Below are 55,975 nucleotides of genomic sequence, written 5' to 3'. Positions count from 1 at the left end.
AACCGGCGAAAGCTCTTGATCTGGTCGAACTCCTGCTTGCCGTCCTCGCCGCCGACCTCGATGCCGTATTTCTGGACCAATAGCGGCACCAGCTTGCCGCGGTAGCGTTTGCCGTTGCGCTGGATGCCGCAGATCTTGTCGAAAAAGGACGACAGGATGCGCGAATAGGGGTTGCGCACGCAGGTAAAGGCATAGGCCTCGTGCCCGCGCACGACGCGCTCGATGGGGGCGTGGCTGTCCTCCAGCGCCCATTTGTGCAGGCCCGCGGTGGCGTCGTGCACGTCGCCGTCGAAGAATTCGCCGTGATCGGAGTAGAACATGATCTGCCCGATCGTGGAGCAGGCGCATTTCGGCACGACGCGGTAGACCATGCTTTCGCTCGTCGTCATCCAGGTGCCGGGAAAGCCCATGGGCGCTACTCCTTTTTGCGACGAGCCATTGCACAGGCTCCGGTGACATGTAGAAAGCAAAGTTATACGGTTTTTTCAACGGCTGACCGCCATATCTGCCCTGTCCCGCAAACGGCACGGCGAAATCTTGGAAAAAGGGGGCCGATGGCCAAGATCGCCTTCATCCTGCTATGCCACAAGGATCCGGATGCGATCATCAAGCAGGCCGAGCGGCTGACCGCGGCGGGCGACCTGATGGCGATCCATTTCGATGCGCGCGCACCCAAGACGGATTACGACGCGATCCGTGCCGCGCTCGACTCCAACCCCTCGGTGACATTCGCCAAGAAACGCATCAGATGCGGCTGGGGGGAATGGTCGCTGGTCGAGGCCACGCTGAACGCGGTGGAGGCGGCCGAAGAGGCGTTTCCCAAGGCCACCCATTTCTACATGCTGTCGGGCGACTGCATGGCGATCAAATCGGCCGAATACACCCATTCCTACCTCGATGCCGAGGACGTGGACTATATCGAAAGCTTCGATTTCTTCGAGTCCGACTGGATCAAGACCGGGATGAAGGGCGACCGGCTGGTCTATCGCCATTTCTTCAACGAACGGAAATACAAGCGACTGTTCTACGCCGCCTATGACCTGCAAAAACGTCTGGGGCTCAAGCGCGAGATCCCGGCCGACCTGCAAATCATGATCGGCAGCCAGTGGTGGTGCCTGCGCCGGTCGACCATCGAGGCGGTGCTCGACTTTTGCCGCGCCCGGCCCGACATCGTGCGGTTTTTCCGCACCACCTGGATTCCCGACGAGACGTTTTTCCAGACCCTGGTGCGCCATCTGGTGCCCGAGGTCGAGCTGCGACCCCGCACGCTGACCTTCCTGATGTTTTCCGATTACGGGATGCCGGTCACCTTCTACAACGACCATTACGACCTGCTGCTCGGTCAGGATTTCCTCTTCGCGCGCAAGATCTCGCCGGAGGCGCGCGAGCTCAAGCGCCGGCTCGGCGCGCTCTATGCCAGCCGCAAGCTCGATTTCGACATCTCCAACGAGGGGCTCAGCCTGTTTCAGTTTCTCACCGGGCGCGGCCGGGTCGGGCGCCGCTTTGCGCCCCGTTTCTGGGAAAAAGAGGCAAGCCTCGGGCGCGAGCGCGAGCTCTTGATCGTGACCTGCAAGAAATGGCACGTGGCCAAACGCCTGGTCGACCGGGTGCGGCAGGCGACCAACCTGCCGGCGGTCGAGTATCTTTTCGACGAGGCCGACACGGCGTTGCCCAATCTCGGCGGCATCCAGGCATCGCTGGAAAAGCGCACCCGCCACCGTCGGGCGCTGATGCGGATGCTGTTCGACTATTACGATACCGACCGGCTGATCATCTGTCTCGACCCAGCCAGCCTCGAGCTGATGCAGGATTTCTATTCGGACCGGTCCAAGACCAAGATGCTGGAGGTTCAGTGCCAGTTCACCGACGAGTATCTCATCGGCCATGCCCACCGGGTGGGACTGGCCGGAGAGCATACCCCGAAAGAGGTGATGGACCGGCTATTGCCCACCATCCGCAACGACGTGATCTTCGAGAGCGACCGCATCCGCGACGCCGATTTCCCGCATCTCTACCGCATGCGGCAGACGGCCAGCGTCGATGAGAACGCGGCGCCGCTGGCGCAGTTTCTCGAACTGCCCTACGACAAGGCCCGCGAAATCGCCGCCGCCCATTATCTCTTTGCCGATTGAGGAGCGCCCCGATGACCTATGACTATGACGACCAGAACGTGTTCGCAAAGATCCTGCGCGGGGAGATCCCGAACGATACGGTGATGGAGACCGAGCACACGCTTGCCTTCAACGATATAGCGCCCCAGGCGCCGGTGCATGTGCTGGTCATCCCGAAAGGCCCTTACGTCTGCTACGACCATTTCGCGCTGGAGGCGTCCGACGCGGAACTTGCCGACTTTTCGCGCGTGATCGGCCAGATCTGCCGGATGAGGGGCATCCAGCCCGGTGAGGGCGGCGACGGGTTCCGCCTGATCACCAATGCCGGGGACGACGGCGTGCAAGAGGTGCCCCATATGCATATGCATATTCTCGCCGGGCGCCCCCTGGGGCGGATGCTGCAAAAGCGTTAGGCTGCAAAAGGCCCCGCCCGCGCCGGGCCTTCGATGCTGGCCGGGCCGCGTTTTGCGGCGTGACGCCTTTCTAAAGGGCAATCTCGGCACGGGGCGTTGCACCCCGGGCAAAGCGGCTGTTCCGAAAAGGCATCTTCTAAACCGCCGCATCCAGCCCAAGTATACTGCAGTGCAGCAATGCTGATGCAGCATCGGCTGCTCGCGCCGGGGCTCCGCCTTGCAGGGGGTCCCTTTACATCCCAGAGGCCGAATGGCGCGTTCGGGGGATAGCTACACGAAAACGGGAGGGAAAACGGCGTCCGTGCGGCGCCCAATACGGCTAGGAGCATACCATGCAACGCAATGCAGTCCTTCAGGCGGGCATCTTTCCCGCCAAGTGGCAAAACCTTATCGGGCGCAAGCTTGAGCAGTACCAGACATGGCAACTGCGGCGGCAGGTCTACGCCCAGACCTTGAGGGAACTGGAAACCATGTCGGACCGGAACCTGGACGACATCTCGATCGCGCGCTGCGACATCCGGCGGATCGCCGCCGAGTCGGCCCGCGATGCCGTGATCGGCCGATAAACCGCGCGGTTGCAGCGCAGGCCCGGTTTCGGCCGGTCCGCGGTGTTTCACACCCCGGTCCCGTTCGAGCCCCTGCCAATTTCCCGCCAGTCCCCGTTCTTGAGACCCTCCAGCGTCCAGCGGCCGACCCGGTATCGGATCAGCCGCAGCGTCGGGTGGCCCACTGCAGCCGTCATCCGTCGCACCTGCCGGTTGCGGCCCTCGGAAATGGTCAGTTCCAGCCAGCAATCGGGCACCGACTTGCGAAACCGGACCGGCGGATCGCGCGGCCAGAGCCCGGCGGGCGGGTCGATGAGGCGTGCGCGGGCGGCGCGGGTGGGGCCGTCCTTGAGGGTCACGCCACGGCAGAGCGCATCCAGCGCCGCCGTGTCGGGTGTACCCTCGACCTGCACCCAGTAGGTCTTTTCCGTCTTGTGCTTCGGGCTGGCAATCTTCGCCTGCAGCCGCCCGTCATCGGTCAGCACCAAAAGCCCCTCGCTGTCGCGGTCCAGCCGCCCTGCGGGATAGACGCCGGGCACGTCGATATGATCGGCCAGCGTCTTGCGCCCCTCGGCATCGGTGAATTGCGACAGCACCCCGTAGGGCTTGTTGAAGAGAATCACGCGGGCCATGGTCGCCGGCCTCAGGCGGCCTTGCCCTTGTCCGAGGTCAGCGCCACGAACACATCCTCAAGGTCGGGTTCTTCGGTGGCCACGTCGCGGATCACGATACCGGCCTTGCGCACCGCCTCCAGCACCGCGCCGGTGGCGATCTCGCCGCGGCGGTAGGTGAAGCAGAACGCGCCGTCGCGCCGCTGGCAGCTTTCGACGCCGGCGGGCATTTCGGGCAGCGTCGCGTCGCCGTCGGGGTGGATCACCAGCGTCTTGGCGTCCATCCGCCCCACCAGCGCGGCGGTGGAATCCCGCGCGATCAGTTCGCCATGGTTAATGATGGCGATCTCGTCGCACATCTGCTCGGCCTCTTCCAGGTAATGGGTGGTCAGGATGATCGTCGTGCCCTGTTCCTCGTTCAGCCGGCGAATATTGGCCCACAGCATCTGGCGCAGCTCGATATCGACGCCGGCCGTGGGCTCGTCCAGCACCAGAACCTGCGGCCGATGCACCAGGGCCTTGCCCAGAAGCAGCCGCCGCCGCATCCCGCCCGAAAGGTTTCGGGCATAGGCGTCGGCCTTGTCTTCCAGCCCGATGGCCTTGAGCACCTTGTCGGTCACGCGCTGGGATTTCGGCACGCCGTAAAGCCCCGCCTGCACCTCCAGCGCGGCGCGGGGCGTGAAGAACGGGTCGATGTTCAGTTCCTGCGGCATCACCCCGATCGAGGCGCGCGACTGGCGCGGGTTGACGTCCTGATCGAAACCCCAGATTTGCACGCGGCCAGAGGTCTTCAGCACCAGCCCGGCCAGGATGTTGATCAGCGTCGACTTGCCCGCGCCGTTGGGGCCCAGCAGGCCAAAGATCGACCCGGCCGGGATGTTCAGATCAACCGCTTTCAGCGCCTCTTTCGGGGGTTGGCTGCCGCTGGCGGCGTAGGTCTTGGTCAGCCCCTCGATTTCGATCGCGTTCTCGCCCATGCCGCCCCCTTTTCGCGCCGCTTGCCCGTGCCGGACCAATCGCTATCATGCCCTCCGAAGTAAGGCGACCCCGCCGCCACGACAATGATCGGAGCCCAATCCATGCCCGTCGAAGCCCCCGGACAGGACGAAGACACCCCGGCGCCGGAGACCGAAATCGTCAGCAAATGGCGCGTGGCCTGCGATGGCAGCGGCCCCGCGCTCGGCCATCCGCGGGTCTGGCTGCAGATCCCGCAGGACAAGGGGTGGGTCGAATGCGGTTATTGCGACAAGAAATTCATCCATGAAAGCTTTGCCGGCAAGGTGAAGTGACATGCCTCTGCCGCCGCCGGTGCCGGTCCGCGTCGGCGGGCAGGAGATCGCGACGCGCGTGATGGGCGAGGGCCCGCCGCTGGTGCTGATCCACGGCACGCCGTTTTCCTCGCATGTCTGGCACCGCATCGCCCCGGTGCTGGCGGTGCGCCACCGGGTCTACCTGTACGACCTGCTGGGCTACGGGGCCTCGGCCAAGCCCGCCGGCGACGTGTCGCTTGGGGTGCAGAACGGGGTGCTGGCGGCGCTCTTCGCCCATTGGCAGCTCGACGCGCCGGGCGTGATCGCCCACGATTTCGGCGGTGCCACGGCGCTGCGCGCGCATCTCCTGGACGGGCTCGATTACGACCGGCTGCTGTTGATCGACCCGGTGGCCTTGCGCCCGTGGGGCAGCGCCTTCGTGGCCCATGTCAAACGCCACGAGGCGGCATTCGCAGGTGTGCCCGACTACATGCAGCGCGCGTTGCTGGCCGCCTATATCCGCACCTCCAGCCATGCCGGGCTGACGGATGCGGCGCTCGATCCGTACATTGCGCCCTGGCTGGGGGCCGAGGGCCAGCCCGCCTTTTACCGCCAGATCGCCCAGATGGACATGGCCTATACCGACGAGGTCGAGCCGGGGTATCCCGGCCTGCGCTGCCCGGTGCGGCTGATCTGGGGGCAAGAGGACCAATGGATACCGCTGGCCGCGGGCGAGCGGCTGGCGGCGATGTTGCCGGGCTGCCGGCTGGTGCGGGTGCCCGGTGCGGGGCACCTGGTGCAAGAGGACGCGCCCGAGGCGATTCTGGCCGAGGCGCTGGACATGTTCGGGTGAGCGCATGACCGAGCATACCCGCCGCAACCTGCTGTGGCTGGGGGGCGCGGCGCTGGCCGCCGCGGCGCTGTCCGCGGGGCCGGGTCTCTACCGCCGCATGGTGCCCCGCCGCTTCGATTTCGTGCCGGTGGCGGGCCTGCCCGGCTTTCGGCGGACCGCGCAGGCGGAGTTTTCCGCCGGCACGGCGCTCTTCGCCGGGCTCGATGCCGGCGAGGCGCCCGCGGCCGCGGCGCCCGGGGGCGATATCTGCGCCCTTCTCTTTGGCGCGGCGCTCGGAGAGGCCGTGCCGGTGGCCTATTTTTCCGATTTCCGTTGCCCCTATTGCCGGGTGCTGACGCCGCTGCTGCTCGACCTCAAGGCCGCGGCCGACCCGCCGATCCGGCTGGTTTGGCACGAGCTGCCGCTTTTAGGGGCGGGGTCGGTGCTGGCCGCGCGGGCGGCGCTTGCGGCTGAACGGCAGGGGGCGGGCGACGCGATGCATTTGCGCCTCGCCCGGTCGTCATTCGCACCCAGCCCCGGCTACCTGCGCGATCTGGCCGAGGCGCTGGGCATCGACGGCGAGCGGCTTGTCGCCGACATGCAGGCCCCCGCGATCGACCGGCAGCTTGCGGTCAGCGCCGGGCTGGCCCGACGCTTCGGCTTTGTCGGCACGCCCGCGCTGGTGGTCGGCCGCACGGCGCATCTGGGCCGGATCGCAGCGCCCGATCTGCGCCGTCTGATCGCGCTGGAGGCGGATGAGGCAGCGACGGCCCCCTGCGCCTGAGCCCGCAAACGGCTGGAAGCGCGCGAGGCTTCGTGCCAATACCAAGGGCGGACCAACAGGAGGCGCGCGGCGACATGAGCACCGGATTCGGCAAGGGCTGCCATCTGCACCTGATCGACGGCTCGGCCTTCATCTTCCGTGCCTTCCACGCGCTGCCGCCCTTGACGCGCAAATCCGACGGGCTGCCGGTGGGTGCCGTGTCGGGCTTTTGCAACATGGTCCACAAATACGTCGAGGATAACGCCGGCCCCGACGCGCCCACCCATGTGGCGGTGATTTTCGACAAGGGCAGCCACACCTTCCGCAATGACCTCTACGACCAGTACAAGGCCAACCGCGACGAGATGCCAGAGGACCTGCGCCCGCAGATCCCGCTGACGCGCGAGGCGACCCGCGCCTTCAACATCGCCTGCATCGAGCAGGAGAATTACGAGGCCGACGACATCATCGCCACGCTCGCCCGCCAGGCCCGCGAGGCCGGCGGGCGGGTGACGATCATCAGTTCGGACAAGGATCTGATGCAGCTGGTCGGCGGCGGGGTCGAGATGCTGGACGCGATGAAGAACCGCCGGATCGGGGTGGAGGAGGTCGAGGAAAAATTCGGCGTCGGCCCCGACCGGGTGGTCGACGTGCAGGCGCTGGCCGGCGACAGCGTCGACAACATTCCCGGCGCGCCGGGGATTGGCATCAAGACCGCGGCGCTGTTGATCAACGATTTCGGCGATCTTGAAACGCTGCTGGACCGGGCAGAGGAGATCAAGCAGCCCAAGCGCCGCCAGACCCTGATCGAGAACCGCGCCCAGATCGAGCTGTCGAAAAAGCTGGTGACGCTCGATGCCGAGATGCCGCTCGAATTCACCCTCGACGATCTTGAGGTGAAAGAGCCCGACCCCGAGGCGCTGCTGGGTTTCCTGACCGAGATGGAGTTCCGCACCCTGACCAAGCGGATCGCCGACGGGCTGGGCGTCGATGCTCCGGTGATCGCCGACACCGACCCGGCCGGCGCGAACCCGCCCGACGCGCCCGACGCGCCCGACAAGCTGCCCTTTGCGCCGGACAGCTACGAATGCGTCCGCGATGCAGGGGCGTTGCAGGCGTGGGTGGACCGCGCCACCGCTCGTGGCTGGGTGGCGGTGGATACCGAGACCACCGGGCTAGACGAGATGCGCTGCGACCTGGTGGGCGTCTCGCTGTCGGTCGAGCCGGGACAGGCATGCTATATCCCGCTGGCCCACCGCGGCGCGGGCGACGATCTTTTCGGATCGGACGCGCTGGCCGAGGGGCAGATGCCGCTGGACGAGGCGATGGCGATGCTCAAGCCGCTGCTCGAAGATCCGGCGGTGATGAAGATCGGCCAGAACATGAAATACGACGCCAAGGTTCTGGCCCGCTACGGCATCGAGGTGGCGCCGATCGACGACACGATGCTGATGTCCTACGCGATGAACGCGGGGCTGCACGGCCATTCGATGGATGCGCTCTCGGAACGCTACCTCGAACACGACCCGATCCCGATCAAGTCGCTGCTGGGCACGGGCAAATCGGCGATCACCTTCGACCGGGTGCCGATCGACGAGGCGGTGAAATACGCCGCCGAAGACGCCGACATCACCCTGCGGCTGGCACAAATCTTCAAGCCGCAGCTTCACCAGCGCAAGGTCACCACCGTCTACGAGACGCTGGAACGCCCGCTGGTGCCGGTGCTGGCCGGTATGGAGATGGCGGGAATCAAGGTGGACCGCGACACGCTGAGCCGGATGTCCAATGCGTTCGCGCAAAAGATGGCCGGGCTGGAAGCCGAGATTCACGAACTGGCGGGCGAGAAATTCAACGTGGGCTCGCCCAAGCAACTGGGCGAGATCCTGTTCGACAAGATGAGCCTCTCGGGCGGCAAGAAGGGCAAGACCGGCGCCTATGCCACCGGCGCCGACGTGCTGGAAGACCTCGCCGCCGAAGGCCACGACCTGCCCGCCCGCGTGCTCGACTGGCGCCAGCTATCGAAGCTGAAATCGACCTATACCGACGCGCTGCAGGACCACATCAACCCCGAGACGGGCCGTGTGCATACCTCTTACGTCATCACCGGGGCGATCACCGGGCGGCTGGCCTCGACCGACCCGAACCTGCAAAATATCCCCGTGCGCACCGAAGAGGGCCGCCGCATCCGCGAGGCGTTCGTGGCCGACAAGGGCCGCGTGCTGGTCAGCCTCGACTATTCCCAGATCGAGCTCAGGATCCTCGCCCACATGGCCGAGATCGACGCGCTGAAAGAGGCGTTCCGCGAAGGGCAGGACATCCACGCGATGACCGCGTCCGAGATGTTCGACGTGCCGATGGACGAGATGACGCCAGAGGTGCGCCGCCGCGCCAAGGCGATCAATTTCGGCGTGATCTACGGGATTTCGGGCTTTGGCCTCGCGCGCAACCTGCGCATCCCGCGCAGCGAGGCGCAGGGCTTCATCGACCGCTATTTCGAACGCTTCCCGGGCATCCGGGACTACATGGACGAAACGATCGCCTTCGCCAAAGGGCACAAATACGTTCAGACCCTTTTCGGACGGCGCATCCACACGCCCGAGATCGGCGCCAAGGGCCCGCAGGCGGGGTTCGCCAAGCGCGCGGCGATCAACGCGCCGATCCAGGGCACGGCGGCCGACATCATCCGCCGGGCGATGGTCCGCATGCCCGAGGCGATAGCCGACCTGCCCGCCAAGATGCTGTTGCAGGTCCATGACGAGCTGATCTTCGAGGTCGAGGAGGGCGCGGTGGACGACACCGTCGCGGCGGTGCGCAACGTTATGGAGGGGGCCGCGAAGCCGGCGGTGCAGCTCGACGTGCCGTTGGTCGTGGACGCGGGGCAGGGCGCGAACTGGGCGGAGGCGCACTAAACGCCGCTTCCGCTCTCTACATCGGCGCTTTGCGACATGGGCCGGGCAGGCGCCGGCCCTATGTAGCGGGGAAATCGCAACCGTTCCCTGCAGGAGCCCCCACATGCCGCGCGATATCCACAAGATCCTGTGCCCGCTCAACCTGCGCCACGCCGAACTCGCCCATCCCGCTTATGGCGAGACGCTGCGGCAGGCCCGCTGGCACGGCGCCGAGGTGATCCTCGCTACCGTCGTCCCCGAGATGGAGCGAAACCTCAACATCCACGATTCCGAGGCCTTCTGGATGGACCGGCTCAAGAAATTCCTAAAAGAGAATCCTGCGGGCGACGTTGCTGTCCGTCTATTGGTCCGAAAAGGCGCGCCGCACCGCCAGATCGTCAAGCTGGCGCAATCCGAGTCCATCGACATGATCGTGATGGAATCGGCCAATCCGCGCATCCAGGATTACCTCTTGGGCACCACGGCCAGCCATGTGGTGAACCACGCGCCCTGCACGGTCATGGCCGTGCGCTAAACGGGAGTTGGCGTGCTTGCATCGGCTGCACGCCGCGCCCAAACTCCGCCCATGCCGCACGACCATCGCCACCCTCATGTAGACGCCGCCACGGGCGATAGGCGGGTGGCCTGGGCGGTGGCGGCCAACCTGTTGCTGACGGTGGGGCAGATCGTTGGCGGCATCCTGTCGGGCTCGCTGGCGCTGATCGCGGATGCGGTGCACAATCTTTCCGACGCGGTGTCGCTGATCATGGCACTGGCCGCCCGGCGCATCGCCCGCCGCCCCCGCGACGAGAGCATGACCTTTGGCTATGGCAGGGCCGAGATCGTGGCCGCGCTGATCAACCTCAACGCGCTGATCCTGATCGGGCTGTTCCTGATCTACGAGGCCATCGGCAGGCTGATCGACCCGCCCGGCGTGGAAGGCTGGATCGTCGTCGTTATTGCCGGCCTCGCGCTCATCGTCGACGCGGTGACGGCCTACCTGACCTGGCGCATGGCGCAGGACAGCGTCAACATCCGCGCCGCGTTCCTGCACAACCTGGCCGACGCGCTGGGATCGGTCGCCGTGATCGTGGCCGGCAGCCTGATCCTGCTCTATGACTGGCGGCTGATCGACCCGTTGGTGACGCTGGGTATTTCCGGCTACATCCTGTGGCACGCGGGCCGCGAGATCGGCCCGGTGATCCGGATGCTGATGATGGGCACCCCCGCCGCCCCGCCGCTGGACAGGCTGCACGACCGGCTGGCCGCCGAGGATGGGGTAGAGGACGTGCACCACCTGCACCTGTGGCAAATCGACGAGCGGCGAACCGCGCTCGAGGCGCACCTGGTGATTGCCGGTGACCGTGTCGCCGCATTCCCCGAGATCACCGCGCGCGCCAAGGCGATGCTCGCGCAGGAATTCGGCATCGACCACGCCACGCTGGAGCTGGAAACCGCTGCCTCGGGCTGTGCCGACCGGGCGGCCTGCTGACGCCTACCCCAGTTCGGCCGAGGGGATGACCGGGAAGAACCGCCCGCGCGACCACAGGCCGAACCAGTTATCCCCCTCATGCTCGGCATGGGCGCCAATCTCGACCAGCCGGTAAAAGCTCTTGCGGTCGATCAGCGCCTCCAGCCGGTCGCGCACCAGAACGTAAGGCGAGGGCTCTCCGGTCTCTGGGTCGCGCTCGACCCGGATCGGGTGGTCGGGCCCCGCCGTCACCTTGTCGCCCATGTTGGTCAGGAAGGTGAGGGACTGCGCCTCGCCCGCGCCCTTCGCCTCGAAATCCACCGCCACGAAGGGGGCATCGTCGACTGTGATGCCCACCTTCTCGACCGGGGTGACGAGGAAATAATCCTCCCCGTCGCGGCGCAGGATGGTGGAAAACAGCCGCACCAGTTCGGGCCGGCCGATCGGCGTGCCGAGGTAGAACCACGTGCCGTCCCGCGCGATGCGCATGTCGAGATCGCCGCAAAACGGCGGGTTCCAGGCATGAACCGGCGGCAATCCGCGCGTTCCGGCGGCCCGTGCCGATTCGGCCAGCGACTCGGCCGAGGGTTTCACGATCATTTGTCCGGCATCGGTTTTTGCCATTTGTGCCTCGCGAGATATCTGCCTTTAATGGTGCCACATATAACCGCAGGGAGAAATGTCATGAGCGACGAGGCGCAGCTGGTGTCCGAGATCGAAGCGCTTGGCGTCAAGCTGGCCGAGGCAAAGGCCAGCATCACCAAGCGGTTCATCGGGCAGGAGCGCGTGGTCGATCTGACGCTTGCCGCGCTGCTTTGCGGCGGTCATGGCCTGCTGATCGGCCTGCCGGGCTTGGGCAAGACGCGGCTCGTCGACACGTTGTCCACCGTGATGGGCCTGAACGGCGCGCGCATCCAGTTCACCCCCGACCTGATGCCCGCAGATATCCTGGGCTCGGAGGTGCTGGAGACGGCCCAGGACGGCAGCCGCGCCTTCCGCTTCATCGAGGGGCCGATCTTCTGCCAGCTCCTGATGGCAGACGAGATCAACCGCGCCAGCCCCCGCACCCAGTCGGCGCTGTTGCAGGCGATGCAGGAAAAATCTGTCACCATCGCCGGCGAGGCCCATGCCCTGACGCCGCCCTTTCACGTGCTGGCCACCCAGAACCCGATCGAGCAGGAGGGCACCTATCCGCTGCCCGAGGCCCAGCTCGACCGGTTCCTGGTGCAGATCGACGTGCCCTACCCGGACCGCAAGACCGAGCATGACATCCTGATCGCCACCACCGGCGTTGCCGAGGAAGAGGCGCGCGGCGTGTTCACCGCCGAAGAGCTGATCGCGGCGCAGACGCTGGTGCGGCGGATGCCCGTGGGCGAAGGGGTGGTCGAGCTGATCCTCGACCTGGTGCGCGCCTGCCGCCCCGGCGAGGCCGAGGCGGCGCAGGCGGTGCGCGAGAACGTCTCTTGGGGGCCGGGGCCGCGCGCGGCGCAGGCGCTGATGCTGACGGTCCGCGCCCAGGCGCTGCTGGAGGGCCGGCTGGCGCCCTCGGCCGAGGACGTGCTCAAGATGGCCGCGCCCGTGCTGATCCACCGCATGGCGCTCAGCTTTGCCGCGCGGGCCCGCGGCGAGGATCTGGGCGGTATCATCTCGGCCGTCGCCGAGGAAATCACCCGCGTCGAGGCCGCCGCGTGAGCCACCCCGCCGCCCTTCGTTCCCGCGCCGAGGCGCTGGCCGCGCCGCTGCCGCCGCTCATGGCCGATGCCGAGCATCTGGCCAGCACGGTGCTGCTGGGCGAACACGGGCGGCGTCGGTCGGGCACCGGCGACGAGTTCTGGCAATACCGCCCGGCCCATGCGGGCGACGAGGCGCGGATGATCGACTGGCGCCGCTCGGGCCGGTCGGACGCGCATTTCGTGCGCGAAAAGGAATGGCAGGCGGCGCAAAGCGTGCTGCTCTGGGTCGACGACGCGGCCTCGATGGGCTTTTCGGGCGCCCGCGATCACCCAACCAAAGCCGAGCGTGCCCGGGTGCTGGCGATGGCCGTGGCCGTGCTGCTGATGCGCGGGGGCGAGCGGGTTGGGCTGTCGGGCATGGGCCTGCCGCCGCGCTCTGGGCCGCTGCAATTGCTGCGCCTTGCCGAGGCCCTCAGCGCCGAGCGCGAGGCGCCCGATTACGGCGCGCCGGAAACCCGCGGTATGCCGCCCCATTCCCGCGCGCTTTTCGTGTCTGATTTCCTGGGCGATCTCGCGCCCGTCGAGGCGGCGCTGGCCAAGGCCGCCGACCGCGGGGTGAAAGGCGCGATCCTGCAGGTGCTGGACCCGGCGGAAGAGGCGTTTCCTTTTGACGGCCGCACGATCTTTGAGAGCATGGGCGGCAGCATGGTGCACGAGACGCTGAAGGCCGGCGATCTGCGCGATCGCTATCTCGACCGTCTTGCCGCCCGCAAGGCGCGGCTCGACCACCTCGCCCGGACCACCGGCTGGCACTACCATTGCCACCATACCGGAGACAGCGCGCAAGGCGCGCTCTTGTGGCTGTTCCGCGCGCTCGAACGGGTGCGCTGATGTTCATGCTGGGCCCCATCGGCTTTACCGCGCCGCTGTTGCTTTGGGCGCTGGCCGCGCTTCCCGTGCTGTGGCTGCTGCTGCGCGCCGTGCCGCCCGCGCCGATCCGCCGGCGGTTTCCGGGGGTGGTGCTGCTTTTGGGGCTCAGCGACGACGAGAACCAGACCGACACCACGCCCTGGTGGCTGTTGCTGCTGCGGATTCTGGCGGTCGCGGCGGTGATCGTGGGCTTTGCCGGACCCGTGTTGAACCCGCAGGATGAGCGTAGCGGGTCGGGGCCCGTGTTGATCTTCGTGGACGGCACATGGGCCGATGCGCGCGACTGGTCGCGCCGGATCGACAGGATCGACGCCGCGCTGGAAGAGGCCGCGCGCGATGCCCGGCCCGTGGCCGTGGTGCAGGCCACGGACCTGCCCGATGGCGGCCTGCCGTTCCAGGCGGCCGAGGCATGGCGGGCGCGGCTGGCCGGGCTCAAGCCCACACCGTGGATGCCCGACGCCCGGACGATTGTCGAATGGGCCGAGGGGCTGGAAGGCGGGTTCGACACGTTCTGGATGTCGGGCGGGGTGGATTACCCCGGCCGGCGCGAATTGCTGGCCACGTTCGAGGCCTCGGGCAATCTGCGCGTCTTCGAAAGCCCGCGCCCGGCCTATGCGCTGCGCCCTGCCGAATTCGCCGACGGGGCGATCAGCCTGACCGCGCTTCGGGCCCGCACGGGCGACGGCGCCGAGGTGGGGCTGGTCGCCACCGGGCTCGACCCCGCCGGCGTCGAGCGCGACCTCGCGCGGGCCAACGCGGCCTTTGCCCCGGGCGAGGCCGAGGCCCGCGTCGAGATGGTGCTGCCGCCCGAACTGAGAAACCGCATAACCCGGTTCTCGGTGGCGGGGGTGCGCTCGGCCGGGGCGGTCAGCCTGACCGATGACAGCCTCAAGCGCCGCGAGGTGGCGCTGATCGCGGGCCGCGACGACCGCGAGGGGCTGCAACTGCTCTCACCGCTTTTCTACCTGGACAAGGCGCTTGCGCCCACCGCCGACCTGATCGACGGCACGCTTGCCGATATCATCCTGGCCAGTCCCGACGTGATCGTGCTGGCCGACGTGGCGACGCTGGCTGGGGCCGAGGCCCAAGAGCTGGAGGGCTGGGTGGAAGATGGCGGCCTTCTGCTGCGCTTTGCCGGGCCGCGGCTGGCCGCAAGCGATGTCAGCCGCGCCGAGGAAGACCCGCTGATGCCGGTGCGGCTGCGCGCGGGCGGGCGCAGCGTGGGCGGCGCGATGAGCTGGGGCGAGCCCAAGGCCCTGCGCCCCTTCGCCGAAACCTCGCCGTTCTTCGGTCTCGACGTGCCCGACGATGTGCGCGTCAGCGCCCAGGTGATGGCCCAGCCCGACCCGCAGCTTGCCGAGCGGTCCATCGCCGCGCTGACCGACGGCACGCCGCTGGTCACGCGCAAGCGTCTGGGCGAGGGGCAGGTGGTGCTGTTTCACGTCACCGCCAACGCCGAATGGTCCACCCTGCCGCTTTCGGGTCTCTTCGTGCAGATGCTCGAACGGTTGGCAGTCTCGACCCGCCCCGCGCGGCCCGCGGCGGCCGATCTGGCCGGCACCACCTGGGTGGCCGAGGCGGTGCTGAACGGCTTCGGCGAGATCGAAGATGCCGGGCGGCTGTCCGGCGTGCCGGGCGAGCGGCTGGCCGACGCGCGCCCCTCGGCCGACCTGCCGCCGGGGCTTTATGCCGGCGAGGACCGGCGGCTTGCGCTCAACGTCATCGGCCCCGATACCGAGCTCGCGGCCAGCGCATGGCCTGCGCGGATCCCCGTCGAGGGGCTGGCGGTGACGCGCGAGACCGCGCTCAAGGGGGCGCTGTTGACGCTGGCGCTGATCCTGCTGGCCGCCGATATCCTGGCCTCGCTGTGGCTGTCGGGCCGGCTCAGGAGCGCGAAAGCGGGGCTGGCCGCCGTGCTGGCGCTGGGCCTCATCCTGCCGGTCGAGGCCCGCGCGCAATCGGGCGCGGACGACGAATTGGCGCTGCGGGCGACCAGCGAGGTGGTGCTGGCCCATGTGGTCACCGGCGATGCACGGGTCGACCAGGTGGCGGAGGCAGGGCTGAGGGGGCTGTCGGACAAGCTGTTTCAGCGGACGTCGATCGAGCCCGCCGCGCCCATCGGCGTGAACCTCGAAACCGACGAGCTTTCGTTTTTCCCGTTCCTTTACTGGCCGGTCACGGCAAACCAGCCGCTGCCCTCGCCTGACGCCTACGCCAAGCTCAACCGCTACCTGCGCACGGGCGGCATGATCCTGTTCGACACCCGTGATGCCGACGTGGCGCGGTTCGGCGGCGGCTCGCCCGAGGGGCGCAAGCTGCAGGCCATCGCCCGCCCCCTCGATGTCCCTCCGCTGGAGCCGGTGCCGTCGGACCACGTCCTGACCCGCACCTTTTACCTGTTGCAGGATTTCCCGGGCCGGCACGCCAGCCGCGATGTCTGGGTCGAGGCCGCGCCGCCCGATGCGGTACGCGCCGAGGGCATGCCGTTTCGCGATCTCAATGACGGGGTCACGCCGGTGGTGATCGGCGGCAACGACTGGGCGGCGGCCTGGGCGGTGGATCCCCAGGGCGCGGCGATGTTCCCGGTGGGCCGTGGCTATGCCGGCGAACGCCAGCGCGAGATCGCCTATCGCTTCGGGGTCAATCTGGTGATGCATGTGTTGACCGGAAACTACAAATCCGACCAGGTGCACGTGCCCGCCCTTCTCGACAGGCTGGGCCAATGAGCGGCGCGGTGATCTTCGACCCGCTGCTGCCCTGGCCGGTGCTGTGGGCGTTGGTGGCGCTGGGCGTGGCAATGGTGGCGCTGTCGCTCTGGCGCGGGCTGGCGGGCTGGTGGCTCAGGGGGCTGGCGGCGGCAACCGTTCTGCTGGCGCTGGCCAACCCCGCGCTGCAGCGCGAGGACCGCACGCCACTCAGCGATATCGTGGTTCTGGTGGTCGACGAAAGCGCCAGCCAGCGCATTTCCGACCGCCCCGACCAGACGGCCCGCGCCGTGGCCCGCGTCGAGGCCGAGATCGCGGCGATGGATAACACCGAGCTGCGCGTGGTGCGGCTGGGCGACGGCGACGGCAACGAGGGCACGTTGCTGATGACCGCGCTGTCCGAGGCGCTGGCCGAAGAGCCCAGCGCGCGGCTGGCCGGCGCGATCCTGCTGACCGACGGGCAGCTGCACGATATCGAGCGCGCGCCGGACCTGCCCGCGCCGCTGCATACCCTGCTGACCGGCCACGACACCGACTGGGACCGGCGGCTGATCGTCAAGAACGCGCCGGCCTTTGCGATCATCGACGAAGAGGTGACGCTGACCTTGAGGATCGAGGATCAGGGCGCGGTCCCGGCGGGGCTGGGTGGAGATGCCGAGCTGTCGGTGGCCATCGACGGGCAGGAGCCGCAGACATTTCGGGTGCCCGTGGGCCAGGACCTGGAGCTGCCGGTGACGCTGGGCCACGGCGGGCGCAACGTCATCCAGTTCCGGCTGGCCGCCGCGCCGGACGAGCTGACCGAGCGCAACAATGCCGCCGTGGTGCAGATCAACGGGGTGCGCGACCGGCTGCGCGTGCTGCTGGTCTCGGGCGAACCGCACCCGGGCGAGCGCACATGGCGCAACCTGCTGAAATCGGACAGCGCGGTGGATTTGGTGCATTTCACCATCCTGCGGCCGCCCGAAAAACAGGACGGCGTGCCGGTGACCGAGCTGTCGCTGATCGCCTTTCCCACCCGCGAGCTGTTTCTCGACAAGATCGACGAGTTCGACCTGATCGTATTCGACCGCTACAAGCGGCGCGGCATCCTGCCGATGATCTACCTCGAAAACGTGCGCAGCTATGTCGAGGAGGGCGGCGCGGTGCTGGTGGCGGCGGGCCCCGATTTCGCAACCGCCGACTCGATCTTCCGCTCGCCGCTGGCCGATATCCTGCCCGCCACGCCCACAGCGCGGGTGATCGAGGACGGCTATCGCCCCGCGATCACCGACCTGGGCCAGCGCCACCCGGTGACCGAGGGGCTGAAGGCCGCGGCCGGCGGCGACTGGGGCCGCTGGTTCCGCCTGATCGAGCTGGAGCCCGTGGGCGGGCAGGTGGTGATGTCGGGGATGGACGAGCGGCCGCTTCTGGTGCTCGACCGGGTCGGCGAGGGGCGCGTCGCGCTGATGGCCTCGGACCACGCGTGGCTGTGGAACCGGGGCTTCGAGGGCGGCGGCCCGCAGCTCGAACTGCTGCGCCGGCTGGCCCACTGGATGATGAAAGAGCCCGAACTGGAGGAAGAGGCGCTGAGCGCCGAGGCCGAGGGTCAGGTGATGACGATCACCCGCCGGTCGCTGGCCGAGGGCGCGCGCAGCGTCGAGGTCACCCGGCCCGACGGGGAAACGGTGACGCTGGACCTGGAGGAGAGCGCGCCGGGCCGGTTTACCGCCACCTACGAGGGGCCCGAGATCGGGCTTTATCGCCTCTCCGACGAGGAGATGGACACCGTCATCGCCCTGGGCCCCGCCGCGCCGCGGGAATTCGAGGAAACCATCGCCAGCGGCGACAAGCTGAGCCCGGCGGTCGAGGCCACACGCGGTGGACTGCTGGCCGTCGAGGACGGCGTGCCCGACATCCGCACCGTGCGCGAGGGCCGGCTGGCCGCTGGCCGCGGCTGGATCGGGATCACCCCGCGCGAGGCGTATCTGACCGCCGATGTGACGATCCTGCCGCTCGCCCCGGCCTGGGCGTTCCTGGCGCTGGCCGCACTCTTCAGCCTCGGGGCCTGGCTGCGCGAGGGGCGGCGCTGAGGTCAGGGGGGCTGTCCGCCCCCCTCTGGGCCTTCGGCCCATTCACCCCCCGAGGATATTTTCGGCCAGAAGAAGCGGGCGGTCAGTTCTTGAGATCGAGCGTGACGGGCGTTCCCGTCCATCCGTCGCGGCTGCAGCGGGCGCGGATCGTGATCCGGGTCGCGCCCGCGGGAACGGCGACGCCGGTCAGGCTGCGGGTGAAGGGCTGTTCGTCGACATGCGGATGCAGGAGCTTGCGAAGGCCGATCCGGGTGCCGTCGGGGGCCAACACCTCCCAGCCGTCGGCGTAATGCTCCCATCCCGTGTCGGGGTGGCGCAGCGTGACGGAGAAACGCCAGGTGTCGCGGGTTGGCTCGGCGGTGGCGGCGACGATTTCGGCGGGCTCCGCCCAGAGCGGCAGGGCGGCGAACAGGCACGGCAAGAGCGGTATCAGGCGGGGCATCGGCGGTCTCCTTTCGCGGCCAGTCTGCCAGAGCGGCGCGGCGCCCCGGGTCACTTTGGCGTGCAGTCGAGCAGCGCCCGGCGGGCGCGCGAGGCGAATTCGCGGCGCCAGAGCACGGCGACGGTGACAAAGGTGGCCCCGATCAGCGGCACGGCGCCCAAGAGCCAGGCAAGCCCGCCGAGCGCGAAATAGAGCGAGCGCATGCCGCGGTTGAAGCTGCGCGCCGCGGCGACGTTGACCTCGGCCGCCTGCCCGGCCCGGTGGAAGGCTATGGGGTCGTCGGGCTCGTTCGGGACCGCGGCCATGACCACCGCGCAATATCCGAAAAGCCGGTGGGACCAGACGAACTTGAGGAACGCGTTGGCGACGAGCAGCAGCACAGCGAGGATCTTGACCTCCCAGACCACGGTCGGGGCGGTTTCCAGCGTGAGGTCTTCGGCCAGCCCCAGGAGCCGCTCGGTATTGCCGATCAGCGCCAGCCCCGCGCCGATGATGATCATCGAGGCGGAGGCGAAGAAGGTCGTGCCCTGCCGCAGCGTCGACAGGATGTTGGCGTCGAAGATGCGCGGCTGGCGCGTGACGAGATTTTTCATCCAGTCATGACGGTAGCGCGCCATCAGCACCGAGACCGAGGGCCGGGCGGCGCCTGCGCCGCGCTCGATCACCGCGCCGATGCCGACCCAGGCGGCCAGCCAGAGGACGAGCGCCACAGCGTCGGCGTGGCTGAAGAGGGCGATCCGCTGCATCAGTTCCATGCGCGGAGCGTAAGGCCTGGGGAAGTGTCTTGCCAGACGGCAAGATTGGTTATAATTTCTTACCAATAGGGAGGAGGCCCGCCATGGAATTGCCAGAGCCGGACCCGTCGATCCTGTCGAAGAAGGACAGGGTGGTAGAGCGCCTGCGCGAGGTCATGCCGGCACGGGCCGTGATCGACGACCCGACCGAGACCCGGGCCTACGAATGCGACGCGCTGACCGCCTATCGCTGCGCGCCTATGGCGGCAATCCTGCCCGGATCGACCGAGGAGGTGTCGGCGGCCCTGAGGATCTGCCACGAAGAGGGTGTGCCGGTGGTCCCTCGTGGAGCGGGCACGTCGCTTGCGGGGGGCGCGCTGCCCACGGCCGACAGCGTCATCCTGGGCGTGGCGCGGCTGAACGCGGTGCTGGAGACCGATTACGACAACCGTATCATCCGGGTGCAGGCGGGGCGGACCAACCTCAGCGTGACCGGGGCGGTGGAGGAAGAGGGGTTTTTCTACGCCCCCGACCCCTCGTCGCAGCTGGCCTGCGCGATCTCGGGCAATATCGCGATGAATTCGGGCGGGGCGCATTGCCTGAAATACGGGGTCACGACCAACAACCTGTTGGGCGTCACGCTGGTCTTGATGGATGGCACGGTGGTCGAGCTGGGCGGCGCGCATCTGGATGCCGCCGGCTACGACTGGCTGGGCCTGATCTGCGGCAGCGAGGGGCAGCTCGGGGTGGTGACCGAGGCGACGCTGCGCATCCTGCCCAAGCCCGAGGGGGCGCGGCCGGTGCTGATGGGGTTCGACTCGTCGGAAGTGGCCGGCGCCTGCGTGGCCGACATCATCAAGGCGGGCGTCCTGCCCGTGGCCATCGAGTTCATGGACCGGCCCTGCATCCGCGCGACCGAGGCTTTCGCCCATGCCGGCTATCCCGATTGTGAGGCGCTGTTGATCGTCGAGGTCGAGGGCAGCCCCGCCGAGATCGACGCGCAGCTTTCGCTGATCACCGAGATCGCCCGGCGCCACGACCCGGTGGAGTTGCGCGAGAGCGGATCGGACGAGGAAAGCGCGAAGATCTGGCTGGGGCGGAAATCGGCCTTCGGCGCGATGGGGCAGATCAACGATTACATGTGCCTCGACGGGACCATCCCGGTCTCGGCGCTGCCGCTGGTGTTGCGCCGGATCGGCGAGATGTCGACAGAGTACGGGCTGGACGTGGCCAACGTGTTCCACGCGGGCGACGGCAACATGCACCCGCTGATCCTGTTCGACGCCAACAAGCCGGGCGACCTGGAACGCTGCGAGGCCTTCGGCGCGGATATCCTGAAGCTCTGCGTCGAGGTGGGCGGCTGCCTGACCGGCGAACACGGCGTGGGGATAGAGAAGCGCGACCTGATGAGCACGCAGTTCGCCGATGCCGACCTCGACGCGCAGATGCGGGTCAAGGACGTCTTCGACCCGGGCTGGTTGTTGAACCCCGCAAAGGTGTTTCCGCTGGCTGCCAGTGCCGGGCGGCGGACCGGGCGGCGCGCGGCGTAAGGGGGCTGTCTGCCCCCTCTGGGCCGTTCCGGCCCATTCACCCCCGAGGATATTTCAGGCCATAAGAATGATGAGACCGGAAACAGAGGCCGAGCTGGCCGAATTGGTGGCGGGCGCGGGCGGGCCCTTGCGGGTCGTCGGTGGCGGCACGCGGCCCATCGGGGCGCCGGTGGCGGGCGAGGCGCTGTCGGTGGCGGGCCTGGCGGGCGTGACGCTCTACGAGCCGGGCGCGCTGACGCTGGTGGCCCGCGCGGGCACGCCCCTGGCCGAGATCGAGGCGGCGCTGGCGGCGGAGAACCAGCGGCTGGCCTTCGAGCCGATGGATCACCGGGCGCTGCTGGGCACCGAGGGCGCGCCCACGGTCGGCGGTGCGGTGGCGGTCAACGCGTCGGGGCCGCGGCGGGTTCAGGCCGGCGCCTGCCGGGACGCGCTGATCGGCGTCCGGTTCGTCGACGGGCGGGGCGTCGCGATCAAGAATGGCGGGCGGGTGATGAAAAACGTCACCGGGTACGACCTGGTCAAGCTGATGGCAGGCAGCCACGGCACGCTGGGCATCCTGAGCGAGGTCAGCCTGAAGGTCTTGCCCGATGTCGAGGCCGCGGCGACGGTGACGGTGTCGGAGCTGGACGATGCGCGGGCGGTGGCAGCGATGGCCGCGGGCCTGGGCACGCCGTTCGAGGTGAGCGCGGCGGCGCATCTGCCGGCGCCGGTTGCGGGCACGGCGCGCACCCATTTCCGGCTGGAAGGGTTCGGCGCGTCGGTGGCCTACCGGGCCGGGCGGCTGTGCGACGCGCTGGCGCCGTTCGGCGCGGCGGAGACCGAGACCGACGCAGGGCGCGTGGCCGATCTTTGGGCCGGTATCCGCGATGTGCGGCCCTTCGCCGGCAGCGGCGGGGATGTCTGGCGGCTGTCGGTGAAACCGTCCGACGCGCCGGGGCTGGTGGCGCGCCTGCCCGAGGGGGCGCGGGCGATCTACGACTGGGGCGGCGGCCTTGTCTGGGCCGAGGTCGCGCCGGGGACCGATCTGCGCGCGGCGCTGGGCGCGTTCGCGGGCCATGCGACGTTGATCCGGGCGCGCGAGGCGACGCGGGCCGCGCTGCCGGTGTTCCACCCCGAGCCCGCGCCGCTGGCGGCGATTGCCAAAGGGCTGCGCGCGCAGTTCGATCCGCGCGGCATTCTGAACCCGGGGGTGATGGGGTGATGCTGCGGGAGAGCCTACCCTTCGTGGTTCTGCCCTGCGTCGCGGCCTGCGCGGTGGGCTGGGCCGTGCGGCATTGGCTGCTGGCGGCGGCCACGGCGGCCGGCGCCGTGGGGCTGCTATACATCGTTGCGGGACAGGGTCCGGCTCTGGTGCGATACGGCGTGCCGCTCGTGACCGGGGCAGGGCTGGCGGGTCTGGCGCTGTTGCCGGTGCTGGCGCTGAAGCCCCTGGCTGGGCCGGTCTTTCGGATCGTGCCCTGCGCCGCGATCGCCTTCGCGGCGCATTTCCTGTTCCTCCAATACGCGATGGCGACGCGCTGACATGCAGACACATTTCACCGAAGACCAGCTCAAGGACCCCGGCATCGCCCGGTCGAACGAGATCCTGCGTGCCTGTGTGCATTGCGGGTTTTGCACCGCCACCTGCCCGACCTACCAGGTATTGGGCGACGAGCTGGACAGCCCCCGCGGCCGGATCTACCTCATCAAGGACATGCTGGAGAGCGGGCGGCCGGCGGACGCCAAGACCGTCAAGCATATCGACCGCTGCCTGAGCTGCCTGGCCTGCATGACGACCTGCCCCTCGGGCGTGCATTACATGCATCTGGTCGATCACGCCCGGGACCATATCGAAAAGACCTATCGCCGGCCGTTTTCCGACCGGGCCCTGCGCTGGGTGCTGGCGCGCATCCTGCCCTATCCGGCGCGGTTCCGGCTGGCGCTGCGGCTGGCCAGGCTGGGCCGGCCCGTCGCGGCGCTGGTGCCCGACGCGCGCCTCAGGGCGATGCTGGAGATGGTGCCCGACGCTGTGCCGGCGCCGAGCCCGAACGACGCGCCCCAGGTCTTTCCCGCGCAGGGCCCGCGCAAGATGCGGGTCGCGCTGTTGACCGGTTGCGCGCAGCGGGCGCTGAACACCGACATCAACGATGCCACGATCCGGCTGCTCAGACGGCTGGGTTGCGAGGTGGTGGTGGCGCGCGGCGCGGGCTGCTGCGGGGCGCTGACCCACCACATGGGCAAGACCGCCGACAGCCACGCCCATGCCGCGGGCAACATCCGTGCCTGGGCGGCCGAGATCGCGGGCGAGGGGCTGGATGCGATCGTCATCAACACCTCCGGCTGCGGCACCACGGTGAAGGATTACGCGCACATGTTCCGGGGCGATCCGCTGGAAGCGGACGCGCAGGCGGTGGCGCGCCGCGCGATGGATGTCAGCGAGCTGTTGATGCAGCTCGATCTGCCCGAGGGCGCAGGGGGGCTGCGGGTGGCCTATCACTCTGCCTGTTCGTTGCAGCATGGCCAGCAGATCAAGACCCATCCCAAGACCTTGCTCAAGACCGCGGGCTTCGAGGTGGTCGAGCCGGCCGACAGCCACCTGTGTTGCGGCTCGGCCGGCACCTACAATCTGTTGCAACCGGAGATTTCCAAGCAGCTCAAGGCGCGCAAGATCGAGACGCTGGAGGCGAAACAGCCGCAGGCGATCGCGGCGGGCAACATCGGCTGCATGATGCAGATCGGCAGCGGCACCGGGGTGCCGGTCGTGCATACGGTCGAGCTTTTGGACTGGGCAACCGGCGGACCGCGGCCGCGGGCGCTGGACGCAGGGACATAATCCTGCCCCATGCGGATGCTATGGGCGCGAGGAAAAGGGAGGGGCCGTCATGCTGCGACTGATCTTGTGCTTCCTTGCGGTCCTCGCGATGGGACGCCCGGCGGCCGCCGACGCGCTGCGAAGCCTCGAGACCGGCGAGGCCGGCAAGGGCTGGGAGGCCGTCGGGCGGCTTGACCTCGGCCGGCGCGGATTTTGCACCGGCACGCTGATCGGCGACGACATTGTGCTGACCGCGGCCCACTGCCTTTATGACAAGCGCACCGGCGAGACGCTGGACATGGGGCGGATCGAGTTCCTTGCCGGCTGGCGCAATGGCCGGGCCGAGGCCTATCGCAATGTGCGGCGGGGCATCGTGCATCCGCGCTACCGCTTCCGGTCCGATCACAGGGTGTCGGGCGTCGCCTACGACCTCGCGCTGTTGCAACTCGACCGGCCGATCCGGCTGACGGGGCTGACGCCGTTTGCCACGGGAAGCCGGCCGGGCATGGGCGATCAGGTGGGCGTGGTATCCTATGCCCGCGACCGCTCGGAGGCGCCCTCGCTTGAGGAAATCTGCCACGTGCTGGCCGGTCGGCCGGGGGTTTTGATGCTGTCCTGCGAGGTCGATTTCGGCGCCTCGGGGGCGCCTGTCTTCAGCTTCCGCGGCGATCGGCCCGAGATCGTCTCTGTCGTGTCGGCCATGGCCGAGCTGGGCGCGCGCCGGGTGGCGCTGGGCAGCGCGCTGGGTGACGCGCTGACGCTGATGAAATCGCGCATGGCGATGGGCGAGGGCGTGATCGGCGCCGAGGCGCCGCCGTTGCGCCGATTTGGCCGAGGCACCGCCGGCGACACCGGCAGCGCCAAATTCGTGCGGCCCTGAGCGATGCAGAGGCTGGCGGCGATCCTGATCGGCCTTGTGCTGGCCGCGCCCGTTCTGGCCGATAGCGGGCTGCGCCTTCTGACCCAGCGCGACGACCTGCTGGGCTGGGAGGCCGTCGGACGGGTCGATCTGGGCGGCGGATTCTGCACCGGCGTGCTGGTCGCCCCCGACCTGGTGCTGACCGCCGCCCATTGCCTTTATGACGGCCCGCGCCGGCGCGACCCGCGCCAGATCACCTTTCGCGCAGGGCTGGCAGGCAAGACCGCGGTGTTCGACCGGGCGGTGCGGCGCGCGGTGGTCGATCCGGGCTACGACCCCGTGACCGCGGACGGGCTGGTCCGGCTCGAACACGACGCCGCGCTTTTGCAACTGGCCGAGGCGATCCCCGCTGCCGCGGCGGCGCCGTTCGTGCCGGGCCTGCACGTGGCGCCGGGGGCGGCGGTGAGCGTGGTGTCCTACGCCGCGGGGCGCGAGGATGCCCTCGCATGGCAGCCTGAATGCACCGTGCTGCAACGCGGGCCGCTGGCCTACGCGTTTTCCTGCGACGTTACATTCGGCGCCTCCGGCGCGCCGGTTTTCGAAAGCGGCTCGGGTCGCGCGCGGATCGTCGCCATCGTATCGGGCGGCGGCAAGGATGGTGACGGGCAGGTGGCCTACGGGCCCCGCGCCGGCCCCGCGCTCGACCGGCTGCTGGCCGCCCTGCGCGCCGGCAAGGGCGTGTTTCCGAAAGAGGAATTCACGATCCGCCGGTTGCCCGCCACTGGTGACGACCGCGATATCGGCGCGCGCTTCGTCCGGCCCTGAGCGGGGGTTGAAACCCGCGGACGACCTTCCCAAATGCACATTTGCGGATGCCGGTACCGGGTCCGCGACGACCGCCCGTCCCGCCGCAAAGGGAGGGCACTACAGACATCGCTCAATGGAGGATGACACCATGCGACACTATGATTTCGGCCCGCTCTACCGTGCGACCGTGGGCTTTGACCGGATGGCCGACCTGATGGATCAGGTCCTGTCCAGCGAAACCGCCCAGCCGGGCTATCCGCCCTACAATATCGAGAAAACATCGGATAACGGCTATCGGATCACCATCGCCGTGGCCGGGTTTTCTGCCGATGAACTGGCCGTCGAGGTCAAGGAAAACGCCCTCGTCGTGTCCGCGCGCAAGGCGCCCGAGACGGGCGAGCGCACGTATCTGCACCGGGGCATCGCCACCCGTGCCTTCGAGCGCCGGTTCCACCTGGCCGATCATGTGCGTGTGTCCGGCGCCATACATGCCGACGGCATGCTGCATATCGACCTCGTGCACGAGGTTCCCGAGGCGCTCAAGCCGCGGCGGATCGAGATCGCGACCGATGGGGCGCAGCAGATTTCGGCGACGCCCGCACCCGCTGAGCGCGAGGACGCGTCGGCCTGACGCCATTTGCGGCAGTGCGAAAAAAAAACCGGAAAATCGGGAGTCAAGCGGGCGCAAGGCCGCCATGATTCACGCCCTTCCGCCACAGAGATGCCGTCTCTGTGGCGGAATTTTGATATTTTTATGATGATCTTATCCAATTTCAGGAAACAATGCCCCGATTGGCGCGAGCGTTGTTCGCTGAGCGGCGACAGAGGCGCTACGCCCTTGATCCGAATCGCCACAATCGGTTAACTGATCTTAAGGACTTCGGTCCATCTGTATGCCACCGCTGAAAGTGGCAGCCGCTTTTGTGCGCGTCAGGGCAAGGTTACGACGCGGGCAGGCATTGAGTTTTGGGGCTGCAGGTGCAGTTCTGAGTATATTTTACGGGCTCATTCGTGTGGCCGTATTTAACGAGGAGACAGGGCATGACCCGTATTTTCAATCTGGCGCTGGCTGGTATTTCGGTGGCCGCAATTTCGGCAGGCGCCGCACAGGCCACCGTTTGGACCATCGAAGATTTCAACTCCACCGTCAGGTATGACGACACCTACACGGGCGAACCGAGCGGCGTGTTCGACTGGATCGTCAACGGCATCGACGTGATGTACGAAGAAAACTTCTGGATCCGTGTCGGCGACACCGGCCCGGAAGAGGCGCTGACTTCGCTGGAGCTCGTGGGTATCCAGGTTTCCGACACGAACGCGTTCGTCGACGATCGCCCGGACGTGCTGAGCGCGCGCTACGCCAAGGCCGGCCTCTTCACCGCCGATGTCCGCTACTCGCTGCAGGGCAGCCCGGGCGGCTGCTGCTCCGACCTTGCCGAGCAATTGACCATCTCGAACACCAGCGAGCGCACGCTGCGGCTGTCGGTGTTCGAGTACACTGATTTCGATATCGGCGATATCATCGACGATGTTGCCTACCTGGAAGACGAAGACACCTTCGTCCAACTCGGCAACGGCTTCCGCACCGAGGTCATCACCGGACCGAACCCGGACGCGTGGGAGATCGATTACTACAGCAACATCCGTGACATGCTGACCGATGGCGATGCGGACAACCTCAGCAACACCACCTCGCCGCTGGGCTCGGGCGATCTGACCTGGGCCGCACAGTGGGACTTCGTCGTTCCCGAAGGCGGCTCGGTGACCATCAGCAAGGACAAGCTGGTGATCTCGACCATTCCGGTGCCGGCTTCGTTCGGCCTGCTCGCCGCGGCGGTTCTGGGCTTCGGCGCCTTCCGCCGTTCGCGCAAGTCGTAATCCTCGGCTGAGCGAAACGACGTTTATCGGAAAGGCGGCCCTCGGGCCGCCTTTTCCCGTTCGGGGCGGGCCGTTTCGCCATTCTCGATCGCATCCGGCACGATGCCGCGCGGTCCCTCGGCGTTCTTGAAACGGTCCCGGCAAAAGGCCCCGGCGTTGCGGGCCGCGTCAGCCCTGCGGCAGCGCAAGGAACATCCTCGCGCCCGAATGGTCGTCCACCCTGTCTTCGTTGGCGGGCACCGGCATCGTGCAATCTGTGGCGATGGCCAGCCCCTGGACCTTGTCCCTCCGATAGCCGCCGGTCGCGGCCAGTTGGGGATCAGATCGGTACCGGCGTCTTGGGGATCGCAGGCCGATCACCGCCCGGCGGCGCGCGCTGCATCTCGGCCATGGTCTCGACAACGGTGAAAGCCGCCATGCTGCTGCAATGCCCCGCCTCGGTAACGCACCGACGGGGCAGTGCCGCAACGCCGGGCGCCTGCGCCGCTAAACCGAGACGCAGATATACTTCATCTCGAGATAGTCCTCGATGCCGTGACGGCTGCCCTCGCGGCCCAGCCCCGATTGCTTGACGCCGCCAAAGGGCGCCACCTCGGTGGAAATCAGCCCAGTATTGACGCCAACGATGCCATATTCCAGCGCCTCGGCCACCCGGGTGACGCGGCTGATATCCTTGGCGTAGAAATAAGACGCCAGCCCGAAGATCGTGTCGTTGGCCATGGCGATCACGTCATCCTCGGTCTCGAACCTGAACAGCGGTGCGAGCGGGCCAAAGGTTTCCTCGCAGGCGAATTGCATCTGCTGGGTGGCGCCGGTGACGATGGTGGGCTCGAAAAACGTGCCGCCATTGCCATGCCTTTGGCCGCCCTTCACCACCGTTGCACCCTTTGCGGTGGCGTCGGACAGATGCGCCTCGACCTTCTCCATCGCGGCTTGCGAGATCAGCGGGCCCAGATCGGTGCCCTCGTCCAGCCCGTCGCCGACCGTCAGTTTGTCCACCGCCGCGGCCAGCTTGTCGGCGAAGGCGTCGTAGACGCCGGCCTGCACGTAGATACGGTTGGCGCACACACAGGTCTGCCCGTTGTTGCGGAACTTGCAGACGATGGCGCCCTCGACCGCCGCATCCAGATCGGCGTCGTCGAAGACGATGAAGGGCGCGTTGCCACCCAGCTCCATCGAGCATTTCTTGACCTGCTCGGCCGCCTGGCCCAGAAGGATGCGCCCGACCTCGGTCGAGCCGGTAAAGGTGATCTTGCGGATGGCGGGGTTTTCGCAGAACTCCTTGCCGATCTCGGCCGAGCTGCCCGAGGTGATGACCGAGAACACGCCGGCCGGAATGCCCGCCCGTTCGGCCAGCACACCCAGCGCCAGCGCCGAAAGCGGAGTCTCGCCCGCCGGCTTGATGAGAAAGCTGCAGCCCGCGGCCAGCGCCGGCGCCGCCTTGCGGGCAATCATCGCGTTGGGAAAGTTCCACGGCGTGATCGCGCCCACCACGCCCACAGGCTGGCGGATGACGCTGATCCGCTTGTCGGTCTGGTGGCCCGGGATCGTCTCGCCATAGATCCGCTTTGCCTCTTCGGCGAACCATTCCACGAAACCCGCCCCATAGGCGATTTCGCCCTTGGCCTCGGCCAGCGGCTTTCCCATCTCGGCGGTCAGGATGATGCCCAGATCCTCCTGATTCTGCATCATCAGGTCGAACCATGCACGCATGATGGCCGCGCGCTCTTTTCCGGTCCGCGCGGCCCAGTCCTTTTGCGCCGCCTCCGCCGCGGCGATGGCCCGCGCGGTTTCGGCCCGGCCGAGGTCGGGCACGGTGGCGATGACGTCGCCGCGGGCGGGGTTGGTCACCTCGAAGGTCGCCCCGTCATCGGCCCCCGTCCAGTTGCCGGCAAGATAGGCCTTCGCGGCCAGCAGGGTGGGGTCGTTCAAACGGGACTTGAGATCGGTGGTCGGCATCGGTCATCCTCCGCTTCGGTTTATATCTGGCAAAACACGGAGGGGCAGGGGATGTCCAGCGACGCGCGGAAAATTGACTGGGACGACGCCTATGCCAACATGCCCCACATTCCGGGCGGCGCCGATTACCCGCCGCGCTGGGCGGCGGCGGCCGAGGCGTTCCGCGCAACCGTGCGCGGCGAGACCGATCTGCCCTACGGCGATCATCCGCGCCAGCGTTTCGACCTGTTCCTGCCCGAGGGCGCGCCGCGCGGGCTGGCGGTGTTCGTCCATGGCGGCTATTGGCTGCGCTTCGACAAATCGCTCTGGTCCCATCTCGCCGCCGGTCCGCTGGCGCGCGGCTGGGCGGTGGCGATGCCCTCTTACCGGCTGGCCCCCGAGGTGGCGATTTCACAGATCACCGCCGATGTCGCCCGCGCACTGCCCGATATCGCCGCGCGGGTCGACGGCCCTGTCGCCCTCGCCGGCCATTCGGCCGGCGGGCATTTGGTGGCGCGGATGCTCTGTGAGGACGTGGCGCTGACGGGTGACGTTTCCGCCCGCATCCAGCGTGCGGTCTCGATCTCGCCGGTCAGCGACCTGCGCCCGCTCCGCAACACGGCGATGAACGCCGATTTCAAGTTGACCGAAGAAGCCGCCCGCGCCGAAAGCCCCGTCTTTCACCGGCCCCGGCCGGACGTGCCCGTCCAGGTCTGGGTCGGCGGCGACGAACGCCCGGTCTTTCTCGACCAGGCCCGCTGGCTGGCCGAGGCCTGGCCGGGCGCGCAGCTGACCGTGGTGCCGGGCAAGCACCATTTCGACGTGATCGAGGGGCTGGAGGCGCCCGACAGCCCGCTCACCGAGGCGCTGCTCGGCGGGCTCTAGCCCCGCCGCCCACCGCCCGCCGCAAAGCGCGCCTGCCAGCAGGGCTTGGGATCGCCCGGCGCGGACGCCGCGTGATAGACCCCCCGCGCGATGGCGCGCGCCAGGCACACCGCCGCCGCATGGCCCAGCCGCAGCGCCTCGAACCCGCCTTCGGGCAGGGGCAGTGCCCCGGTCGCCGCGGCAAAGACCAGGTCGCCGTCAAAGGGCGTGTGGCTCGGCACCAGCGCGCGGGCCATCCCGTCATGGGCGGCCACGGCCAGCCGCGTCGCCTCGGCCTGGGTGAGTGCTGCATCGGTGGCCACGATGGCGATGGTGGTGGCCTGCCCCAGCCCCGCCTCGGGCCGCGGCTCGGCGCCGGGGTCGTGGCGCCCCGCCCCCAGCCCGCCGAACTCCGTCTCCATCTCGAAAGGCGCGGCCCAAAACTCCGGCCCGCCCCCCATCACGGCCGAGCCCAGCGCATTGACCGCCACCAGCGCGCCGACGGTGATGCCGCCATCCAGCACCAGCGAGGCCGAGCCAAGCCCGCCCTTGAGATCGGCGGTCATGGCTCCGGTGCCCGCCCCTGCGCTGCCCAGCGCGACCTCCGTCCCCGCCGCATCCAGCGCCGCACGCCCCAGCGCCTTGTAGGGGTTCTCCGCCCAGCCCTTGTCACCGCCATTGAGCAGATCGAACAGGATCGCCCCGGGCACGATCGGCACGCGCTGCCCGCCGACGGCAAAGCCGCGCCCCTGCGCGCGCAGCCCGTCCGCCACGCCCGACGCCGCGTCCAGCCCGAAGGCCGACCCGCCCGCCAGCACCAGCGCGTCGACCTCCTGCACCAGCCGGTCGGGTGCCAGCAGCTCGGTCTCCCGCGTGCCCGGCGCGCCGCCCATCACATGCACCGCCGCCACGAAGGGCGCCGCGCCCAGCACGACGCTGACGCCGGTTTTCACCCCGTGATCTTCGGCCTGGCCCACCTGCAGGCCCGCCACATCGGTAATCAGGTTCCGCGCCCCCGGCCGCATCGCGCCAGCTCCCCGCTTCTTCTTGGTCAAAATACCCAAATGGCGCAGCGCCGGCCACGGGCGCGGCGCCTCAGATACAGCGCCCGCCATCCACCTCCAGCACCGCGCCGGTAATCATCGCCGCCTCGTCCGAGCACAAAAAACACGCCGCGCTGCCCATGTCCTCGGGGGTGGAAAACCGCCCCAGCGGGATCGTGGCCAGGAACTTCGCGCGCATCTCGGGCGTGTCCGCGCCCATGAAACGGCCCAGCAGCGGCGTCTCGCCGGCCACCGGGGCCAGCGCGTTCACCCGCACGCCATGGGGCGCCAGCTCGACCGCCATCGCCTTGGTCGCCGTGATCATCCAGCCCTTCGAGGCGTTGTACCAGTTCAGCCGCGGCCGCGGCGACAGGCCGGCGGTCGAGGCGATGTTCAGGATCGCCCCTGCGCCGGCTGCCTTCATCGGCGGCACCAGGTACTTGGCGGTCAGAAAGACCGACTTGGCGTTGACCGCGAAAACCCGGTCGAACTCGTCCTCGGGCAGGTCCTCCAGCGGCTGGGGCAGGTGGGTGATGCCGGCATTGTTGACCAGGATGTCGACGCGGCCCCACAGCCCCAGCGCGGTCTCCGCCATCGCCTCTATCGCGCCGGCCTCGGCCACGTCCGCCACATGGGCGACGCCGCCGACCTCTTCGGCCATGTCCGCCGCCGCCCCGGCGTCGATATCGGCCACCATCACCTGCGCGCCCTCGGCCGCGAATCTCCGCGTGATCCCGGCGCCAAAGCCCGACCCGGCGCCGGTGACGATCGCGGTCTTGCCCTCCAGACGCATCCGGTGCCTCCCGTTTCAATGCGCCGCGCCCGGTTTGACAGAATCGCGGCCCCGACCGCAGACTAGCGCCAGAGGACGCGCGATGCACAAAATCGATTTCTGGGTCTCGATCGGCAGCACCTATTCCTTCCTCACGGTGATGCGGATCGGACGCGAGGCCGCGGCCCGCGGCGTGAGCGTCACCTGGCGTCCCTTCAATGTGCGCAAGCTGATGATGGCGCAGCAGAACGTGCCCTTTGCCGGCAAGCCGGCAAAGCTGGCCTACATGTGGCGCGACGTGGCGCGGCGGGCCGCCCGGCACGGGCTTTCGGCGCAGGTCCCCGTCGAGTACCCGATCCCCGAGCTGGAAAAGGCCAACCTGGTGGCGACGATCGGCTGCGACGAGGGCTGGGGTCCCGATTACATCGCAGAGACCTATCGCCGCTGGTTTCACGACAACCAGCCTCCGGGCCAGGCGCCCAACCTGACCGACAGCCTGATCGCGGTGGGGCAGGATCCCGACCGGGTGGTGCCTCTGGCCGAGGCGCCGGCCACGCGGCGCGTGCTGAACATGGTCACGGCCGAGGCCGAGGCGCTGGGCCTGTTCGGCGCCCCCAGTTTCGTCGCCGATGGCGAGCTTTTCTGGGGCGACGACCGGCTGGAAGACGCCCTCGACTGGGCCGCGGGCGCGCGCGCCTAGCCGTGGCGGGCGGCCACCGTCTTGACCGTCGAAAACCCGTAAAGCGCCTCGAACCCCTTTTCGCGCCCGTGCCCGGACAGGCCGGTGCCGCCAAAGGGCAGCTCTACACCGCCGCCCGCGCCGTAGTTGTTGATGAACACCTGTCCCGCGCGCAGCCTCTTGGCCAGCCGCATCTGCCGGGCCCCCTCGCGCGACCAGACCGCGGCGACGAGGCCGTAGCCCGTGCCGTTGGCGATCGCCGCCGCCTCGTCTTCGTCCTCGAAGGGGATAAGCGCCTGGACGGGCCCGAAGATCTCTTCCTGCGCCAGCTTGTGGGCGGCGGGCACCCCGGCCAGCAGGCGCGGCGCCAGGTAATGCCCGCCCGCCGGCGCGTTGCCGAGGATCGTGCCCTCGGCGGCGGTTTCCAGATCGGCCCCGTCCGCGAGATAGCTCTCGACGATGGCCTTCTGCCGGGCCGAGATCAGCGGCCCGACATGCGCGTCGTCCATCGCCGGGCCGACCGTGAGCGCGCGGTAGCGGCTGGCCATCATCGCGGTCAGCCGGTCGTAGACCGGCCGCTCCACCAATATCCGCGAGGCGGCCGAGCAGGTCTGGCCCGCGTTCTGAATGCCCGCGTTCACCAGAAACGGCAGCGCCGCGTCGAGATCGGCATCGGCAAAGACGATCTGGGGCGACTTGCCGCCCAGCTCCAGCGTCACCGGCACCACGTTTTGCGCCGCCGCGGCCTGCACCAGCCGCCCCACCGCCAGTGACCCGGTGAAGGAGATGTGGTTGACCCGCGGATGGGCGGTCAGCGCCGCGCCGGCCTCTTCGCCCAGACCCGGCACCACGTTCAGCGCGCCCGGCGGCAGCCCGGCCTCCTCGGCCAGCTTGGCAAAGGCCAGCGCCGTCAGGCAGGCCTCTTCGGCGGGTTTCAGCACGCAGGCATTGCCCATGGCCAGCGCCGCCCCGACCGAGCGGCCGATGATCTGCATCGGGTAGTTCCACGGGATGATATGGCCCGTCACCCCGTGCGGCTCGCGCAGGGTGTAGACGGTGTAGCCGTCGAGATAGGGAATGGTCTGGCCCATCACCTTGTCGGCGGCGCCGGCGTAGAACTCCATGTAGCGGGCCAGCGCCAGCGCGTCGGCTTTCGCCTGGCTCAGCGGCTTGCCCACGTCGGTGGCCTCGAGCGCGGCCAGTTCGTCGGCCCGGCCGCGCACGAACTGGCCGATGCGGGCCAGCACGCGGCCCCGCTCGGCGGCGGTGGCGTGCCCCCATGCGCCGTCGCGGGCGGACTCGGCGGCGGAAACGGCGGCGTCGATATCGCCCGGCCCGCCGCGCGCGATCGTGCCGATCTCCTCCCCTGTCGAGGGGTTTTCGATGGGCAGGCTCTGGCCCGTCAGCGGTGCCTGCCAGTGCCCGGCGACAAAGCACCGGTCGGTCGGAAACCACAGGTCTTTCAGGATGTTGTCGCTCATCTCGGCACCTCCAGCTCGGGCGCCGCGGCCAGCAGCGCCTTGGTGTAATCGTGGTTGGGCGCGTGCAGCACCCGCTCGGTCGGGCCTGCCTCGACGATCTCGCCCGCGCGCATCACCAGCACCCGGTCCGTGATCGCGCGCACGACATGCAGGTCGTGGCTGACGAAAAGGTAGCTGAGCCCGAACCGCCGCCTCAGATCGGCCAGCAGGTCGAGGATCTGCGCGCGCACCTGCACGTCCAGCGCCGACACCGCCTCGTCCAGCACGATCAGCTCGGGCCTGGTGATCAGCGCGCGGGCGATGGCGATGCGCTGGCGCTGGCCTCCCGAGAATTCGTGGATGAATTTCACCGCGTCCCCGGGGGCGAGGCCCACCGACGACAGCGCCTCGGCCACGCGCGTCTCGGCGTCGTCGGGGCGGCCGGTCAGGTGAAACGGCTCGGCGATCAGTCGGCCCACGCGGTGACGCGGGTTGAAGCTGCCGTAGGGGTCCTGAAAGACGATGTTCATCTTGCGGCGAAGCGGGGCAGGCATCCGTTCGCCCGCCGTCACCGCCTGCCCGTCGAGTCTGATCTCGCCCCCTTGCAGCGGGTCTAGCCCGAGGATCGCGCGGGTGAGCGTCGATTTCCCGCAGCCGGATTCGCCCACCAGCCCCACGCTTTCGCCGCGGTTGATGTCAAAGCTGACGCCCTTGACCGCGCGAAACGGGGGCGGGCGTCGAAAGAGGCTGTGCCGGGCCTGGGGATAGCTGCGCTCGACCCGCGCGACGCGCAAGAGCGGCGCTTCGGCCGCGGCGGGCACCGGGTCGGGCCGGTGGGTCGCGGCCTCGAACAGGGCGCGGGTATAGGGGTGGCGGCGCTGGGCCAGCACCTCGGCCGCAGCGCCCTGTTCCACGATCTCGCCCCGGCGCATCACCGCCAGCCGGTCGGCCAGCCCGGCCACCACCGCCAGGTCATGGGTGATGAAGAGAAGGCCCATCCGCTCTTCCTCGACCAGCCCTTTCAGCAGATCGAGGATGCGCGCCTGTGTGGTCACGTCCAGCGCGGTGGTGGGCTCGTCGGCGATCAGCAGTTGCGGGCGCAGCGCGATGGCCATGGCGATGCAGACCCTTTGCCGCTGGCCGCCGGACAGCTCGTGCGGGTAACGGGTCAGCGGAAAACGGGCCGCGGGCAGGCCCACCCGGTTGAGCCGTTTGCCGGCCTCGCGCAGCGCCTCGGCGCGGCTGGCGACGCCGTGGATCACCAGCGTTTCCGCCACTTGGTCGCCGATGTTCTGCACCGGGTTCAGCGCGGTCATCGGCTCTTGAAAGATCATGCCGATCTGGCGGCCCCGCACGTCGCACATCTGCGCTTCGGAAAGCTGCAGCAGGTCGGTGCCGTCCAGCCGCACGGCGCCGCTGGCCCGTGCCCCGTGGGGCAAGAGCCCCATCATCGCCAGCGCCGTCATCGACTTGCCCGAGCCGCTTTCGCCCACCAGCCCGGCGATCTGTCCGCGCTCGACGGCAAAGGAGACATCCGTCAGCACCCGCGCCCCGTGGATCGCCACCGATAGCCCCTCGACCCCGATCACCGCGCCGCCCTCCTGAGCCTTGGGTCGAGCGCATCGCGCAGCCCGTCGCCCATCAGGTTGAGCCCCAGCACCATCAGCACGATGGCCAGCCCCGGCAGGATCGCCAGCCGCGGCGTGGTGTAGATCATCGTCTGCGCCTCGGCCAGCATCCGGCCCCAGCTGGGCGTGGGGGGCTGGGCGCCCAGGCCGACATACGAGAGCCCCGCCTCGGCCAGGATGCCGAGGGAAAACTGGATCGTGCCCTGCACGATCAAGAGGTTCGCGATATTGGGCAGGATGTGTTCGACGCTGATCCGGGCCGGACCCTTGCCGGCCACCCGCGCGGCGAGGATGTAATCCAGCGTCCAGAGGCTAAGCGCGCCGCCGCGGGTGACGCGGGCGAAGACGGGGATATTGAAGATGCCGATGGCAAGGATGGCGTTGACCGCCGAGGGGCCGAAGACGGCGGTGATCAGGATCGCGATCACCAGCGCCGGAAAGGCAAAGATCAGATCGTTGCCGCGCATTATGATCTCGTCGATCAGGCTGCCCCTGTTGGCCGCCGCGATCAGACCCAGCGGCACGCCCAGCCCCATGCCGATGCCCACCGCGACCAGCGCCACGGCGATCGAGGACCGCGCGCCGACCATCAGCATCGACAGAAGGTCGCGCCCGAACTGGTCGGTGCCCAGCACGTAATCGCCGCCCGGTGGCCTCAGCCGTTCGGCGATGTTCAGCGCCGCCACGTCATGGGGGACCCAGACCAGCGAAACCGCGGCGGCGACCAGGAAAACCGCGCTCAGCATGCCACCGGCGTAGAGTTGCACCCGCCCCGTCATCGCCGCCTCAGGCGTGGGTCGACGGCGGCATAGGCCAGATCGACGACAAAGGTGACGAGGATCACCGCGAAGACCAAGAGCATCACCACGCTTTCCACCACCACCAGGTCGCGCTGGGTGATCGCCTGAAAGATCAGCCGCCCGAGGCCGGGCAGGAAGAACACGTTCTCGATGATGATCGCGCCCGCGAGCAGGAACGAGAATTGCAGCCCCATGATGGTCAGGACCGGGATCAGCGCGTTCCTGAGCGCGTGCCGCCTTATCGCCTGGGCGCGGCTCAGCCCCTTGGCCCGCGCCGAGCGGATGTAATCCTGCCCCAGCGTCTCGATCAGCGCCGAGCGCATGACGCGCGCCAGGATCGCGGCCTGCGGCAGGGCCAGCGCCACCGCCGGCAGGGTCAGCGCCTTGAGGCCGGGGAAAAGTCCTGCCTCCCAGCCCGGAAAGCCGCCCGCCGAGAACCAGCGCAGATTGACTGCGAAGACCAGCACCAGAAGCATCGCGAACCAGAAATTCGGCACCGCGATGCCCAGCTGAGTGGCGCCCATGATGCCGTAATCCGCCGCGCTGCCGCGCCGCGCCGCCGCCGCCAGCCCCACCGGCACGGCGATAAGGACGGTCAGCGTCAGCGCATAGGCGGCCAGCGGCAGCGACACGACGAGGCGCTGGGCCACAAGGTCGGCCACCGGCACGCGGTAGGTGTAGGACTGTCCGAAATCGCCGCGCAACATGCCGCCCGCCCAGGAGATATAGCGGTCGGCCAGGCTGCCGCTCAGCCCCAGTTCCCGCCGCAGCGACGCCACGGCCTCGGGCTCGGCGTTCAGCCCCAGCATGAACGCCGCCGGGTCGCCCGGAATCACCTCGATCACCGCAAAGATCACGAGGCTGGCCACCGCCAGGCTGAGGCCCAGCGACAACAGCCGGAGGAGGGTAAAGCGCAGCATCGGCGGGGCAATCTCCTGTCTCGCGCGCCCGACGTTAGGGCCGGGGCGCGCCCCGGTCCAGTGCCGGCGGCTTGCGATGCGGCGCGCGCGGCGCCAGACTGCACCGAGACGGAGGGCCCATGGGACGGATGCCGGTCGCGCTGCGGTTTCTGATCATCAACGTGCTGGTGCCCTTGGCGGCGCAGCCGATCCTCGGCGCGGTGCCGGGGGCCGTGCGGCTGGGCGCGGTGCTGGCCGCCGCGCCGCTCTTGCTGGCGGCCAACCTGTGGCACATCCTGCGCTTTGCCGAATGGCGCGCGGTCTTTGTCGCAGTGGTGCTGGCCAACCTTGCGGCGACGGTTTTCCTGGGCACGCTGGCGCTGGCCACGGCGGTGCCGGCTGTGATCTGGCTGGCGGGGGGCGGCGCAGGGGGCTGATTTCCTCTTGCCAGCGGGGCAGCGCCTTGCCAATCATCGCGCCGGGCCTGTGGCGATGGCGTCGCCAAGGGGCGCGCCCATGCCGCCCCCCGCCCACCTGTCTTCCTTCCTGTACGCCGGGACCCCCTTATGGCCCGGGGCGCCCGGGCCGGATGACCGGAGAGCCACATGAGCCAGACCGACCGCCCCGCCTTTTACCGTTTTCACAATGGCGATAAGGCCCCGCTGCCGTTTTCGCCGCAGGAATACGACACCCGCCTGATGGGCCTGCGCAGCGCGATGGACGCCACGGGCGCCGATGTCGCCGTGCTGACCTCGATGCAGAATATCGCCTATTACTCGGGGTTTCTCTATTGCAGCTTCGGGCGGCCCTACGCGCTGGTGGTCACCGCGTCCGAGGCGGTGACGATCAGCGCGGGCATCGACGCGGGCCAGCCCTGGCGGCGCTGTCATGGCGACAACATCACCTATACCGACTGGGCGCGCGACAATTTCTGGCGCGCGGTGGCCCATGTGGCCGGGCAGGGCCGCGCCGTGGGGTATGAGGGCGACCACCTGACGCTGGCCCAGAAAGGCAGGCTCGACGCTGTGCTCGCACCCCGCGAAACGGTCGATATCGCGCCGGCGACCATGCAGCAGCGGATGCGCAAGAGCCCTGCGGAAATCGCGCTGATCCGCGCCGGCGCGCAGGTGGCGGATGTGGGCGGCTACGCCATCCGCGACGCGGTCAGGGAGGGCGTGCGAGAGATCGACGTGGCCATGGCCGGCCGCGACGCGATGGAGCTGGAGATCGCCAAACGCTTTCCCGACGCCGAGTATCGCGACACCTGGGTGTGGTTCCAATCGGGGCTCAACACCGACGGGGCGCACAACCCGGTGACAGCGCGCAGGCTGGAACGCGGCGATATCCTGTCGCTGAATACCTTCCCGATGATCTCGGGTTATTACACCGCGCTCGAACGCACGATGTTCGTGGGCGAGGTGGACGACGCCAGCCTTGCCATCTGGCAGGCCAATGTCGCGGCCCACGAATACGGCATGTCGCTGTTGAAACCCGGCGTGAGCTGTGCCGACGTGACCCATGCGATCAACGCCTTCCTCGCCGAGCGCGACCTGCTGCAATACCGCAGCTTCGGCTACGGTCACAGCTTCGGGGTGCTCTCGCATTATTACGGGCGCGAGGCAGGCCTGGAACTGCGCGAGGATATCGACACGGTGCTGGAACCGGGCATGGTCATCTCGATGGAACCCATGCTGACCATTCCGCAGGGCCGGCCCGGCGCGGGGGGCTATCGTGAACACGACATCTTGATCGTTTCCGATGAGGGCGCCGAGGACATTACAGGCTATCCTTACGGGGTCGGTTACAATGTGGTCGGATGACACCAGCGCGGGGCGGATGAGATGGCGCGGGCTTGACGGCCGGAACAAACCGCGCCGTTACTTGTTGATAACAAGAGCTATTTGAAAGCCGCCCGAGTTTAAGGTCTCCCCTCATGCCCAAATCCAGCCCGATTGACACGCCCCGTCCCCCTGTGCGCCTGTCGCGCCGGGGGGTTCTGGGCGGCGCGCTGGCGCTGGGCGCATGTCAGGCCACACCGTACGACGCCGCGTCGGTACCCCTGGGCCCGCCAGCCTACGTGATGCGGCGCTATGGTGAGATTTTTGACGGCGGGTTCCGCATCGCGCCCGTCCCGCAACGCTATCTCAGCGAGCGGACCTATCGCGTGACCGTCGCCTATACCGGGCCCGAGCCGCCGGGCACCATCGTGGTCGACCCTTATGCGCGGGTTCTCTATTTCGTGACCGGCCCCAGCCGGGCGTTTCGCTACGGCATTGCGGTGGGCCGCGCCGGCAAGGGGTTTTCAGGCAACGCGGTGATCCGGCGCAAGGAGGAATGGCCCTCTTGGCAGCCAACCCAGAACATGATCCGCACCGAGCCGCAGTTTTACGCCCAGTATGCCGATGGCCTGCCCGGCGGGCCGACCAACCCGCTGGGGGCGCGGGCGCTTTACCTCTACAAGGGCAGGCGCGACACCTATTACCGAATCCACGGCACCAACGATGTGAAATCCATCGGCCACGCCACCTCGGCGGGCTGCATCCGCCTGTTCAACCATGACATTCTCGATCTTTACGAGCGGGTACCGCTGGGCACGCCCGTGACTGTACGCTCGGCAGGCGACTCGCTCGCCTTCGAAGGTCGGTTCATCGAGGGCCCCGACGGTTTTCTCGAACGCGTGGCGCCGCCCACGGTCTGGCCCTCGGGCTGGGACCTGCCGCCGATCGAACCGGTCCTGTGAAACGCTCTGACATCAACGCGATCGTCTCGGCGGCCGACCGGTTCATCGCCGGGTTCGGGTTCGCCCTGCCGCCCTTTGCCGGCTGGACGCCCGCGCAATTCGGCGACGAGGCGCCGAACGCGCGGCGACTGGTCGATGCGCGGCTTGGCTGGGATGTGACCGATTACGGGCAGGGCCGGTTCGACGAGCTGGGCCTCGTGCTGTTCACCCTGCGCAACGGGCGCATCGATGAACTGCAGGCGGGCCGCGGCATGGTTTATGCCGAGAAACTGTTGATCTCGCGCGTCGGCCAACTCTCGCCCATGCACCGTCATATCGTGAAAACCGAGGACATCATCAATCGCGGCGGCGGTGCTCTGGCGGTCGAGCTGTTCGCGCTGGCGCCCGACGGCGGGCTCGACCGCGCCGCGCAGGTGCAGGTGCTGTCGGACGGGAAATGGTGCACGCTGCCGGCGGGCGGCGTCCTGCGGCTGGCGCCGGGGCAAAGCGTGACGCTGACGCCCGCGCACTGGCACGCCTTCTGGGCCGAGGGTGCGGATGTGCTGATCGGCGAGGTATCGACCGTCAACGACGACGAGACCGACAATATCTTTGCCGATCCCCTGCCACGGTTTTGCGACATCGACGAAGACGAGCCGCCGGCGCGGCTGCTGGTCTCCGACTATGCCCGTTTTTTGGGCTGACCCGTGCCCCCGATTGGGGTTGAGATCTGCCAAAAGCGCAATAGGTGGTCTGGTGATGACATCAATCACCGCAGAACAGAGGAAGACCATGTCCGACGAAGACCTGATCAGTCCCGGTAACGCGAGGTCGCTCACCACCGACTCCACGCCGCTGTCCAGCCGGATGGGCTGGCCGCTGCTCAGCGACCGCAAACCCAATGTCCAGCTCAAGACCGACGATCCCACGCCGCTGTCGAGCCGGCTGAACTGGTCGCTGCTGAGCCGGCGAAAACCCAATGTCGAATTGACGACCAACGACCCGACACCGCTGTCGAGTAGATTCAACTGGCCCCTGCTAAGCAATAGGAAACCCAATATGGACCTGAAGACCGACGACCCCACGCCGCTTTCGGACAAGCTTAACTTGCCGCTGTTGAGCGACCGCAACGCCAATGTCGAACTGATGACGGACAACCCGACGCCGTTTTCCGCGATGTTCGGCTGGCCGCTCTTGAAGGGCAAGAAGGCGTCCGCCAAGCCCGCCCGCGGCACCAAGACCGGCACGTCCGACGACTCGGTGAGCCGGTTCTTCCGCCAGATCGTCACCGGCGAGGTGCAAAAGCCCGCGGACGACAAGTAAGCCGCGCAGCCGCGCGTCTAGAAAGGCCGGCGGCCCCGTGGGGCGCGCCGGCCTTTTGCCGTCAGTCCGTCCAGCGCACGCCGGTCAGATCGTTGGCTTGGGTGGGCGCGTTTTTCCACAGCCCCTCGATCTTGGCGTTGGCGACGCCGGTCTTGGCCAGTTGGAAGAGATAGCCGTTGACGTAATCCTCGGCGATCATGCGCTGGGCGTCGTGCAGGATCTCGCGCCGGCCGGCGGCATCCGACGTGGCGTCGAGCGTCTCCATCAGCGCCTGGAATTCCGGCTTGTCATACTGGAAATAATAGTCGGGCCGGGCATAGATGTTGATGTCCATCGGTTCGGTATGGCTGACGATGGTCAGGTCGAAATCCTTGCCGCGGAACACCTGCTCCAGCCACTGCGCCCATTCCAGGTTGGTGATCTCGGTCTCGATCCCCACGGCGCGAAGCTGTGCCGCCACGATCTCGCCGCCGCGGCGGGCATAGGTCGGGGGCGGCAGCATCAGCCGGAGCTTGAGGTCCTGCTGCCCCGCCTCGGCCAAGAGCGCCCTGGACTTGTCCGGGTCGTAGGCCGACATCTCCGTCAGGTCGAGGTAATCGGGATTGTGCGGCGCGAAATGGGTGCCGATGGGCGTGCCGTAGCCGAACATTGCGCCATCGATGATGTCTTGGCGGTTGATCGCGTGGGCGATGGCCTCGCGCACCCGCACGTCGCCGAGCGGGCCGGCCTTGTTGTTGGTCGACAGGATCGTCTCGCCCTCGGTCGAGCCCACGATGACCGCAAAACGCGGGTCGGCCTCGAACTGGCTCAGCGTCTCTGGCGCGGGAAAGACCGGGAAGGCGTCGACATCGCCGGCCATCATGGCCGCAAACGCCGCGCTGGCGTCAGAGATGAACTTGAACGTGGCGCGTTCCAGCGCGGGCGCCGTGCCCCAGTAGTCGGGGTTTCTCACGATCTCGACCCGGTCGCCCTGCACCCAGCGGGCAAAGCTGAAGGGGCCGGTGCCGACAGGGGCGGTCGCCGCCTGTTCGACGCTCTCGGGCGCCACGATCACCGCGTCGCCCCAGGCCATGTTGAAGGGGAAGTTGCCGTTGGGCGCCGACAGCGTGACCCTGAGGGTCAGCGGGTCCACCACTTCGACTGCCGCGATCCCGGCAAACAGCGCCTTTTGTGCGTTTGTGCTGTCCTCGGCGCGGGCGCGGTCGAGGCTGAACTTGACGTCCTCGGCATCCATCGCCGTGCCGTCATGGAAGCTCACGCCCTCGCGCAGGTGAAAGATATAGACGGTGGCGTCGTCGCTGACCTCCCAGCGTTCGGCGAGGCCGGGCACGATGGCACCGTCGGGGGCAAAGCGCGTCAGCCCTTCGAAGACGTTGGCATAGACCACCTCGTCGATGGCAGCGGCGGCGCCGCCGGTGGGGTCGAGGTTGGGCGGCTCGAGCTGCATGCCGATGGTGATGCTGTCCTGCGCGGCGAAGGCCGGGCCTGTCGCCAGCGCGGCAAGAACGAGGGCGGTGGGAATGAGGCGCATGCTGCGGGCTCCCTTTCGAAATGACATCCCCATCAGAGACGCGAAATGTCGCTGTGGCAAGTGGCGCCTGCCCGGAGGTGGCCGACAGTCTGGATTCCGCGCTGCAGCATCTCTATAACGCCGCCCACCTTTGGCCCAGCTGGGAGGATGGAATGAGCGCAACCGGGAACGAGCGTCAGAGCACGCCGAGCGATTTGCAGGCCCGCAAGGGCGATACGCCCCTGGTCTGCCTGACCGCCTACACCACGCCGGTGGCGCGCATCGCCGATGCGGAATGCGACCTCGTGCTGGTGGGCGACAGCGTCGGCATGGTGCTGCACGGGCTGCCCTCGACCGTGGGCGTGACGCTGGAGATGATGATCCTGCACGGCAAGGCGGTGGCGCGCGGGCTGACGCGGGCGCTGATGGTCGTCGACATGCCCTTCGGCAGCTACGAGGAAAGCCCCGAGCAGGCGTTCCGCAACGCCGCGCGGATCATGGCCGAGACGGGGGCCGGTGCGGTCAAGCTGGAGGGCGGCGCGTCGATGGCCGGGACGATCCGGTTTCTCACCGCGCGCTCCATTCCGGTGATGGGCCATGTCGGGCTGACGCCGCAGGCGATCAACACGCTGGGCGGCTACAAGGTGCAGGGGCGCGGCGAGGACGCCGACCGCGTGCTGGCCGACGCCGCAGCGGTGGCCGAGGCCGGGGCCTTTTCGGTGGTGCTGGAAAAGGTGCCCGCCGCGCTGGCGGACCGGATCACCGCGGCCGTGCCGATCCCCACGGTGGGTATCGGCGCCTCGGCCGGGTGCGACGGGCAGATCCTGGTGATCGACGACATGCTGGGGCTGTTCACCGATTTCAAACCGAAATTCGCCAAGCGCTATGCCGAGCTGGGCCAGGCCGCCGGCGATGCGGTGGCGGCCTATGCCGAAGAGGTGCGCGCCCGCCGTTTCCCGGGCCCCGAGCATGTCTTCGGCGAGGGTGCGAGGGCGAAATCGTGACCGCGCCGATCCTGCGGCATTTGACCGATCTGCGGGCCTGCCGGGCCGGTTGGCGGGACGAGGTCGCAACCGTGGCCGTGGTGCCGACCATGGGCGCGCTGCATCAGGGGCACCTGAGCCTGGTGCGCGCGGCCAAGGCGCAGGCCGACCGGGTGATCGTGACGATCTTCGTCAATCCCCGCCAGTTCGAGAACACCGACGATCTGGCGAAGTACCCCCGCACCGAAGAGACCGATGCCGAAAAGCTGGCGCCCTTCGCGGTCGACGCGATCTACGCGCCCGCGCCGGACCAGATCTATCCCGAGGGGTTTGCCACCTCGGTTTCCGTCTCCGGGGTCAGCGAGGGGCTGTGCGGCGCGCACCGGCCCGGACATTTCGACGGCGTGGCGACGGTGGTGACCAAGCTTTTGCTGCAGACGCAGGCCGAGCGCGCCTTTTTCGGCGAGAAGGACTATCAGCAACTCATGGTCGTTCGGCGCCTCGTGCGGGACCTCGACGTGCCGGTCGAGATCGTCGGCTGCCCCACCGTGCGCGAGGATGACGGGCTTGCCCTGTCCTCGCGCAATGTTCGCCTCTCGCCCGCGGCCCGCGCCGTGGCGCCCGCGCTTTACCGCGCGTTGAAACAGGCGGCCGGGGCGATCGCCGGCGGCGCGCCGGTGTCGCCCGCGCTGCAGGCCGGGCGCGAGGCCATCCTCGCGGCGGGCTATTCGGAGGTGGAATACCTAGAGCTTCGTGCGGCCGGCACCCTGGCCCCGCTCGCCGCGCTGGACCGGCCTGCACGCGTGCTTGCCGCGGCCCGTCTCGACGGGGTGCGGCTGATCGACAACGTCCCGGTGCTTGCCGTCTGAGCAGCGGGGCCGGATGCGCGCTAGGGCAGCAGCAGCTCGCCCAAGCTCAGCGCCATCACGCGGGCGCTGTCCACCATGTCGTCGATGCCCACCCATTCGTCGGGCTGGTGCGCCAGATCGAGGATGCCCGGGCCGTAGGCGATGCAGTTCTTCAGCTTGCCAATGCGGTCGATATGTTTCTGGTCGTAGGTGCCGGGCGAGACGACGTAATCGGGCATCCGGCCCAGAACCTTCTCGATCGCCCCGGCGACTGTGCGCACCACGGGGGCATCCCGGTCGGTCATGGTGGGCTTTACCTCGAAGAGGTCGCGGATTTCGTAGGTGAAGCTGGGCCGGCGGTCCTTGACCCGCTCCATCAGCGCGGTCACCTCGCGTTTGACCTCCGCAAGGTCTTCCTCGACCAGAAACCGGCGGTCGATGGTGATGCGGCAGCGGTCGGGAACGCAAGGCGCGGGCAGGCCGGTATAGTCCGGCGGCTGTTCCGGCGCGCCGCCGTGGATCGCGTTGATGTTCAGCGTCGAGGCGCGCGCGCCATCGGGCACTACGGGCATCTCGGTGCGCTTGCCGGCCAGGAGCGGGAACAGCGTCTGCTCCATCTCGGCCAGCACCGCGCCCATGTGGCGCACCGCGCAATCGCCCAGGAAGGGCATCGAGCCGTGGGCGATGCGCCCATGGGTCTCGATCTCGGCCCACCAGACGCCGCGATGGCCGAGGCAGATGCGGTCCTTGTTCAAGGGCTCGGGGATGATGACGTGCTGCACGCGCGCGGGGTCGAACCAGCCACGCTCGGCCAGGTAGGCGACGCCGCCGTATCCGCCCGATTCCTCGTCCGCCGTGGCGCTGATCTCGATGGCGCCTGCGTAATCGGGGCAGGTTTCGATGAAGGCCTCGGCGGCGATCACCGCCGCCGCGATGCCGCCCTTCATGTCGCAGGCGCCGCGGCCGTAGACGCGGCCGCTCTTCACCTCGGCGCCGAAGGGGTCGACGCTCCAGCCATGGCCGACCTCGACCACGTCGTGATGGCCGTTGAAATGTACGCAATCCCCGCTGGCGGCGCCCTCGTGCCGCGCCACGAGATTCCATCGCGGGTGGGCGTCGCTGTCGGCCGGTGCGCCCTCGGCGCGGATCATCTCGACCACGAATCCGCGGGCCTGCAGCCGGGCGGCCAGCAGATCGCAGATTTCGCGGTAATTCAGCCCCGGCGGGTTCAGCGTGGGGATGCGGACCAGATCCTGCGTCAGCGCCACCAGCGCGTCGCGCCGCGCCGTCACGGCACTGTCGAGAGCCTGGCGAAGCTTGTGGTCCATCGTGCCAGACTAGCGCGGCCCGGCACCGCCGGCAATCGGGGCCGATGGCGAAACGACGCGTGCGACGGGGTGCAAAGTGCCACTCGTTTCGCCTATATGTCTTTCTGAAAACCGGGTCGCCGCGCCGCGCCCGATACAGATGGGCGCGTCAGCCGGCCCGAGCGAGGAGCCGAGATGATCGCCCTGTTTCGTTTCCTGGTGTTGGGCTTCGTGGCGATGACGGTCGTCTATATCAGCCTGTCGCTTTACTCGCGCGCGGTGCGCCGTGAAAAGCTGGAGCAGGAATGGGACGACGAGGTGGGCGAGGGCGACCGCGAGTTGTTCATCCGCGAGGGACTGGAGGAATACGACCGCTCACTGCGCCGCAAACTGATCCTCGGGGTCTACGTCGTGCCGGCCATACTTGTCGGCACGATCGTCTACATCATAAATTACATGTGAGGCCGCAATGGTTTACGTCAAATGGACCTTCTACCTGCTAATCGGGGTGCTGGTCTTCTCCTTCTTCCACTACACGCTGCCGCAACATGACGTGGTGCGCATCACCAATACCGAAGTGCGCCGGGTCGATTTCGGGGATTACCCGATCTTCTGGTCGGACGCCGCCCCCGGCACCGAGCAGGGTGGAACCAACCGCGACGTGCGGTTCATCGAAACCTTCCGTCCGAACGGAAAGCCCAGCATCTATCGCAACGAGGACACCGGCTGGAGCTGGCCGCCCTATTTCAAGGTCGACAGCTCGGACCTTCAGGCCGAGGCCGGCAACCTGGTTTCGACCAAGGACAACCCGGAATGGGTGGTCATCACCCATTACGGCTGGCGCGTCCAGTATCTCTCGACCTATCCCAACGCCGTAACGATCAAGCCCGTCGCGGGGCCGGATGTGCGTATCATACCCTGGGTCAACATCATCATCCTGTCGGTGCTGGGGCTGATCGCGCTGTGGCTGTGGCGGCTGTGGTCGCGGTTCCACGAAAACCGCATCGAGCCGCTGCTGGAAAACGCCGAAGAGGCGTGGGAAAACGTCGACCAGCGCGCCGAGGGGTTCTTTCAGCGGCTGTTCAGACGGCGCTGAGGGGTGCTCAGGCGCCCCAGGGAATCCAGACGGTCTTGACCTCGGTGGCGGCGCGGAGGAATTCGCGCCCCGCCCCCTCGGGGCCCGCCCAGTCGCGCGCCTTGCCGTGGTTGACCCAACTGCGTTTCAGGTTGCCCGCGGCGGCCTGCTCGATCTCGCCCGATATGTCGGACGACGAGAACGACCAGACGGCGTCAACGTCCATATGGGCGGCCAGAGTGGCGGCGAGCGGCGCGTGGGGCCCGGTGACGATGTTGACCACGCCGCCCGGGACATCCGAGGTGTCCAGCACCTGGTAGAAATCAGTGGCTGCCAGCGGGTGCGGCTCCGAGGCCACCAGCACGCAGGCATTGCCCATGGCGATGGCCGGCGCCATGACCGAGACGAGGCCCAGTAGCGGCGCCTCGTCAGGGCAGAGCGCGCCGATCACGCCCACGGGCGCGTTCATCGCCAGCGCCGTACCGCGGAGCGGTACGCCCTTGATCTGCCCATCGTATTTGTCGGCCCAGGCGGCATAGGTGAATAGCCGGTCGAGGCTTTGCTCGACCTCCGCCTTGGCGGAGGTCTTCTGCGCGCCGGTGAGCGCCGAGATTCGGGCGGCGAATTCTTCGGCCCGCGCCGAGAGGTTCTCGGCGATGTAGTACATGACCTGCGCGCGATTGTGCCCGCTCGCCGCGGCCCACGGGCCTTGCGCCTTGCGCGCGGCCTCGACCGCGTTGCGGATGTCCTTGCGGTTACCCAGCCCCGCATGGCCGGCCAGCCCCCCCCGCGCGCCGTGCACCGCACGGGAATAGCCGCTGTCGGGCCGGGCCTGCTTGCCGCCGATATACATCTTCGCGGTGCGGTCCAGCGGGTCGGCGGGCTCGGGCTCGGGCGCGCGGTCGGGCCGGGCGTAGGGCTTCAGCGCCTTGGCGGCGCGCTCGGGCCCGAGGTATTCCATCAGCCCTTCCCAGCCGCCTTCGCGCCCGAAGCCGCTTTCGCGCAGGCCGCCAAAGCCTGCGGCGGCGTCGAACATGTTCGACCCGTTCACCCAGATCACCCCCGCCGCCAGCCGGGGCGCAATGTCGAGGGCGACGTTGATGCTTTCGCTCCAGACGCTGGCGGCCAGGCCATAGCGCGTATCGTTGGCCAATTGCACCGCCTCGCCCGGCGTGCGGAAGGTGGTCGAGACGAGAACCGGGCCGAAGATTTCTTCCTGCATCAGGGCAGAGGCCGACGAAAGGCCGGAAATCAGCGTGGGCGGGAAATAGCAGCCCCGGTCGGGCAACGCCGTGTCGGGCTGGTAAACCGTGCCCTCGGCCGCCCCCTCGGCGACCATTGCGGCCACGCGGTCGCGCTGGGCCGGGTCGACCATCGCGCCGATGTCGATGCATTTGTCCAGCGGGTCGCCGATGCGCAGCCCCGCCATCCGCGCCTTGAGCCGGTCGAGAAACGCCTCGGCCACGCCTTCCTGCACGATCAGCCGCGAGCCGGCGCAGCAGACCTGGCCCTGGTTGAACCAGATCGCGTCGACCAGCCCTTCGACCGCCGAGTCGAGATCGGCATCCTCGAAGACGACATAGGGCGACTTGCCGCCCAGCTCGAGGCTCAGCCGCTTGCCCGTTCCGGCTGTGGCCGCGCGGATCTTGCGGCCGACCTCGGTCGAGCCTGTAAAGGCGATCTTGTCGACGCCCGGATGCGCCACGATCATCTCGCCCACCGCCCCGTCGCCGGTGACGATGTTGACCACCCCCTTGGGCAGCCCCACCTGGGCGCAGATATCGGCGAACATGAGCGCGGTGAGCGACGTCCACTCGGCGGGCTTCAGGACCACCGTGTTGCCCGCGGCCAGTGCCGGGGCGATCTTCCACGCCAGCATCAGCACGGGGAAGTTCCACGGGATGATCTGGCCGCAGACGCCGACGGGCGCATGGCCCGGCCGTTCGTCCTCCAGAAGCTGCGCCAGCCCCGCGTGGTAGTAGAAATGACGTGCGGCCAGCGGCACGTCGATATCGCGGCTCTCGCGGATCGGTTTGCCGTTGTCCAGCGTCTCCAGCACCGCCAGCAGGCGCGCGTGTTTTTGAATCTGACGGGCCAGCGCGTAGAGGTGCCGGGCGCGCTGATGCCCCGAGAGGCGCGCCCATTTTGGCTGGGCCTTGCGGGCGGCTTCGACGGCGGCGTCCACGTCCGCAGCGTTCGCCTGGGTGATCAGCGCCAGCACCTCGCCGGTGGCGGGGTTCTTCGAGTCGAAGGTTTCGCCGGGCGAGGTAAAGCCGCCGTCGATGAACTGGCCGAACCGGTCGCCCCGGTCCACCAGCCAGGCCAGCGCCTCGGCCGCGCTTTCGGGGGCGGGGCCGTACTCCATGCTGTCCATCAGGTCGGAAACGCTCATGCCGGTCATCCCATCGGGTGGCGCCAGGCGGCGGAATAGGCGCCGGTGACGTGGTGCTCGATCTGGCGTTCTATGTCGCCCAAGAGCGACGAGGCGCCGAAGCGGAAAAGCTCTGGCCGCAGCCACGGTTCGCCCAGCTCGTCCTTGATCAGCGCCAGCCAGATCAGCGCGTCCTTGGCCTTGGATATGCCGCCGGCGGGTTTGAACCCGACGCGGTGCCCGGTGGCCCCGTGATAGGCGCGGATCGCGCGGACCATGGTCAGGCCGACGGGCAGGGTGGCGTTGACCGGTTCCTTTCCGGTCGAGGTCTTGATGAAATCCGCCCCGGCCATCATGCAGACGAGGCTGGCGCGCGCGACGTCTTTCAGCGTGCCCAGCTCGCCTGTGGCGAGGATGGTTTTCAGATGCGCCGGCCCGCAGGCGGCGCGAAAGGCGGCGATCTCGTCGTAAAGCGCCTGCCAGTCGCCGGTCAGCACGTGGCGGCGCGAAATCACGATGTCGATTTCCGAAGCCCCCGCGGCGACGCTGGCCTCGATCTCGGCCAGCCGCGTGGCGAAGGGCGAAAGACCCGCCGGAAAGCCGGTGGAGACGGCGGCCACCGGGATGCCCGAGCCCTGCAGGGCCTCCACGGCGGGGCCGATCATCTCGTGATAGACGCAGACCGCCCCGGTGGTCAGCCCCTCGACCCCCAAGGCGGTGGCCAGATCGCTGCGCAACGGCTGGCGCGCCTTGGCGCAGAGCCGGCGCACCCGGCCGGGCGTGTCGTCGCCCGACAGCGTCGTTAGGTCGATCAGCGAGATGGCGCGGGCCAGCCAGGCCGCCTGGTGCGCGCCCTTGACCGAACGCCGTCCGGGCAGGGTGGCGCAGCGACGCTCGACCGCCGAGCGGTTGACGCGGGTGGCCCTCACCCATCCCAGATCGAGCGGCATTCCCGTATTACGGGCATGGGCCGTCTGCGGCAGGTCGGGTGTGCGCCCCTCGGTGACGGCGCGTGTCTTTGTGTCGGTCGGCATCGGGCGCGGTCTCGTCGCAGTGGGGCTGGTCGAGATGTCGCATGCAGGGTGCGTCCTTGGCAAGCTTGGCCCTTGTTTTCCGGGTGTGGATGACGATATACATTCGTGAACGTGAATATGTTGTCGCCCATTCGCACTGTCAGGCCCTTGGGGCTGTGGTAGCGTGGGGCGAGACGAAGGAGGCTCGAATGACCCGTGCGAAACTGCTTGTCCTGCTGTTGCTTGTGGCCGCGCCGGGCGTGGCCTCGGCCGAGGTGCTGACGCTGGCGCCCCAGGAGATCACCGAATGGAAGGCGGTCTATGGCGAGGTCGAGACCCGCGACCGCGTGCCCGCGCGGGCCCGAATCGGCGGCACGGTGGTGTCGCTGGAGGTGACCGAGGGCGACCGGGTGAGCGCGGGCCAGACGCTGGCGCGGGTCGAGGACGACAAGCTGACCTTTCAGATGCGTGCGCTCGACGCGCAGATGCGGGCGCTGGAAACGCAGCTCGAAACCGCCCGAAACGACCTTGAGCGCGGCGAGGCGCTGCGCGAGCGTGGCGTCGTGACCGCCCAGCGGCTGGACCAGTTGCGCGCCAACGTGGACGTGCTGGGAAACCAGATCGAAAGCGCCCGGGCCGAACGCCGTGTGATCGAGCAGCAGGTCGAAGAGGGTGCGGTGCTGTCCCCCGAAGAGGGCGTCGTGCTGTCGGTGCCGGTGTCGCGCGGGTCGGTCGTGACACCGGGCGAGGCGCTGGCCGAGATCGGCGGCGGCGGCGTGTTCCTGCGCCTCGCCGTGCCCGAACGCCATGCGGCGGATCTGGTCGAGGGCGACGTGATCGCGCTTGGCGCGGGCTCGGGCATGGAAGGCCAGACCGGGCGGCTGGCCAAGCTCTATCCGCAGATCGAAGGCGGCCGGGTGATCGCCGATGTCGAGGTCGCCGGGCTCGACAACCGGTTTGTGGGCCGCCGGGTGCCGGTGCGCCTGCCGGTGGGCACGCGGCCCGCGATCCTGGTGCCCCAGGGCGCGGTGGTGCGCGAGGCCGGGCTCGATTTCGTCACCGTCGAAACCGCCGAGGGGCCGCGCCGCCGCACCGTGGTGCCCGGCCGCGAGGTAATGCGCGAGGGCGCGCCATGGCGGGTGATCCTCTCGGGGCTGGCCGCCGGCGACAAGGTGGTGACCGACCATGAATGAGCCCGCAGAGACCCCGAAAGAGGGCGGCGGCCCGGCCCTGGGCATCGCTGGCCGGCTGACCCGCAGTTTCATCACCTCGCCGCTGACGCCGCTGTTCCTGCTGGCCGCGCTGGCCATGGGCCTGCTCGCGCTGGTCAGCCTGCCGCGCGAGGAAGAGCCGCAAATCTCGGTCCCGCTGGTCGACATCCACGTTCAGGCCGATGGGCTGAAGGCGGTGGACGCGGTCAAGCTGATCACCGAACCGTTGGAGACCATCGTCAAGGGCATCGACGAGGTCGAGCATGTCTATTCGCAGACCGCCGACGACCAGGTGATGGTGACCGCCCGGTTCGAAGTGGGACTGTCCCAGGACACCGCGATCCTGCGCGTGCGCGACAAGATCCTCGCAAATCTCGACCGCATCCCGAAGGGCATTCCGCAGCCGCTGGTGGTGGGCCGCGGCATCAACGATGTGGCCATCGTCGCGCTGACCTTCGCGCCGGCGCCGGGGCAGACGGAGATCGGCGCCGCCGACCTGACGCGCATCGCCCGCGAGGTCGAGGTCGAGCTGGCCAAGATCGAGGATGTGGGCCTGACCTATATGGTGGGCGAGACCGACCAGGCGATCCGCGTCGCACCCTCGCCCGAGAAACTGGCGCTTTACGGCATCACCCTGCAACAGCTTGCGGGCAAGCTGGAGGGCGCCAATTCGGCGGCCCCGGCGGGGATGGTCCGCGACGGCGGCCAGCAGATCGGGCTGGTGCTGGGCCGCACGCTGGCCACCGCCGAAGAGATCGGCAACCTCGAACTCACGGCGCGGGACGGGCGCACCGTCTACATGCGGGACGTGTCCGAGATCGGGTTCGTCTCCGATCTCGACGAACATCACGTGGCAAGCCTTGCCCGAAACCCCGAGACCGGGGAAATCACGCGCCGCCCCGCCGTGACCCTGGCATTGGCCAAGCGCGCCGGGGCCAACGCGGTGGTGGTGGCCGAGAAGATCCTGCACCAGGTGCACGAGATGGAGGGGCGGCTGATCCCCGACAGCGTCGAGGTCGAGATCACCCGCGACTATGGCGAAACGGCGAACGAGAAGGCCAACGAGCTGTTGTTTCACCTGGGGCTGGCGACCGTGTCGATCGTGGCCCTGGTGCTGTTCGCCATCGGCTGGCGCGAAGCCATCGTTGTGGCCATCGTCATACCGGTCACGATCCTGCTGACCCTCTTTGCCGCCCACCTGATGGGCTACACGCTGAACCGCGTGTCGCTTTTCGCGCTGATCTTTTCCATCGGCATCCTGGTGGACGACGCCATCGTCGTGATCGAGAACATCGCGCGCCACTGGGGCATGATCGGCAAGGACGAAAGCCGGGTAAAGGCGGCGATCCGGGCGGTGGCCGAGGTGGGCAACCCCACGATCGTGGCCACGCTGACAGTGGTGGTGGCGCTGCTGCCGATGCTGTTCGTCTCGGGGCTGATGGGCCCTTACATGAGCCCGATCCCGGCCAACGCCTCGGCGGCGATGATCTTTTCCTTCTTCGTTGCGGTCATGATCACCCCATGGCTGATGGTCAAGATCGCCGGCCGCGCGCCGGTGCACGACCATGACGGCGGCAAGGCCCATCCGGGCGGCACGCTGGGGCGGTTCTACGCCGCCATCGTCCGCCCCATCCTGTCGCGGAAATGGATCAGCCTTGCCTTCCTGCTGGCGGTGGTCGTGGTCTCGTTCGGCTCGATGGGGGCGCTTTATACCAAGGACGTGACCGTCAAGCTCTTGCCCTTCGACAACAAGTCGGAGCTGGCGGTCATCGTCGACCTGCCCGAGGGGGCGTCGCTGGAGGCCACCGACGCGGTCACACAGGACGTGGCGCGGCTGGCGCTCGATTTGCCCGAGGTAGTTTCGGTGCAGACCTATGCGGGCACCGCGGCGCCGTTCAACTTCAATGGGCTGGTGCGCCATTACTTCCTGCGCTCCAGCCCCGAATTGGGCGACGCGCAACTGAACCTGGCGCCCAAGAACGAGCGCGAGCGCGAAAGCCACGACATCGCGCTGGACCTGCGCGAGCGGCTGCGCGCCCTCGACGTGCCGAAGGGCACCAGCCTCAAGGTGGTCGAGCCGCCTCCCGGCCCGCCGGTGATCGCCACGCTCCTGGCGGAAATCTACGGCCCCGACGCCGAGACCCGCCGCGCCGTGGCCGCACGGGTGCGCGCGGCCTTCGAAGACACGCCCTTCATCGTCGATGTCGACGACAGCTTTGGCGAACGCCCGCGCCGCCTGCGCGCCGAACTCACCCCCTCGGACCTCGCCTTTTTCCGGGTGCAGGAGGACGACGCGCTGCAAACCCTGCGCCTGCTCAACGGCGCGACCACGGTGGGCTATTCCCACCGCGGCGAGGGACGGATGCCGATCCCGATCGTGCTGGCCCGAGACCGGTCCGACCGGGTGATCGACGAGGTGGCGCTGGCCACCCCGGTGCCGGCCAACGCACTGCCCGGCGGGCGTGGCGTGGTCGAGCTGGGCGACGTGGTGACGATTTCGCAGGAACGCGCCTCTTACCCGATCTTTCGCCATAACGGGCGCTATGCCGAGATGGTGACGGCGGAACTCGCCGGCGATTTCGAGGCGCCGCTCTATGGCATGCTGGCGGTGCAGGACCGGCTGGCGGCGATGGATTGGCAGGGGCTGGAGGCGCCCGAGATACGCCTGCATGGCCGGCCGCTGAACGAGGCCAAGCCGGTGCTCTTGTGGGACGGCGAATGGGAGGTGACCTATATCACCTTCCGCGACATGGGCGCGGCCTTCGGCGTGGCGCTGGTGGGCATCTACATCCTCGTGGTGGCCCAGTTCGGATCTTTCCGCGTGCCCTTGGTGGTGCTGACGCCGGTGCCGCTGACCTTCCTTGGCATCATGCTGGGGCACTGGCTGTTCGAGGCGCCGTTCTCGGCCACCTCGATGATCGGCTTCATCGCGCTGGCGGGCATCATCGTGCGCAACTCGATCCTGCTGGTCGATTTCATCCGCCATGCCGACCCAGAGGGCCGGGTGACGGTAGAAACGCTGGTCGAGGCCGGGGCGACGCGGTTCAAGCCGATCCTGCTGACGGCGATCGCGGCGATGATCGGCGCGGCGGTGATCCTGACCGACCCGATCTTCCAGGGGCTGGCGCTGTCGCTGCTCTTCGGGCTGGCGTCGTCGACTGCGCTGACGGTGCTGGTGATCCCGGCGATCTACCGCATCTTCAAGACCTGACCGCGGCGCGCCGGGCACAGGTCCGGCGCGCCGGCGCTGCGCCGCGGGGCGGGTGCTTGACACCCGCGCGGCGCTGGCGCACTCCGCCCCTTAAGTTGAACGAAAGAGGGTTTTTCCGATGCGCATTGCGATGATCGGCACGGGTTATGTGGGCTTGGTTTCGGGCGTGTGCTTTTCCGATTTCGGGCACGAGGTCGTCTGCGTCGACAAGAACCCCGACAAGATCGCCATGCTCAACCGCGGCGAGGTGCCGATCTACGAGCCCGGGCTTGACGAGCTTATGGTGCGCAATGTCGAGGCCGGGCGGCTGTCCTTTACCGGCGATCTGGCCGAGGCGGTCGCCGGGGCCGATGCCGTCTTCATCGCTGTGGGCACGCCGACGCGCCGCGGCGATGGCCATGCCGATCTGACCTACGTCTTCGCCGCCGCCGAGGAGATCGCCAAGGCGCTGACCGGCTATGCCGTGATCGTGACCAAGTCGACCGTGCCCGTCGGCACCAACCGCAAGGTCGAAGAGGTGGTGCGCGCGGCCAATTCGGCGGCCGAGTTCGACGTGGCCTCGAACCCCGAATTCCTGCGCGAAGGCGCGGCGATCGACGATTTCATGCGCCCCGACCGCGTCGTCGTCGGCTGCGAAAGCGCCCGCGCGCGCGACGTGATGGGCGACATCTACCGCCCGCTCTACCTGCGCGAATTTCCCGTCGTCTACACCGACCTGGAATCGGCGGAGATGATCAAATACGCGGCCAACGCGTTCCTTGCGACCAAGATCACCTTCATCAACGAAATCGCCGCGCTCTGCGAACGGGTGGGCGCCGACATCAAGGCCGTGTCCAAGGGCATGGGTCTCGACGGGCGGATCGGCAACAAGTTTCTGCATGCCGGCCCGGGCTATGGCGGCTCCTGCTTTCCCAAGGACACCCGCGCGCTGGCCCGTATCGGGCAGGACCACGCGATGCCCCAGCATATCGTCGAGACCGTCATCGACGTGAACGAGGC

General features: G+C 68.4%; 52 protein-coding genes (2 of these 52 only partly in view). 35 read left to right on the top strand and 17 right to left on the bottom strand.

Annotated elements, in window-relative coordinates:
* Positions 1 to 410 carry the 5' portion of a sulfotransferase family protein gene (locus tag Ga0609869_RS04010; RefSeq protein WP_125407468.1) on the bottom strand. The gene continues 409 nt to the left of window position 1, outside the view, so only the first 410 of its 819 coding nucleotides appear in the window; the start codon lies at positions 408 to 410; the stop codon falls past the left edge of the window.
* A 144-nt stretch (positions 411 to 554) separates the two neighbouring features.
* Between Ga0609869_RS04010 and Ga0609869_RS04005 the strand changes: the two genes are divergently transcribed.
* The 3 genes from Ga0609869_RS04005 to Ga0609869_RS03995 all read left to right on the top strand — a co-directional run bounded on the left by Ga0609869_RS04005 (position 555) and on the right by Ga0609869_RS03995 (position 3,090).
* Positions 555 to 2,132, top strand: coding sequence for a DUF5928 domain-containing protein (locus Ga0609869_RS04005; RefSeq protein ID WP_125407470.1), 1,578 nt, complete (start codon positions 555 to 557; stop codon positions 2,130 to 2,132).
* A gap of 11 nt (positions 2,133 to 2,143) precedes the next feature.
* Positions 2,144 to 2,524, top strand: a complete 381-nt coding sequence (locus Ga0609869_RS04000; RefSeq protein WP_125407473.1) for a histidine triad nucleotide-binding protein — start codon at positions 2,144 to 2,146, stop codon at positions 2,522 to 2,524.
* Positions 2,525 to 2,856: 332 nt separating this feature from the next.
* The gene (locus tag Ga0609869_RS03995; protein WP_125407476.1) at positions 2,857 to 3,090 is read left to right on the top strand and encodes a DUF1127 domain-containing protein; all 234 of its coding nucleotides are present in this window, start codon (positions 2,857 to 2,859) and stop codon (positions 3,088 to 3,090) included.
* A 47-nt stretch (positions 3,091 to 3,137) separates the two neighbouring features.
* Here the strand turns inward: Ga0609869_RS03995 and Ga0609869_RS03990 are convergent, their stop codons facing one another.
* Positions 3,138 to 3,701: an rRNA large subunit pseudouridine synthase E gene (locus Ga0609869_RS03990; protein ID WP_125407479.1), complete on the bottom strand. Its 564-nt coding sequence runs from the start codon at positions 3,699 to 3,701 to the stop codon at positions 3,138 to 3,140.
* Positions 3,702 to 3,712: 11 nt separating this feature from the next.
* Positions 3,713 to 4,657, bottom strand: a complete 945-nt coding sequence (locus Ga0609869_RS03985; protein WP_125407482.1) for an ABC transporter ATP-binding protein — start codon at positions 4,655 to 4,657, stop codon at positions 3,713 to 3,715.
* 102 nt (positions 4,658 to 4,759) lie between these two features.
* Between Ga0609869_RS03985 and Ga0609869_RS03980 the strand changes: the two genes are divergently transcribed.
* From Ga0609869_RS03980 to Ga0609869_RS03955, 6 genes are all read left to right on the top strand, one after another.
* On the top strand, positions 4,760 to 4,969 hold the full coding sequence (locus Ga0609869_RS03980) for a zinc-finger domain-containing protein (protein WP_125407485.1): 210 nt from the start codon (positions 4,760 to 4,762) through the stop codon (positions 4,967 to 4,969).
* A 1-nt stretch (position 4,970) separates the two neighbouring features.
* Entirely contained in the window at positions 4,971 to 5,783 is an 813-nt protein-coding gene (locus Ga0609869_RS03975) for an alpha/beta fold hydrolase (RefSeq protein ID WP_125407488.1), read from the top strand.
* Positions 5,784 to 5,787: 4 nt separating this feature from the next.
* On the top strand, positions 5,788 to 6,546 hold the full coding sequence (locus Ga0609869_RS03970; RefSeq protein ID WP_125407491.1) for a DsbA family protein: 759 nt from the start codon (positions 5,788 to 5,790) through the stop codon (positions 6,544 to 6,546).
* Between the two features lie 74 nt (positions 6,547 to 6,620).
* Positions 6,621 to 9,434 carry a DNA polymerase I gene (gene polA / locus Ga0609869_RS03965; RefSeq protein ID WP_125407494.1) on the top strand — a complete coding sequence of 938 codons (2,814 nt, stop codon included), beginning with the start codon at positions 6,621 to 6,623 and terminating at the stop codon, positions 9,432 to 9,434.
* Positions 9,435 to 9,537: 103 nt separating this feature from the next.
* Entirely contained in the window at positions 9,538 to 9,948 is a 411-nt protein-coding gene (locus Ga0609869_RS03960) for a universal stress protein (protein WP_125407496.1), read from the top strand.
* 51 nt (positions 9,949 to 9,999) lie between these two features.
* Positions 10,000 to 10,905, top strand: a complete 906-nt coding sequence (locus Ga0609869_RS03955) for a cation diffusion facilitator family transporter (RefSeq protein ID WP_125407499.1) — start codon at positions 10,000 to 10,002, stop codon at positions 10,903 to 10,905.
* Positions 10,906 to 10,908: 3 nt separating this feature from the next.
* On the opposite strand, the gene Ga0609869_RS03950 is transcribed toward Ga0609869_RS03955, so the two are convergent.
* Positions 10,909 to 11,484, bottom strand: a complete 576-nt coding sequence (locus Ga0609869_RS03950) for a DUF1285 domain-containing protein (protein ID WP_245972366.1) — start codon at positions 11,482 to 11,484, stop codon at positions 10,909 to 10,911.
* Positions 11,485 to 11,568: 84 nt separating this feature from the next.
* On the opposite strand from Ga0609869_RS03950, the gene Ga0609869_RS03945 reads away from it, so the two are divergent.
* Genes Ga0609869_RS03945 through Ga0609869_RS03930 form a run of 4 tightly spaced genes read left to right on the top strand, consistent with a single transcriptional unit; the run spans position 11,569 to position 18,261 of the window.
* Positions 11,569 to 12,576 (top strand): AAA family ATPase, encoded by a 1,008-nt coding sequence (locus tag Ga0609869_RS03945; protein ID WP_125407504.1) that lies wholly within the window; start codon positions 11,569 to 11,571, stop codon positions 12,574 to 12,576.
* A complete protein-coding gene (locus tag Ga0609869_RS03940; protein ID WP_125407507.1) occupies positions 12,573 to 13,448 on the top strand; it encodes a DUF58 domain-containing protein in 876 nt (291 codons plus the stop codon). Before Ga0609869_RS03945 ends, Ga0609869_RS03940 begins: the two co-directional genes overlap by 4 nt.
* Positions 13,448 to 16,213: a DUF4159 domain-containing protein gene (locus Ga0609869_RS03935; RefSeq protein WP_125408211.1), complete on the top strand. Its 2,766-nt coding sequence runs from the start codon at positions 13,448 to 13,450 to the stop codon at positions 16,211 to 16,213. The genes Ga0609869_RS03940 and Ga0609869_RS03935 overlap by 1 nt, the downstream gene beginning before the upstream one ends.
* Positions 16,210 to 18,261 carry a hypothetical protein gene (locus tag Ga0609869_RS03930; RefSeq protein ID WP_125407510.1) on the top strand — a complete coding sequence of 684 codons (2,052 nt, stop codon included), beginning with the start codon at positions 16,210 to 16,212 and terminating at the stop codon, positions 18,259 to 18,261. Before Ga0609869_RS03935 ends, Ga0609869_RS03930 begins: the two co-directional genes overlap by 4 nt.
* A gap of 82 nt (positions 18,262 to 18,343) precedes the next feature.
* Here Ga0609869_RS03930 and Ga0609869_RS03925 read toward each other — a convergent pair whose 3' ends face one another.
* Positions 18,344 to 18,703 carry a hypothetical protein gene (locus Ga0609869_RS03925; RefSeq protein WP_125407513.1) on the bottom strand — a complete coding sequence of 120 codons (360 nt, stop codon included), beginning with the start codon at positions 18,701 to 18,703 and terminating at the stop codon, positions 18,344 to 18,346.
* A 50-nt stretch (positions 18,704 to 18,753) separates the two neighbouring features.
* Entirely contained in the window at positions 18,754 to 19,458 is a 705-nt protein-coding gene (locus Ga0609869_RS03920; protein ID WP_125407516.1) for a DUF599 domain-containing protein, read from the bottom strand.
* Positions 19,459 to 19,541: 83 nt separating this feature from the next.
* Between Ga0609869_RS03920 and Ga0609869_RS03915 the strand changes: the two genes are divergently transcribed.
* The 8 genes from Ga0609869_RS03915 (at position 19,542) to Ga0609869_RS03880 (ending at position 27,322) form a co-directional block, all read left to right on the top strand.
* Positions 19,542 to 20,987: an FAD-linked oxidase C-terminal domain-containing protein gene (locus Ga0609869_RS03915; protein ID WP_125407518.1), complete on the top strand. Its 1,446-nt coding sequence runs from the start codon at positions 19,542 to 19,544 to the stop codon at positions 20,985 to 20,987.
* A gap of 70 nt (positions 20,988 to 21,057) precedes the next feature.
* Positions 21,058 to 22,188 (top strand): FAD-binding protein, encoded by a 1,131-nt coding sequence (locus Ga0609869_RS03910; protein ID WP_125408213.1) that lies wholly within the window; start codon positions 21,058 to 21,060, stop codon positions 22,186 to 22,188.
* A complete protein-coding gene (locus Ga0609869_RS03905; protein WP_125407521.1) occupies positions 22,188 to 22,508 on the top strand; it encodes a hypothetical protein in 321 nt (106 codons plus the stop codon). Before Ga0609869_RS03910 ends, Ga0609869_RS03905 begins: the two co-directional genes overlap by 1 nt.
* A 1-nt stretch (position 22,509) precedes the next feature.
* Positions 22,510 to 23,799 (top strand): glycolate oxidase subunit GlcF, encoded by a 1,290-nt coding sequence (gene glcF, locus Ga0609869_RS03900; protein ID WP_125407523.1) that lies wholly within the window; start codon positions 22,510 to 22,512, stop codon positions 23,797 to 23,799.
* A gap of 49 nt (positions 23,800 to 23,848) precedes the next feature.
* Complete coding sequence (locus Ga0609869_RS03895; RefSeq protein ID WP_125407526.1) at positions 23,849 to 24,658, top strand: trypsin-like serine peptidase; 810 nt, start codon at positions 23,849 to 23,851, stop codon at positions 24,656 to 24,658.
* A 3-nt stretch (positions 24,659 to 24,661) separates the two neighbouring features.
* Entirely contained in the window at positions 24,662 to 25,462 is an 801-nt protein-coding gene (locus Ga0609869_RS03890; protein ID WP_125407529.1) for a trypsin-like serine peptidase, read from the top strand.
* A 130-nt stretch (positions 25,463 to 25,592) separates the two neighbouring features.
* Positions 25,593 to 26,075: an Hsp20 family protein gene (locus Ga0609869_RS03885; RefSeq protein WP_125407532.1), complete on the top strand. Its 483-nt coding sequence runs from the start codon at positions 25,593 to 25,595 to the stop codon at positions 26,073 to 26,075.
* 410 nt (positions 26,076 to 26,485) lie between these two features.
* On the top strand, positions 26,486 to 27,322 hold the full coding sequence (locus Ga0609869_RS03880) for a VPLPA-CTERM sorting domain-containing protein (protein ID WP_125407535.1): 837 nt from the start codon (positions 26,486 to 26,488) through the stop codon (positions 27,320 to 27,322).
* Between the two features lie 486 nt (positions 27,323 to 27,808).
* Here Ga0609869_RS03880 and Ga0609869_RS03875 read toward each other — a convergent pair whose 3' ends face one another.
* Positions 27,809 to 29,281 carry an NAD-dependent succinate-semialdehyde dehydrogenase gene (locus Ga0609869_RS03875; RefSeq protein WP_125407538.1) on the bottom strand — a complete coding sequence of 491 codons (1,473 nt, stop codon included), beginning with the start codon at positions 29,279 to 29,281 and terminating at the stop codon, positions 27,809 to 27,811.
* A 72-nt stretch (positions 29,282 to 29,353) separates the two neighbouring features.
* Here Ga0609869_RS03875 and Ga0609869_RS03870 point away from each other — a divergent pair, with 72 nt between their 5' ends.
* Positions 29,354 to 30,145, top strand: a complete 792-nt coding sequence (locus Ga0609869_RS03870; protein WP_125408215.1) for a hormone-sensitive lipase — start codon at positions 29,354 to 29,356, stop codon at positions 30,143 to 30,145.
* On the opposite strand, the gene Ga0609869_RS03865 is transcribed toward Ga0609869_RS03870, so the two are convergent.
* Positions 30,142 to 31,149, bottom strand: coding sequence for a P1 family peptidase (locus Ga0609869_RS03865; protein ID WP_125407541.1), 1,008 nt, complete (start codon positions 31,147 to 31,149; stop codon positions 30,142 to 30,144). The genes Ga0609869_RS03870 and Ga0609869_RS03865 overlap by 4 nt on opposite strands.
* Before the next feature lie 70 nt (positions 31,150 to 31,219).
* A complete protein-coding gene (locus Ga0609869_RS03860; RefSeq protein WP_125407543.1) occupies positions 31,220 to 31,960 on the bottom strand; it encodes a glucose 1-dehydrogenase in 741 nt (246 codons plus the stop codon).
* A gap of 82 nt (positions 31,961 to 32,042) precedes the next feature.
* On the opposite strand from Ga0609869_RS03860, the gene Ga0609869_RS03855 reads away from it, so the two are divergent.
* Positions 32,043 to 32,639, top strand: a complete 597-nt coding sequence (locus tag Ga0609869_RS03855; protein WP_125407546.1) for a 2-hydroxychromene-2-carboxylate isomerase — start codon at positions 32,043 to 32,045, stop codon at positions 32,637 to 32,639.
* On the opposite strand, the gene Ga0609869_RS03850 is transcribed toward Ga0609869_RS03855, so the two are convergent.
* Genes Ga0609869_RS03850 through Ga0609869_RS03835 form a run of 4 tightly spaced genes read right to left on the bottom strand, consistent with a single transcriptional unit; the run spans position 32,636 to position 37,426 of the window.
* Entirely contained in the window at positions 32,636 to 34,087 is a 1,452-nt protein-coding gene (locus tag Ga0609869_RS03850; protein ID WP_438826871.1) for an aldehyde dehydrogenase family protein, read from the bottom strand. The two genes, Ga0609869_RS03855 and Ga0609869_RS03850, sit on opposite strands and share 4 nt — an antisense overlap.
* A gap of 8 nt (positions 34,088 to 34,095) precedes the next feature.
* Positions 34,096 to 35,667: an ABC transporter ATP-binding protein gene (locus Ga0609869_RS03845; protein ID WP_125407550.1), complete on the bottom strand. Its 1,572-nt coding sequence runs from the start codon at positions 35,665 to 35,667 to the stop codon at positions 34,096 to 34,098.
* Complete coding sequence (locus tag Ga0609869_RS03840) at positions 35,664 to 36,485, bottom strand: ABC transporter permease (RefSeq protein WP_125407553.1); 822 nt, start codon at positions 36,483 to 36,485, stop codon at positions 35,664 to 35,666. The genes Ga0609869_RS03845 and Ga0609869_RS03840 overlap by 4 nt, the downstream gene beginning before the upstream one ends.
* Positions 36,482 to 37,426, bottom strand: a complete 945-nt coding sequence (locus tag Ga0609869_RS03835) for an ABC transporter permease (RefSeq protein ID WP_125407556.1) — start codon at positions 37,424 to 37,426, stop codon at positions 36,482 to 36,484. The genes Ga0609869_RS03840 and Ga0609869_RS03835 overlap by 4 nt, the downstream gene beginning before the upstream one ends.
* A 119-nt stretch (positions 37,427 to 37,545) precedes the next feature.
* On the opposite strand from Ga0609869_RS03835, the gene Ga0609869_RS03830 reads away from it, so the two are divergent.
* The 5 genes from Ga0609869_RS03830 to Ga0609869_RS03810 all read left to right on the top strand — a co-directional run bounded on the left by Ga0609869_RS03830 (position 37,546) and on the right by Ga0609869_RS03810 (position 41,447).
* Positions 37,546 to 37,842, top strand: a complete 297-nt coding sequence (locus Ga0609869_RS03830; RefSeq protein WP_125407559.1) for a hypothetical protein — start codon at positions 37,546 to 37,548, stop codon at positions 37,840 to 37,842.
* Between the two features lie 168 nt (positions 37,843 to 38,010).
* A complete protein-coding gene (locus Ga0609869_RS03825; RefSeq protein ID WP_125407562.1) occupies positions 38,011 to 39,225 on the top strand; it encodes an aminopeptidase P family protein in 1,215 nt (404 codons plus the stop codon).
* A 113-nt stretch (positions 39,226 to 39,338) separates the two neighbouring features.
* A complete protein-coding gene (locus tag Ga0609869_RS03820; protein WP_125407565.1) occupies positions 39,339 to 40,145 on the top strand; it encodes a L,D-transpeptidase in 807 nt (268 codons plus the stop codon).
* Complete coding sequence (locus Ga0609869_RS03815) at positions 40,142 to 40,828, top strand: D-lyxose/D-mannose family sugar isomerase (protein WP_125407568.1); 687 nt, start codon at positions 40,142 to 40,144, stop codon at positions 40,826 to 40,828. Before Ga0609869_RS03820 ends, Ga0609869_RS03815 begins: the two co-directional genes overlap by 4 nt.
* Before the next feature lie 88 nt (positions 40,829 to 40,916).
* On the top strand, positions 40,917 to 41,447 hold the full coding sequence (locus tag Ga0609869_RS03810; RefSeq protein ID WP_125407570.1) for a hypothetical protein: 531 nt from the start codon (positions 40,917 to 40,919) through the stop codon (positions 41,445 to 41,447).
* A gap of 61 nt (positions 41,448 to 41,508) precedes the next feature.
* On the opposite strand, the gene Ga0609869_RS03805 is transcribed toward Ga0609869_RS03810, so the two are convergent.
* Positions 41,509 to 42,978 carry an ABC transporter substrate-binding protein gene (locus Ga0609869_RS03805; protein WP_125407573.1) on the bottom strand — a complete coding sequence of 490 codons (1,470 nt, stop codon included), beginning with the start codon at positions 42,976 to 42,978 and terminating at the stop codon, positions 41,509 to 41,511.
* A gap of 152 nt (positions 42,979 to 43,130) precedes the next feature.
* On the opposite strand from Ga0609869_RS03805, the gene panB reads away from it, so the two are divergent.
* Both panB and panC read left to right on the top strand, forming a co-directional pair.
* Entirely contained in the window at positions 43,131 to 43,961 is an 831-nt protein-coding gene (gene panB / locus Ga0609869_RS03800; RefSeq protein ID WP_125407575.1) for a 3-methyl-2-oxobutanoate hydroxymethyltransferase, read from the top strand.
* The gene (panC, locus tag Ga0609869_RS03795; RefSeq protein ID WP_125407578.1) at positions 43,958 to 44,809 is read left to right on the top strand and encodes a pantoate--beta-alanine ligase; all 852 of its coding nucleotides are present in this window, start codon (positions 43,958 to 43,960) and stop codon (positions 44,807 to 44,809) included. The genes panB and panC overlap by 4 nt, the downstream gene beginning before the upstream one ends.
* 20 nt (positions 44,810 to 44,829) lie before the next feature.
* Here panC and Ga0609869_RS03790 read toward each other — a convergent pair whose 3' ends face one another.
* A complete protein-coding gene (locus Ga0609869_RS03790; RefSeq protein WP_125407581.1) occupies positions 44,830 to 46,116 on the bottom strand; it encodes an acetylornithine deacetylase/succinyl-diaminopimelate desuccinylase family protein in 1,287 nt (428 codons plus the stop codon).
* Positions 46,117 to 46,290: 174 nt separating this feature from the next.
* Here Ga0609869_RS03790 and Ga0609869_RS03785 point away from each other — a divergent pair, with 174 nt between their 5' ends.
* Entirely contained in the window at positions 46,291 to 46,557 is a 267-nt protein-coding gene (locus Ga0609869_RS03785; RefSeq protein ID WP_125407584.1) for a hypothetical protein, read from the top strand.
* A gap of 7 nt (positions 46,558 to 46,564) precedes the next feature.
* Complete coding sequence (locus tag Ga0609869_RS03780) at positions 46,565 to 47,191, top strand: DUF1523 family protein (RefSeq protein WP_125407587.1); 627 nt, start codon at positions 46,565 to 46,567, stop codon at positions 47,189 to 47,191.
* A 7-nt stretch (positions 47,192 to 47,198) separates the two neighbouring features.
* Here Ga0609869_RS03780 and Ga0609869_RS03775 read toward each other — a convergent pair whose 3' ends face one another.
* Positions 47,199 to 49,562 carry an aldehyde dehydrogenase family protein gene (locus Ga0609869_RS03775; protein ID WP_125407590.1) on the bottom strand — a complete coding sequence of 788 codons (2,364 nt, stop codon included), beginning with the start codon at positions 49,560 to 49,562 and terminating at the stop codon, positions 47,199 to 47,201.
* A gap of 5 nt (positions 49,563 to 49,567) precedes the next feature.
* Positions 49,568 to 50,575: a deoxyribose-phosphate aldolase gene (deoC, locus tag Ga0609869_RS03770; protein WP_125407593.1), complete on the bottom strand. Its 1,008-nt coding sequence runs from the start codon at positions 50,573 to 50,575 to the stop codon at positions 49,568 to 49,570.
* A 188-nt stretch (positions 50,576 to 50,763) separates the two neighbouring features.
* On the opposite strand from deoC, the gene Ga0609869_RS03765 reads away from it, so the two are divergent.
* The 3 genes from Ga0609869_RS03765 to Ga0609869_RS03755 form a co-directional block, all read left to right on the top strand.
* A complete protein-coding gene (locus Ga0609869_RS03765) occupies positions 50,764 to 51,747 on the top strand; it encodes an efflux RND transporter periplasmic adaptor subunit (RefSeq protein ID WP_125407596.1) in 984 nt (327 codons plus the stop codon).
* Complete coding sequence (locus Ga0609869_RS03760; RefSeq protein WP_125407599.1) at positions 51,740 to 54,976, top strand: efflux RND transporter permease subunit; 3,237 nt, start codon at positions 51,740 to 51,742, stop codon at positions 54,974 to 54,976. The genes Ga0609869_RS03765 and Ga0609869_RS03760 overlap by 8 nt, the downstream gene beginning before the upstream one ends.
* 118 nt (positions 54,977 to 55,094) lie before the next feature.
* Positions 55,095 to 55,975, top strand: partial view of a UDP-glucose dehydrogenase family protein gene (locus Ga0609869_RS03755; protein ID WP_125407602.1) — the 5' portion only. Its footprint extends 424 nt past the window's final position; only the first 881 of its 1,305 coding nucleotides appear in the window; it begins with the start codon at positions 55,095 to 55,097; its stop codon lies off the right edge, out of view.

Origin of the sequence: Rhodovulum iodosum (assembly GCF_041020385.1) — a bacterium.
Lineage (GTDB): Bacteria > Pseudomonadota > Alphaproteobacteria > Rhodobacterales > Rhodobacteraceae > Rhodovulum > Rhodovulum iodosum.
This window is presented reverse-complemented; position numbering and strand designations above follow the sequence as displayed.

Coding starts and splice junctions, on each gene's coding strand:
- Ga0609869_RS04005 (WP_125407470.1), top strand. CDS start 555: ATGGCCAAGATCGCCTTCATCCTGCTATGCCACAAGGATCCGGATGCG.
- Ga0609869_RS04000 (WP_125407473.1), top strand. CDS start 2,144: ATGACCTATGACTATGACGACCAGAACGTGTTCGCAAAGATCCTGCGC.
- Ga0609869_RS03995 (WP_125407476.1), top strand. CDS start 2,857: ATGCAACGCAATGCAGTCCTTCAGGCGGGCATCTTTCCCGCCAAGTGG.
- Ga0609869_RS03990 (WP_125407479.1), bottom strand. CDS start 3,701: ATGGCCCGCGTGATTCTCTTCAACAAGCCCTACGGGGTGCTGTCGCAA.
- Ga0609869_RS03985 (WP_125407482.1), bottom strand. CDS start 4,657: ATGGGCGAGAACGCGATCGAAATCGAGGGGCTGACCAAGACCTACGCC.
- Ga0609869_RS03980 (WP_125407485.1), top strand. CDS start 4,760: ATGCCCGTCGAAGCCCCCGGACAGGACGAAGACACCCCGGCGCCGGAG.
- Ga0609869_RS03975 (WP_125407488.1), top strand. CDS start 4,971: ATGCCTCTGCCGCCGCCGGTGCCGGTCCGCGTCGGCGGGCAGGAGATC.
- Ga0609869_RS03970 (WP_125407491.1), top strand. CDS start 5,788: ATGACCGAGCATACCCGCCGCAACCTGCTGTGGCTGGGGGGCGCGGCG.
- polA (WP_125407494.1), top strand. CDS start 6,621: ATGAGCACCGGATTCGGCAAGGGCTGCCATCTGCACCTGATCGACGGC.
- Ga0609869_RS03960 (WP_125407496.1), top strand. CDS start 9,538: ATGCCGCGCGATATCCACAAGATCCTGTGCCCGCTCAACCTGCGCCAC.
- Ga0609869_RS03955 (WP_125407499.1), top strand. CDS start 10,000: ATGCCGCACGACCATCGCCACCCTCATGTAGACGCCGCCACGGGCGAT.
- Ga0609869_RS03950 (WP_245972366.1), bottom strand. CDS start 11,484: ATGATCGTGAAACCCTCGGCCGAGTCGCTGGCCGAATCGGCACGGGCC.
- Ga0609869_RS03945 (WP_125407504.1), top strand. CDS start 11,569: ATGAGCGACGAGGCGCAGCTGGTGTCCGAGATCGAAGCGCTTGGCGTC.
- Ga0609869_RS03935 (WP_125408211.1), top strand. CDS start 13,448: ATGTTCATGCTGGGCCCCATCGGCTTTACCGCGCCGCTGTTGCTTTGG.
- Ga0609869_RS03930 (WP_125407510.1), top strand. CDS start 16,210: ATGAGCGGCGCGGTGATCTTCGACCCGCTGCTGCCCTGGCCGGTGCTG.
- Ga0609869_RS03925 (WP_125407513.1), bottom strand. CDS start 18,703: ATGCCCCGCCTGATACCGCTCTTGCCGTGCCTGTTCGCCGCCCTGCCG.
- Ga0609869_RS03920 (WP_125407516.1), bottom strand. CDS start 19,458: ATGGAACTGATGCAGCGGATCGCCCTCTTCAGCCACGCCGACGCTGTG.
- Ga0609869_RS03915 (WP_125407518.1), top strand. CDS start 19,542: ATGGAATTGCCAGAGCCGGACCCGTCGATCCTGTCGAAGAAGGACAGG.
- Ga0609869_RS03910 (WP_125408213.1), top strand. CDS start 21,058: ATGAGACCGGAAACAGAGGCCGAGCTGGCCGAATTGGTGGCGGGCGCG.
- Ga0609869_RS03905 (WP_125407521.1), top strand. CDS start 22,188: ATGCTGCGGGAGAGCCTACCCTTCGTGGTTCTGCCCTGCGTCGCGGCC.
- glcF (WP_125407523.1), top strand. CDS start 22,510: ATGCAGACACATTTCACCGAAGACCAGCTCAAGGACCCCGGCATCGCC.
- Ga0609869_RS03895 (WP_125407526.1), top strand. CDS start 23,849: ATGCTGCGACTGATCTTGTGCTTCCTTGCGGTCCTCGCGATGGGACGC.
- Ga0609869_RS03890 (WP_125407529.1), top strand. CDS start 24,662: ATGCAGAGGCTGGCGGCGATCCTGATCGGCCTTGTGCTGGCCGCGCCC.
- Ga0609869_RS03885 (WP_125407532.1), top strand. CDS start 25,593: ATGCGACACTATGATTTCGGCCCGCTCTACCGTGCGACCGTGGGCTTT.
- Ga0609869_RS03880 (WP_125407535.1), top strand. CDS start 26,486: ATGACCCGTATTTTCAATCTGGCGCTGGCTGGTATTTCGGTGGCCGCA.
- Ga0609869_RS03875 (WP_125407538.1), bottom strand. CDS start 29,281: ATGCCGACCACCGATCTCAAGTCCCGTTTGAACGACCCCACCCTGCTG.
- Ga0609869_RS03865 (WP_125407541.1), bottom strand. CDS start 31,149: ATGCGGCCGGGGGCGCGGAACCTGATTACCGATGTGGCGGGCCTGCAG.
- Ga0609869_RS03860 (WP_125407543.1), bottom strand. CDS start 31,960: ATGCGTCTGGAGGGCAAGACCGCGATCGTCACCGGCGCCGGGTCGGGC.
- Ga0609869_RS03855 (WP_125407546.1), top strand. CDS start 32,043: ATGCACAAAATCGATTTCTGGGTCTCGATCGGCAGCACCTATTCCTTC.
- Ga0609869_RS03840 (WP_125407553.1), bottom strand. CDS start 36,485: ATGACGGGGCGGGTGCAACTCTACGCCGGTGGCATGCTGAGCGCGGTT.
- Ga0609869_RS03835 (WP_125407556.1), bottom strand. CDS start 37,426: ATGCTGCGCTTTACCCTCCTCCGGCTGTTGTCGCTGGGCCTCAGCCTG.
- Ga0609869_RS03830 (WP_125407559.1), top strand. CDS start 37,546: ATGGGACGGATGCCGGTCGCGCTGCGGTTTCTGATCATCAACGTGCTG.
- Ga0609869_RS03825 (WP_125407562.1), top strand. CDS start 38,011: ATGAGCCAGACCGACCGCCCCGCCTTTTACCGTTTTCACAATGGCGAT.
- Ga0609869_RS03820 (WP_125407565.1), top strand. CDS start 39,339: ATGCCCAAATCCAGCCCGATTGACACGCCCCGTCCCCCTGTGCGCCTG.
- Ga0609869_RS03810 (WP_125407570.1), top strand. CDS start 40,917: ATGTCCGACGAAGACCTGATCAGTCCCGGTAACGCGAGGTCGCTCACC.
- Ga0609869_RS03805 (WP_125407573.1), bottom strand. CDS start 42,978: ATGCGCCTCATTCCCACCGCCCTCGTTCTTGCCGCGCTGGCGACAGGC.
- panB (WP_125407575.1), top strand. CDS start 43,131: ATGAGCGCAACCGGGAACGAGCGTCAGAGCACGCCGAGCGATTTGCAG.
- Ga0609869_RS03790 (WP_125407581.1), bottom strand. CDS start 46,116: ATGGACCACAAGCTTCGCCAGGCTCTCGACAGTGCCGTGACGGCGCGG.
- Ga0609869_RS03785 (WP_125407584.1), top strand. CDS start 46,291: ATGATCGCCCTGTTTCGTTTCCTGGTGTTGGGCTTCGTGGCGATGACG.
- Ga0609869_RS03780 (WP_125407587.1), top strand. CDS start 46,565: ATGGTTTACGTCAAATGGACCTTCTACCTGCTAATCGGGGTGCTGGTC.
- Ga0609869_RS03775 (WP_125407590.1), bottom strand. CDS start 49,562: ATGAGCGTTTCCGACCTGATGGACAGCATGGAGTACGGCCCCGCCCCC.
- deoC (WP_125407593.1), bottom strand. CDS start 50,575: ATGCCGACCGACACAAAGACACGCGCCGTCACCGAGGGGCGCACACCC.
- Ga0609869_RS03765 (WP_125407596.1), top strand. CDS start 50,764: ATGACCCGTGCGAAACTGCTTGTCCTGCTGTTGCTTGTGGCCGCGCCG.
- Ga0609869_RS03760 (WP_125407599.1), top strand. CDS start 51,740: ATGAATGAGCCCGCAGAGACCCCGAAAGAGGGCGGCGGCCCGGCCCTG.